This is a genomic window from Corynebacterium neomassiliense, assembly GCF_900626215.1.
GTDB lineage: Bacteria > Actinomycetota > Actinomycetes > Mycobacteriales > Mycobacteriaceae > Corynebacterium > Corynebacterium neomassiliense.
Genome location: NZ_LR131106.1, coordinates 1,934,411 through 1,992,081 on the forward strand (window position 1 = coordinate 1,934,411; position 57,671 = coordinate 1,992,081).

46 protein-coding genes and 3 rRNA genes (1 of these 49 cut by a window edge) are annotated in these 57,671 nt (G+C 66.2%); 26 read left to right on the forward strand and 23 right to left on the reverse strand.

Going from position 1 to position 57,671, the window contains the following annotated elements; translation table 11 throughout:
• Positions 1–585: 585 nt before the first annotated feature.
• From E0E18_RS08535 to E0E18_RS08555, 4 genes are all read left to right on the forward strand, one after another.
• On the forward strand, positions 586–1,962 hold the full coding sequence (locus E0E18_RS08535; protein WP_066586268.1) for an FtsW/RodA/SpoVE family cell cycle protein: 1,377 nt from the start codon (positions 586–588) through the stop codon (positions 1,960–1,962).
• Positions 1,959–3,410, forward strand: coding sequence for a peptidoglycan D,D-transpeptidase FtsI family protein (locus E0E18_RS08540; RefSeq protein WP_066585566.1), 1,452 nt, complete (start codon positions 1,959–1,961; stop codon positions 3,408–3,410). Before E0E18_RS08535 ends, E0E18_RS08540 begins: the two co-directional genes overlap by 4 nt.
• Complete coding sequence (locus E0E18_RS08545; RefSeq protein WP_237559702.1) at positions 3,410–5,161, forward strand: serine/threonine-protein kinase; 1,752 nt, start codon at positions 3,410–3,412, stop codon at positions 5,159–5,161. The genes E0E18_RS08540 and E0E18_RS08545 overlap by 1 nt, the downstream gene beginning before the upstream one ends.
• A 200-nt stretch (positions 5,162–5,361) precedes the next feature.
• Positions 5,362–7,506 (forward strand): PASTA domain-containing protein, encoded by a 2,145-nt coding sequence (locus E0E18_RS08555; RefSeq protein WP_419866062.1) that lies wholly within the window; start codon positions 5,362–5,364, stop codon positions 7,504–7,506.
• Between the two features lie 69 nt (positions 7,507–7,575).
• On the opposite strand, the gene trhA is transcribed toward E0E18_RS08555, so the two are convergent.
• From trhA to E0E18_RS08585, 6 genes are all read right to left on the reverse strand, one after another.
• Positions 7,576–8,256 carry a PAQR family membrane homeostasis protein TrhA gene (gene trhA, locus E0E18_RS08560; RefSeq protein WP_202616710.1) on the reverse strand — a complete coding sequence of 227 codons (681 nt, stop codon included), beginning with the start codon at positions 8,254–8,256 and terminating at the stop codon, positions 7,576–7,578.
• Positions 8,257–8,450: 194 nt separating this feature from the next.
• Positions 8,451–9,365 carry an SDR family NAD(P)-dependent oxidoreductase gene (locus tag E0E18_RS08565; RefSeq protein ID WP_161972260.1) on the reverse strand — a complete coding sequence of 305 codons (915 nt, stop codon included), beginning with the start codon at positions 9,363–9,365 and terminating at the stop codon, positions 8,451–8,453.
• Positions 9,366–9,795: 430 nt separating this feature from the next.
• A 5S ribosomal RNA gene (rrf, locus tag E0E18_RS08570) occupies positions 9,796–9,912 on the reverse strand.
• Positions 9,913–10,043: 131 nt separating this feature from the next.
• Positions 10,044–13,118: ribosomal RNA gene (locus E0E18_RS08575) — 23S ribosomal RNA — on the reverse strand.
• Positions 13,119–13,444: 326 nt separating this feature from the next.
• Positions 13,445–14,963 (reverse strand): 16S ribosomal RNA (locus E0E18_RS08580).
• Together the 16S, 23S and 5S rRNA genes form the textbook arrangement of a ribosomal RNA operon.
• Before the next feature lie 407 nt (positions 14,964–15,370).
• Positions 15,371–16,078 carry an aminodeoxychorismate/anthranilate synthase component II gene (locus E0E18_RS08585; protein ID WP_130840271.1) on the reverse strand — a complete coding sequence of 236 codons (708 nt, stop codon included), beginning with the start codon at positions 16,076–16,078 and terminating at the stop codon, positions 15,371–15,373.
• A gap of 134 nt (positions 16,079–16,212) precedes the next feature.
• On the opposite strand from E0E18_RS08585, the gene crgA reads away from it, so the two are divergent.
• Positions 16,213–16,482 carry a cell division protein CrgA gene (crgA, locus tag E0E18_RS08590; RefSeq protein ID WP_066587431.1) on the forward strand — a complete coding sequence of 90 codons (270 nt, stop codon included), beginning with the start codon at positions 16,213–16,215 and terminating at the stop codon, positions 16,480–16,482.
• Here crgA and E0E18_RS08595 read toward each other — a convergent pair.
• Together E0E18_RS08595 and E0E18_RS08600 are read right to left on the reverse strand one after the other, a co-directional pair.
• Positions 16,445–17,092: a rhomboid family intramembrane serine protease gene (locus E0E18_RS08595; RefSeq protein ID WP_130840272.1), complete on the reverse strand. Its 648-nt coding sequence runs from the start codon at positions 17,090–17,092 to the stop codon at positions 16,445–16,447. The two genes, crgA and E0E18_RS08595, sit on opposite strands and share 38 nt — an antisense overlap.
• Positions 17,093–17,197: 105 nt before the next feature.
• Positions 17,198–17,734: a peptidylprolyl isomerase gene (locus tag E0E18_RS08600; protein ID WP_066587424.1), complete on the reverse strand. Its 537-nt coding sequence runs from the start codon at positions 17,732–17,734 to the stop codon at positions 17,198–17,200.
• Between the two features lie 157 nt (positions 17,735–17,891).
• Between E0E18_RS08600 and E0E18_RS08605 the strand changes: the two genes are divergently transcribed.
• Positions 17,892–19,220, forward strand: coding sequence for a hypothetical protein (locus tag E0E18_RS08605; protein WP_130840274.1), 1,329 nt, complete (start codon positions 17,892–17,894; stop codon positions 19,218–19,220).
• Positions 19,221–19,284: 64 nt separating this feature from the next.
• Here the strand turns inward: E0E18_RS08605 and E0E18_RS08610 are convergent, their stop codons facing one another.
• Positions 19,285–20,271, reverse strand: a complete 987-nt coding sequence (locus tag E0E18_RS08610) for an EamA family transporter (protein ID WP_237559703.1) — start codon at positions 20,269–20,271, stop codon at positions 19,285–19,287.
• Positions 20,272–20,361: 90 nt separating this feature from the next.
• Here E0E18_RS08610 and E0E18_RS08615 point away from each other — a divergent pair, with 90 nt between their 5' ends.
• A complete protein-coding gene (locus tag E0E18_RS08615) occupies positions 20,362–21,261 on the forward strand; it encodes a LysR family transcriptional regulator (RefSeq protein WP_130840276.1) in 900 nt (299 codons plus the stop codon).
• 79 nt (positions 21,262–21,340) lie between these two features.
• Here E0E18_RS08615 and E0E18_RS08620 read toward each other — a convergent pair whose 3' ends face one another.
• The gene (locus E0E18_RS08620; RefSeq protein WP_130840278.1) at positions 21,341–22,867 is read right to left on the reverse strand and encodes a helix-turn-helix domain-containing protein; all 1,527 of its coding nucleotides are present in this window, start codon (positions 22,865–22,867) and stop codon (positions 21,341–21,343) included.
• 72 nt (positions 22,868–22,939) lie between these two features.
• On the opposite strand from E0E18_RS08620, the gene E0E18_RS08625 reads away from it, so the two are divergent.
• The 8 genes from E0E18_RS08625 to E0E18_RS08660 all read left to right on the forward strand — a co-directional run bounded on the left by E0E18_RS08625 (position 22,940) and on the right by E0E18_RS08660 (position 33,044).
• Positions 22,940–23,953 (forward strand): ABC transporter substrate-binding protein, encoded by a 1,014-nt coding sequence (locus E0E18_RS08625; RefSeq protein WP_066587409.1) that lies wholly within the window; start codon positions 22,940–22,942, stop codon positions 23,951–23,953.
• Positions 23,946–24,830 carry a siderophore-interacting protein gene (locus tag E0E18_RS08630; RefSeq protein ID WP_130840281.1) on the forward strand — a complete coding sequence of 295 codons (885 nt, stop codon included), beginning with the start codon at positions 23,946–23,948 and terminating at the stop codon, positions 24,828–24,830. Before E0E18_RS08625 ends, E0E18_RS08630 begins: the two co-directional genes overlap by 8 nt.
• Positions 24,831–25,138: 308 nt before the next feature.
• Positions 25,139–25,228, forward strand: coding sequence for a potassium-transporting ATPase subunit F (locus tag E0E18_RS08635; RefSeq protein ID WP_066587398.1), 90 nt, complete (start codon positions 25,139–25,141; stop codon positions 25,226–25,228).
• Positions 25,228–26,898, forward strand: a complete 1,671-nt coding sequence (gene kdpA / locus E0E18_RS08640) for a potassium-transporting ATPase subunit KdpA (RefSeq protein ID WP_130840283.1) — start codon at positions 25,228–25,230, stop codon at positions 26,896–26,898. Before E0E18_RS08635 ends, kdpA begins: the two co-directional genes overlap by 1 nt.
• A 1-nt stretch (position 26,899) precedes the next feature.
• Positions 26,900–29,176, forward strand: coding sequence for a potassium-transporting ATPase subunit KdpB (gene kdpB, locus E0E18_RS08645; protein WP_130840286.1), 2,277 nt, complete (start codon positions 26,900–26,902; stop codon positions 29,174–29,176).
• A gap of 18 nt (positions 29,177–29,194) precedes the next feature.
• Positions 29,195–29,818 (forward strand): potassium-transporting ATPase subunit KdpC, encoded by a 624-nt coding sequence (kdpC, locus tag E0E18_RS08650; RefSeq protein WP_130840288.1) that lies wholly within the window; start codon positions 29,195–29,197, stop codon positions 29,816–29,818.
• On the forward strand, positions 29,815–32,352 hold the full coding sequence (locus E0E18_RS08655) for a DUF4118 domain-containing protein (protein WP_130840290.1): 2,538 nt from the start codon (positions 29,815–29,817) through the stop codon (positions 32,350–32,352). Before kdpC ends, E0E18_RS08655 begins: the two co-directional genes overlap by 4 nt.
• Positions 32,349–33,044, forward strand: a complete 696-nt coding sequence (locus E0E18_RS08660; RefSeq protein ID WP_130840292.1) for a response regulator — start codon at positions 32,349–32,351, stop codon at positions 33,042–33,044. Before E0E18_RS08655 ends, E0E18_RS08660 begins: the two co-directional genes overlap by 4 nt.
• 9 nt (positions 33,045–33,053) lie before the next feature.
• On the opposite strand, the gene E0E18_RS08665 is transcribed toward E0E18_RS08660, so the two are convergent.
• Entirely contained in the window at positions 33,054–33,233 is a 180-nt protein-coding gene (locus E0E18_RS08665) for a DUF4236 domain-containing protein (RefSeq protein ID WP_130840294.1), read from the reverse strand.
• A gap of 73 nt (positions 33,234–33,306) precedes the next feature.
• Between E0E18_RS08665 and E0E18_RS08670 the strand changes: the two genes are divergently transcribed.
• Positions 33,307–34,191 (forward strand): HAD family hydrolase, encoded by an 885-nt coding sequence (locus E0E18_RS08670; protein ID WP_161972261.1) that lies wholly within the window; start codon positions 33,307–33,309, stop codon positions 34,189–34,191.
• 15 nt (positions 34,192–34,206) lie between these two features.
• On the opposite strand, the gene E0E18_RS14330 is transcribed toward E0E18_RS08670, so the two are convergent.
• The 3 genes from E0E18_RS14330 to E0E18_RS08685 form a co-directional block, all read right to left on the reverse strand.
• The gene (locus tag E0E18_RS14330; RefSeq protein WP_272914248.1) at positions 34,207–34,329 is read right to left on the reverse strand and encodes a hypothetical protein; all 123 of its coding nucleotides are present in this window, start codon (positions 34,327–34,329) and stop codon (positions 34,207–34,209) included.
• Positions 34,330–34,405: 76 nt separating this feature from the next.
• Complete coding sequence (locus E0E18_RS14010; RefSeq protein WP_130840298.1) at positions 34,406–34,930, reverse strand: hypothetical protein; 525 nt, start codon at positions 34,928–34,930, stop codon at positions 34,406–34,408.
• Between the two features lie 53 nt (positions 34,931–34,983).
• Positions 34,984–35,352, reverse strand: a complete 369-nt coding sequence (locus E0E18_RS08685) for an SdpI family protein (protein WP_130840301.1) — start codon at positions 35,350–35,352, stop codon at positions 34,984–34,986.
• 329 nt (positions 35,353–35,681) lie between these two features.
• Here E0E18_RS08685 and E0E18_RS08690 point away from each other — a divergent pair, with 329 nt between their 5' ends.
• Positions 35,682–37,337: an MFS transporter gene (locus E0E18_RS08690; protein WP_130840303.1), complete on the forward strand. Its 1,656-nt coding sequence runs from the start codon at positions 35,682–35,684 to the stop codon at positions 37,335–37,337.
• Positions 37,338–37,420: 83 nt separating this feature from the next.
• Positions 37,421–38,299: an SDR family oxidoreductase gene (locus E0E18_RS08695; RefSeq protein WP_110480758.1), complete on the forward strand. Its 879-nt coding sequence runs from the start codon at positions 37,421–37,423 to the stop codon at positions 38,297–38,299.
• 91 nt (positions 38,300–38,390) lie between these two features.
• Here the strand turns inward: E0E18_RS08695 and E0E18_RS08700 are convergent, their stop codons facing one another.
• The 4 genes from E0E18_RS08700 to E0E18_RS08715 all read right to left on the reverse strand — a co-directional run bounded on the left by E0E18_RS08700 (position 38,391) and on the right by E0E18_RS08715 (position 43,236).
• Positions 38,391–39,167: an SDR family oxidoreductase gene (locus E0E18_RS08700; RefSeq protein WP_187119926.1), complete on the reverse strand. Its 777-nt coding sequence runs from the start codon at positions 39,165–39,167 to the stop codon at positions 38,391–38,393.
• A gap of 126 nt (positions 39,168–39,293) precedes the next feature.
• Complete coding sequence (locus tag E0E18_RS08705) at positions 39,294–40,466, reverse strand: glycerophosphodiester phosphodiesterase family protein (RefSeq protein ID WP_237559704.1); 1,173 nt, start codon at positions 40,464–40,466, stop codon at positions 39,294–39,296.
• A gap of 215 nt (positions 40,467–40,681) precedes the next feature.
• Positions 40,682–41,863 (reverse strand): methyltransferase, encoded by a 1,182-nt coding sequence (locus E0E18_RS08710; RefSeq protein WP_237559705.1) that lies wholly within the window; start codon positions 41,861–41,863, stop codon positions 40,682–40,684.
• Positions 41,860–43,236, reverse strand: a complete 1,377-nt coding sequence (locus E0E18_RS08715; protein ID WP_130840307.1) for an LLM class flavin-dependent oxidoreductase — start codon at positions 43,234–43,236, stop codon at positions 41,860–41,862. The genes E0E18_RS08710 and E0E18_RS08715 overlap by 4 nt, the downstream gene beginning before the upstream one ends.
• A 67-nt stretch (positions 43,237–43,303) precedes the next feature.
• Here E0E18_RS08715 and E0E18_RS08720 point away from each other — a divergent pair, with 67 nt between their 5' ends.
• The 5 genes from E0E18_RS08720 (at position 43,304) to E0E18_RS08740 (ending at position 50,540) form a co-directional block, all read left to right on the forward strand.
• Positions 43,304–45,571 (forward strand): ABC1 kinase family protein, encoded by a 2,268-nt coding sequence (locus E0E18_RS08720; RefSeq protein ID WP_130840309.1) that lies wholly within the window; start codon positions 43,304–43,306, stop codon positions 45,569–45,571.
• A 283-nt stretch (positions 45,572–45,854) separates the two neighbouring features.
• Positions 45,855–46,802 (forward strand): carbohydrate ABC transporter permease, encoded by a 948-nt coding sequence (locus tag E0E18_RS08725; protein ID WP_130840311.1) that lies wholly within the window; start codon positions 45,855–45,857, stop codon positions 46,800–46,802.
• Positions 46,803–46,804: 2 nt separating this feature from the next.
• A complete protein-coding gene (locus E0E18_RS08730) occupies positions 46,805–47,743 on the forward strand; it encodes a carbohydrate ABC transporter permease (protein WP_130840313.1) in 939 nt (312 codons plus the stop codon).
• 128 nt (positions 47,744–47,871) lie between these two features.
• Positions 47,872–49,260: an ABC transporter substrate-binding protein gene (locus tag E0E18_RS08735; RefSeq protein WP_130840316.1), complete on the forward strand. Its 1,389-nt coding sequence runs from the start codon at positions 47,872–47,874 to the stop codon at positions 49,258–49,260.
• A complete protein-coding gene (locus tag E0E18_RS08740) occupies positions 49,257–50,540 on the forward strand; it encodes an alkaline phosphatase family protein (protein WP_066587368.1) in 1,284 nt (427 codons plus the stop codon). Before E0E18_RS08735 ends, E0E18_RS08740 begins: the two co-directional genes overlap by 4 nt.
• 154 nt (positions 50,541–50,694) lie before the next feature.
• Here E0E18_RS08740 and E0E18_RS08745 read toward each other — a convergent pair whose 3' ends face one another.
• The gene (locus E0E18_RS08745) at positions 50,695–51,804 is read right to left on the reverse strand and encodes an ABC transporter ATP-binding protein (RefSeq protein ID WP_130840318.1); all 1,110 of its coding nucleotides are present in this window, start codon (positions 51,802–51,804) and stop codon (positions 50,695–50,697) included.
• Between the two features lie 310 nt (positions 51,805–52,114).
• On the opposite strand from E0E18_RS08745, the gene E0E18_RS08750 reads away from it, so the two are divergent.
• A complete protein-coding gene (locus E0E18_RS08750; protein ID WP_130840320.1) occupies positions 52,115–52,834 on the forward strand; it encodes a cysteine hydrolase family protein in 720 nt (239 codons plus the stop codon).
• Here E0E18_RS08750 and E0E18_RS08755 read toward each other — a convergent pair.
• On the reverse strand, positions 52,779–54,032 hold the full coding sequence (locus E0E18_RS08755) for an NADH:flavin oxidoreductase/NADH oxidase family protein (RefSeq protein WP_066587365.1): 1,254 nt from the start codon (positions 54,030–54,032) through the stop codon (positions 52,779–52,781). The genes E0E18_RS08750 and E0E18_RS08755 overlap by 56 nt on opposite strands.
• Before the next feature lie 64 nt (positions 54,033–54,096).
• Here E0E18_RS08755 and E0E18_RS08760 point away from each other — a divergent pair, with 64 nt between their 5' ends.
• Both E0E18_RS08760 and E0E18_RS08765 read left to right on the forward strand, forming a co-directional pair.
• Positions 54,097–54,684, forward strand: coding sequence for a TetR/AcrR family transcriptional regulator (locus E0E18_RS08760; protein WP_130840322.1), 588 nt, complete (start codon positions 54,097–54,099; stop codon positions 54,682–54,684).
• Positions 54,685–54,859: 175 nt separating this feature from the next.
• Positions 54,860–55,588: a type 1 glutamine amidotransferase domain-containing protein gene (locus E0E18_RS08765; protein ID WP_130840324.1), complete on the forward strand. Its 729-nt coding sequence runs from the start codon at positions 54,860–54,862 to the stop codon at positions 55,586–55,588.
• A gap of 35 nt (positions 55,589–55,623) precedes the next feature.
• Here the strand turns inward: E0E18_RS08765 and E0E18_RS08770 are convergent, their stop codons facing one another.
• From E0E18_RS08770 to E0E18_RS08780, 3 genes are all read right to left on the reverse strand, one after another.
• Positions 55,624–56,403 (reverse strand): glucose 1-dehydrogenase, encoded by a 780-nt coding sequence (locus tag E0E18_RS08770; protein WP_130840326.1) that lies wholly within the window; start codon positions 56,401–56,403, stop codon positions 55,624–55,626.
• A 206-nt stretch (positions 56,404–56,609) separates the two neighbouring features.
• Positions 56,610–57,449, reverse strand: coding sequence for a hypothetical protein (locus E0E18_RS08775; protein WP_130840328.1), 840 nt, complete (start codon positions 57,447–57,449; stop codon positions 56,610–56,612).
• A gap of 93 nt (positions 57,450–57,542) precedes the next feature.
• A protein-coding gene (locus E0E18_RS08780) for a hypothetical protein (RefSeq protein ID WP_130840330.1) crosses the window boundary here: on the reverse strand, positions 57,543–57,671 show its 3' portion. The gene runs 324 nt beyond the window's last position; 129 of the gene's 453 nt are visible here — the last part of the coding sequence; its start codon lies beyond the right edge, outside the window; the stop codon is at positions 57,543–57,545.

Below are 57,671 nucleotides of genomic sequence, written 5' to 3' on the forward strand. Positions count from 1 at the left end.
ACTACCTGTTACATCACAAGTTACTGCTATACAGTGGTGAACAGCGTTAGGTGTGTATAAGATTCAGGTATGAGTTTTGCTGAATGAGTAATAAAACTAGTTTTTTTCATGAATGACGCGTCCCCACACGAGCTATCATCTTTCCTATCCGTCGGCAGCGTCAGATTTTTATAAGAGACAGGATCATCATCTACCAGGGAGCCCCGGGCAGTTTCCTCGGCATTTCCCTGCACTCCGCATACCAGGAGATCTGCCTCGACAGAGACGCCTCGGTCCGGCTGCTGCCCGCAGGGTCCACGGACTCCTGCCACCGCTTCAGCACCGCCGATCTCACACCGGCAGCCAGGGGAACCCTGGACACCCTCCCCCGTGACTCCTACCAGTCGATCCAGGACCAGCTGCGCCGACTGTCCGCCCAGACCCTGCCGGTCTGCGTCACCCGGAACTCCGACGAGTCCGACGGAGACCCAGCAGACCTGACAACCCCTGGTGTCTCCTGCCGGGAGGTGAACTGACGTGCCCCGCCGCGGAAAGACCACCGCCGACGCGACCGCACCGGCCGGCAGGACCGAACGGTTCGCCCACCTGCGCCCCCTCGAGTTCGGACTGCTGATCTTCTCGGCACTGATCCTCGGTACCGCCGTCGTCGCACTGCAGCTGTCACAGTCCGATGCCGCCACCCGTGCCGGGGGGGACGCGACCGGCCTGACCTCCGAGGTCTTCCCCGTCATCGGCGGATACATCGCCGTGTTCGGGGTCGCCCACGTCGTGATGTGCCTGAAGGCCCCGGACGCCGACCAGCTCATGCTCCCCATCGCCGCCCTGCTCAACGCCCTCGGACTGGTGATGATCTACCGGATCGACCTGGCGGCGGAAACGTCCCGGGCCAATTCCCAGATCATGTGGACAGTCGTGGGGGTGGCGATATTCTGCGCCGTCATCGTCTTCATGCGCTCCCACCACAACCTGCAGAACTACGCCTACCTGCTGGGCCTGGGAGGACTGTTCCTCTCCGCCCTCCCGATCGTGTGGCCCACCTCGATCAACGCGGACGCCCGGGTGTGGATCAGTGTCGGACCGTTCTCCATCCAGCCCGGAGAGTTCGCGAAGATCATGCTGCTCATCTTCTTCGCCGCACTCCTGGTCAACAAGCGCACCCTGTTCACCGTCGCCGGGCGCAGGGTGCTGGGGCTGCAGTTCCCCCGGCTCCGCGACCTGGGCCCGATCCTCCTCGTCTGGGGCCTCGCCATCCTCATCTGCGTGTTCCAGAACGACTTCGGCCCCGCCCTGCTGCTCTTCGGCACCGTCCTCGGCATGCTCTACATCGCCACCGGCCGGTCCTCCTGGCTGGTTCTCGGACTGGGCCTGGCGGTCATCGGCGGATGGGGTGTCTTCCAGATCTCGGACAAGATCCGTGACCGCTTCACGAACTTCCTCGACCCCCTCGCCACCTACGACGACGGAACGGGCTACCAGCTGTCCCAGGCACTGTTCGGACTCAGCTTCGGAGGGATCACCGGCACCGGTATCGGCCAGGGCTACCCGCAGCTCGTCCCCGTGGCATACGCCGATTTCATCCTCTCCTCGATCGGCGAGGAACTCGGCTTCATCGGACTCGCCGCCGTCCTCGTCCTCTTCGCGGTCCTGGTCACCCGTGGCATGGTCACCGCGCTGAGGGCACCGGACTCCTTCGGCAAACTGGTCGCCGCAGGCCTCGCCCTGACCATGGCGATCCAGGTCTTCGTGGTCACCGGCGGTGTCTCCAAACTCCTGCCGATGACCGGCCTGACCACACCTTTCATGTCCCACGGCGGGTCCAGCCTTCTGGCGAACTACCTGCTGCTGGCTATCCTTCTGAAAATCTCCCACGATTCCCGGACCCGGGAAAAGGCGGCGCCTGCCACCTCTCCCGCCGACAGTGATCCGGCGAACCCGTCGACCAGTACAGGAGTGGCACAGTGAACAGGGCCATCCGCAATGTCGCAGTCTTCGTCTTCGTCCTCATCGGTGTCCTGCTGGTCAACCTGACTTGGATCCAGGGATTCCAGACGGACACCTACGCGGAGAATCCGCGCAACGCCCGCCAGTACTTCGAGACCAAGTCTGTCCCCCGCGGCCAGATCACCGCCGGCGGACAGGTTCTCGCCCAGTCCACCCCCGACGAGGACGGCTACTACCGACGCACGTACCCGACAACCCCCGCCGCCTACGGTGCCGTCATCGGCTACCTGTCCGACCGTTACGGCGCGGCGGGTATCGAACAGTCACAGAACTCCATCCTCGACGGCACCGACGAGTCCCTCCTGTCCAGCCAGGTGTGGGACACTCTCACCGGCAAGGAGAAGAGGGGCGCGAACATCGAGCTCACCCTCAGCCCCGGCGTCCAGCAGACCGCCTACAACGCCCTGTCGAACGCCGGCTACTCCGGGTCAGTTGTCGCGATCCGTCCCTCCACCGGGGAGATCCTGGGCATGGCGTCCACCCCCACCTTCAATCCCTCGGACATCGCCTCCGACGACACGGACGCCGCAGACGCCGCATTCCAGGCACTGCAGAACGACCCGGACTCACCCCTGCTCAACCGCGCGGTCCAGCAGACCCAGCCCCCGGGGTCGACCTTCAAGCTGATCACCACGGCCACGGCCCTCCAGGCCGGCGACAACGCCGACACCTCCGTCACCGGGGCCCCGCAGATCACCCTGCCTGACGGCACGACCACCCTGGAGAACTACGGCGGCTCCTCCTGCGGTGCAGCCACCGTCACCCTGCGCACCGCCTTCGAGAAGTCCTGCAACACCGCATTTGTCGACCTCTCGCAGCGTCACGGCACCGACGCGTTCAAGAACACCGCCGCCGCCTTCGGTGTCGGCGACGAGGAGGCCGACAGCCACCTCGGGCTGCCGGTGCAGTCCTCCTCTGTCGGGGAGATCCCGGACGCCTCCGCCCTGGCACAGTCCGCCATCGGGCAGCGTGACGTGGCCCTGACACCACTGCAGAACGCGGTCATCGCCGCGACCATCGCCAACGGCGGCACCCGCATGGAACCGCACCTGATCAAGCAGGTCACCGGTGCCGACCTCAGCCCGCTGGAGACGACGAAGCCGAAGGAGGTCACCCGTGCGATCTCCTCGGACATCGCCTCACAGCTCACCGACCTTATGAAGGACGCCGAAGTGTACGCCGGCGGCACCGGCGGCCTCGCATCGAAGACAGGTACCGCCGAGCACGGGGTGGATTCCCGGAACTCCAGCCCCCACGCCTGGTATGTCGCCTTCGCACCGCAGGGTGATGTCGCCGTCGCAGTCCTCGTCGAGAACGGCGGCGACCGTGGACAGGCCGCCACCGGTGGTTCTGTGGCGGCACCGATCGGGCGCGCCGTCATCCAGGCGGCCCTCCAGGAGGCGCAGTGATGAGCGACGACACCGCAGTTTTCCCCGCCGGCGGCGGCCCCGACCCCGTCAGGGAGGACGCCCGCCGTATGCAGCGCGTCCTCGACACCCACTACGGCCACCGCTACCGGGTCGACCGCATCATCGGCAGGGGCGGCATGTCCACCGTCTGGCTCGCCGCCGACGGGCCTGACCACGATGTCGCCGTCAAGGTCCTCAAACCGGAACTGACCGACGACGCCGAGTTCCGTGCCCGCTTCCGTGCGGAAGCGGAGGCGGCCGAGACCGTGCACTCTCCCCATGTCGTCGAAACCTACGACTACGGGGAGGTACCCGATGTCGACGGCACCGGGGTGACCTACTGCTTCATCGTCATGGAGTACGTCCAGGGCGAGTCCCTCGCCGACATCCTCTCCCGGGAGAAGACTCTGCCGGAGATCATGGCCCTGGACCTCATCGCCCAGGCCGCGACGGGGCTCCAGGCGATCCACGACCGTGGGCTGGTCCACCGTGACATCAAACCCGGCAACCTCATGATCACCGCCGACGGTGTCGTGAAAGTCACCGACTTCGGGATCGCGAAGGCCGCCTCCGCGGTGCCGCTGACCCGTACCGGCATGGTCGTGGGAACGGCGCAGTACGTCTCCCCCGAGCAGGCCCAGGGTCACAACGTGGGCCCCAGCAGTGACGTGTACTCCCTGGGGGTCGTCGGCTACGAGATCCTCGCCGGCCGCCGGCCCTTCTCCGGGGACTCCACCGTCTCGGTCGCACTGAAGCACATCAGCACTCCCGCGCCGGAGATCCCCGGAGAGGTGTCCCCGGCAGTTCGTCAGCTCATCGGTATCTGCCTGCGCAAGGACCCCACGGCGCGCTACGCCGACGGTGGGGAACTCGCCGCGGCCACCCTCCGTGTCCGCGCGGGGAACATGCCCCCCGCTCCTGCCGCACTGGCCCGGACACAGGTCGTCCCTGCACCGGGCCCGGGTGGACCGGGTGCTGTTGCTGACGCCGCGCACACCCGTCTCGCCCGGGTCACCGATCCGACGAACATGGGCCCGGCACCCCGCTCAGGAGGTCCCGCCCCTGCCCGGCCCACCGGCCGGAAGAACCCTCCCCCCGGAGCCGCCGTGCGTGCACCGGGGCGGAGCACAGGTCGACCGGCCCGGAAGAAGTCCGGGGCAGGGTGGATCTGGTTCGCTGTCCTCGCCGGCGTCGCCGCCGTCGGGGTGCTCGTCTGGGCATTCACCTCAGGTCTGGGAGGCTCAGGCGGGAAAGCGCCCTCGACCACCACGGTTCTTCCTCCGGCTCCGGTGGAGACCTATGACAGCGGGACGGAGCAGACACCGGAGGTCATCCCGGAGGACACCCCCGGTGAGACGGTCGTCCCGGTCCCGCCGGATGACGGCGGCACGACCGGGACGCCTATCGAGACGGATGTGACCCCGCCGACGGAAACCGGGACCCCCGGTGGTGACGGGGGCGACGGAGGGACCACCGGAGGTGGTGAACCCGGCGGTGAGACCGGCGGAGGCACCGGAGGAAACGAACCCGGCGGGTACACCGGAGGCGGCCAGACCGGCGGCACCGGTGGAGGTACCGGCGGACAGACAGGTGGCCAGACCGGAGGAGGCACCGGTGGCGGCGCCGGTGGAGGTACCGGCGGGCAGACAGGCGGAGGCACCGGAGGAGGCACCGGAGGCAACAGTGCTCTGCCGGTACCGGGGACGACCTCGACGACAGGGGAGTCGGCGACTGTCACCGGCGCCGCCTGACCGTGGCGCGGACCGGGAGGGATCCCGGCTCCGGGGACAGCCCCGGTGGGGTACTGTCCCGGTGGCCGGGTTCCACCGGTGGACAGCCGACCAGCAGTGGGAAGCAGGACTGAGCAGTAGGACCTTGTGCCGGACCCCGGTAAGGTCTCATCGTGGAAAACCCTGACCGGGCAGAACCGACAGGAGAAGGGAGACGGATCGTGGACCTGACCAACGCCGTACTCGGCGGCAGGTACCGTCTCGGTGCCGTCATCGGCACCGGCGGTATGTCGGACGTCTACGCCGCCACCGATGAACTCCTCGGTCGCGACGTCGCCGTGAAAATGATGCGGGCGGATCTCGCCCGGGACGACACCTTCCTCGAGCGCTTCCGGCGCGAGGCGAAGAATGCCGCGAAACTGAACCACCATGCGATCGTGGCGGTGTACGACACGGGCCAGACCGATCCCGGTTCCGGGTCCGTCCCCTACATCGTCATGGAGCGTGTGCACGGTTCGACCCTGCGGGAGATTCTGCGGGACTCGGGCCCGCTCCCCCTGCCGGAGGCGGGCCGGATCATGGCCGAGGTCTGCCGTGCCCTGTCCTTCTCCCACGAGGCCGGGATCATCCACCGGGATGTGAAACCGGCGAACATCATGATCACGAACACGGGCGCCGTGAAGGTGATGGACTTCGGTATTGCCCGGGCACTGTCCGATTCCACGTCGGCGATGACGCAGACTTCGGCGGTCATCGGCACCGCCCAGTACCTTTCCCCGGAGCAGGCGCGGGGCCGTTCCGCGGACGCCCGCTCAGACCTCTACGCCGCGGGCTGCGTCCTCTACGAGATCACCACCGGGCGTCCCCCGTTCTCCGGGGAATCCCCGTTCTCGGTGGCGTTCCAGCATGTGCAGGACGCCCCGACTCCCCCCTCTTCACTGCCCGGTATGCATCTCGACGCCAGGCAGTCACTGGCACTCGACTCGGTCACGCTGACCGCCATGGCGAAGGACCCCTCGGACCGTTACGATTCCGCCGCGGAGATGGCCGACGATCTGCAGGCCCTGGCGGAGAACCGTATGCCCCTGGCCGCCGTGAACTACGAGGACGCCGAGGTGTCCGGTGACGGAACCGGCCCTGGTGGTGCACGGGCCGCGGGGGCCGCCGCGGCCGGTCTCGCCGGTGGCGTCGCGGGCGCCCACGACGCCGCCTCCCGGCGGCGTGACCGGCGCACCGGGGAGCCTGCACCCCAGAATGCGCCCCAGAATGCGCCCCAGACTCACTCTGAGCCTGCGACCACGGTTTTCGGGGCGCCGGACACCCGGGCCGCCTCCACCCGCAGGGAGTCGGCGACGGTTCCGGCGGGCGGGGCGTCCTCCCCTGGTCCGGGGGAGGACCGGAGGCACTCCCGGCGCCGTCGTGGCGCTGTCACTGCCGTGGTCACTGTTGTGGCGCTGGCGTTACTGGGTGTCGGAGGTGTCGTCGGCTACAACGCCCTGCAGTCCACTGACCCGCTGGAGACCCCGGCGACACAGGTCACCGTCCCGGACGTGAAGGGGATGTCCCAGTCTGACGCCGTCAACCTTCTCGAGGACGCCGGTTTCGACGTCGATGTCACCGAGGTCCCGGACGCCGACATCGAACGCGGTCTCGCGGTCCGCACGGATCCTGTCGCCGCATCCTCGGTGCCGCAGGGATCGAAGATCACGGTGGTGATCTCCAGCGGCAAGGAGATCACCGAGGTCCCCGACCTCACCGGCATGACGACGGTCAGAGCCCAGCAGGCGCTGGCCGATGTCGGTCTGAAGCTGCGCTCCGAGGTTTCGGAGCAGTCCAGCGACACCGTCAGGGCAGGTCAGATAATCAGCCAGTCACCGGGGCAGGGTTCCCAGGTCTCGAAGGGCACCGAGGTCGCCATCACGGTGTCCACCGGGACCGAGGACGTAAGGGTGCCCACCGTGTCCGGTCAGGACCTCGAGACCGCGCGGGCGAATCTCGAGGGAGCCGGCTTCGCCGTCTCCGTGGAGATGGTCGATTCAGCAGAGCCTGAGAACAAGGTCCTCGCCGCGGAGAATGAGGGGACACAGCAGCCCAAGGGCTCCACCGTCACGTTGACTGTCTCCCGGGGCAACCAGTTCCTCATGCCGGATCTGAGCGGTCAGACCATCGACGCCGTGACCGGTGAGCTCCGAGACGCCGGATGGACCGGCAGCGGCGTGCGCCGGGAGGACGTGCGCACACTCGACCCCCTGGCCATCGACAAGATCGTCGGACAGTCCCCCACCGCCGGAACTCTGGTTTCCAAGGACGCCACGGTCACGGTGCGCGTCAATGTGCTCGGGCTCCCCACCACGCCCGGATTCTGACACCGGCACGTGCAGGCCCGTGCAGGCCCGGACCCGGTGCAGCGCCGGCGCGCCTGCACAGCGCCCCTGTCAGCTCGCTCCGAGCACGATCATCCAGATCGCGATGTGGTGCAGACCCGCCGCGACGATGGTCCCGGCGTGGAACATCTCGTGGAAGCCGAACCACTTTTCGCTGATGTTCGGCCACTTCAGGGCGTAGCACAGGGCACCGGCGCTGTAGATGAAGCCGCCGACGAGGATCAGCACCAGTTCAGTGGTCGACAGTCCTGCGGTGAGCATGTCCATACCGAACACCGCGACCCACCCCAGGCCCAGGTACACCGCGACCGACAGCCACCGCGGGTGGTCGATCCAGAAAATGTTCATTGCCACGGCGACCAGGGCCAGCGACCAGCACACTATGAAGATCGGGGCTTTGTCACCCGGAGCGTCCGCACCTATGAACACCGGACCGTAGGTGCCGGCGATGAACACGGCGATCATGGAGTGGTCCGCCCTGCGCCATCCCTGCACCGAACTCTCACTTCTCAGCGGGAAGCGGTGGTAGGTCGCAGACACCGCCAGCATGCCGGCAAGGCAGAGGGAGTACACCACTGTCGCGACGGAGAGGTCGGTGTCTCCTCTGCCGGTCAGTGCGACAACGCTGAGGCCGGTGCCGGTACCGAGGAAGTACCAGAATGCAAAAAGATGGAGGTACCCGCGCAGGGCGGGGCGGGGGCCGCGGTTGAAAACAGGCCTTTTGGCTGCCATGGAAAACACTTTCGTAAGACGTGGTCGGGTCGTTCAGCTGCAATCAGGGGAATCCGGTCATCCGTCATCCGGAGCGGGGTTGGCGGCGGACGGCACCGTGGAGCGGTGCAGGCACTGCCGGTGTGCCGACGGCCACCACCAGATCCGGGTTCCGGGGCGACGGGCCGGTGACCAACGGGAACCTGGGACCGGGATCAGATGTTGAAACCAATGCCAATGCGCTTCTCGGCGTCCTCCCACAGCCAGGAGCCGAATTCCGGGGACAGGGAAGACTCCGGCGGAGTGGTCCGGACCGGCTGGCCTGCAAAGCCGCCCAAGCCGTCCGGACCGAAGAAGGTACCGGAGGCTGCATCGGGGTCGACCGCGGCGCGGACCACGGGCCACGCGCCCCGGTCCTTGCCCTGTGGCATGGGCAGCGGGTTTCGGAACCGGGCGGGGTGGTCGTTGATCCCGGGGACCCGGGGCGTGAACTTGTCCGAGGCCCAACCGGGGTGTGCGAGCAGTGAGGCGCGGCTGTCTCCGGCCAGTCGGAGGCGTCTGTCGAGCTCGAAGGCGAAACCGTGGACGGCGTGCTTGGAGAAGCCGTAGGCCCGGGCCGGCTTGTACTCACGCTCGGAGTAGAGGTCGTCGGCCTCAAGCTTCGTTGATTTGGCCGACAGACTGCCGAGACCGACCACCCTGCCGCCTGGACTGATGCCGGGAAACAGCAGGGCGGTCAGCATGAAGTGACCCAGGAAGTTGGTCCCGACCACCAGTTCCTGGCCGTCTGAGGTGAGCTGGCGTTCCTTCCCGGGGGCGGTGACACCGGCATTGTTCACCAGGACGTCGACCGGCCCCAGTTCAGCGATCCTGCCGGCTGCTGCGCGGACTGAATCCGCTGACGACAGATCCAGAGCGACGAAGTCCAGGTCGGAAGCTCCGGTCCGTTGTTCCACGGCGTTGATCGCGGCCCGGGCCCTGTCTTCGGAGCGGGAGGCGATGATCACGTGCGCACCTGCCGAGGCAAGCTGCTCTACCTCGAAGTATCCGATTCCGGCGTTACCGCCGGTGATCACGATGGTGCGACCCTCCTGGGAGGGGAGCTCAAGGGGATTCCATGAATCGGCCATACCAGCACTCCTTGGGTTGACGCGCAACATCGGTCGACGCCGTGTACGCCAGCTCCGACGAAGAGGTCTGTTCTCTCTGACTCGATACTACGGGAGCTGGTAATCGCCGTGCACTCCGGTCATCCACGGAAAGCCCTGTGAACTCACTGTCACACAACCGTGCCGAAATGCAGAAACCCGCCCGTCCCCGGGGCCCGGTGGCCCTCGGACCGGTGACGGAGCAGGAACACCGGTGCCACCGGGCTTCGGATCCCGGGTTGGTCCGCGATATCCCCGGTGCCGGGCAGCGACCCGTGAACCACCCCGGTGGGGTGGATTGTGGGGTGAATTGTGGGTGAACACCACACACAAAAAAAGAGTGCCGGGAAGGTACCGCACATTACACAGTGCAGTACCGACCCAACACACTCTCAACAACAACAAAGAATGATGCCGGCAGTGACCTACTCTCCCACACCCTCCCAGGTGCAGTACCATCGGCGCAGGCAGGCTTAGCTTCCGGGTTCGGAAAGGGACCGGGCGTGACCCCACCGCTGAAACCACCGACAAACACAACGAAACAACACACGCCACACACCCCCCACAACACACCAAGGGGGCCGGGCACACGGTGCCGTTCCAGACACTGCACAGTGGACGCAAAAACCCTCACAACAACACAACACACGCACACAATCAGAAGTGAAGCACTCGGCCAATTAGTACCGGTCACCTCCAGCGCTCACACACTGTCCAGATCCGGCCTATCAACCCCGTCGTCTACAGGGAACCTCACACGAAACCTCATCTCGAAACAGGCTTCCCGCTTAGATGCTTTCAGCGGTTATCCCTCCCATACGTAGCCAACCAGCCATGCCACGGGCGTGACAACTGGCCCACCAGAGGTATGTCCAACCCGGTCCTCTCGTACTAGGGTCAGCCTTTCTCAAGTTTCAACGCGCGCGGCGGATAGAGACCGAACTGTCTCACGACGTTCTAAACCCAGCTCGCGTGCCGCTTTAATGGGCGAACAGCCCAACCCTTGGGACCAACTCCAGCCCCAGGATGCGACGAGCCGACATCGAGGTGCCAAACCATCCCGTCGATATGGACTCTTGGGGAAGATCAGCCTGTTATCCCCGGGGTACCTTTTATCCGTTGAGCGACACCGCTTCCACAAGCCGGTGCCGGATCACTAGTCCCGACTTTCGTCCCTGCTCGACCTGTCAGTCTCACAGTCAAGCTCCCTTGTGCACTTACACTCAACACCTGATTGCCAACCAGGCTGAGGGAACCTTTGGGCGCCTCCGTTACACTTTGGGAGGCAACCGCCCCAGTTAAACTACCCACCAGGCACTGTCCCTAACCCAGATCATGGGCCGAGGTTCAGACATCCAATACGATCAGAGTGGTATTTCAACAACGACTCCACAACCACTGGCGTGGCCACTTCACAGTCTCCCACCTATCCTACACAAACCGAACCGAACACCAATACCAAGCTATAGTGAAGGTCCCGGGGTCTTTTCGTCCTGCCGCGCGTAACGAGCATCTTTACTCGTACTGCAATTTCGCCGGGCCTGTGGTTGAGACAGCAGGGAAGTCGTTACGCCATTCGTGCAGGTCGGAACTTACCCGACAAGGAATTTCGCTACCTTAGGATGGTTATAGTTACCACCGCCGTTTACTGGGGCTTAAATTCTCCGCTTCGGACAAAAGCCCTAACAGGTCCTCTTAACCTTCCAGCACCGGGCAGGCGTCAGTCCGTATACATCGACTTACCGTCTTCGCACGGACCTGTGTTTTTAGTAAACAGTCGCTTCCCTCTATTCTCTGCGACCCACACCAGCTCCAGAACGCACGGTCCTGCCACCAGCACGGGCCCCCCTTCTCCCGAAGTTACGGGGGCATTTTGCCGAGTTCCTTAACCACAGTTCACCCGATCGCCTCAGTATTCTCTACCTGACCACCTGTGTCGGTTTGGGGTACGGGCCGTACATGCACTCGCTAGAGGCTTTTCTCGACAGCATAGGATCACCGACATCCCCGCAAACGGGTACGCATCACGCCTCACCCACACAAGCCCCGGATTTACCTGGGACTCGGGCCACACGCTTACACCACAATCCACTAAGTGGCTCGGCTACCTTCCTGCGTCACCCCATCACTTGACTACTACCGGCTCAGGTCCCACGCATCCACCACCACACCACGCCAAAGACGTGACCTGACAGCTTCAGGGCAGTTAGTATCACCGATTCACCATGATCGCACACACACGGGTACGGGAATATCAACCCGTTATCCATCGACTACGCCTGTCGGCCTCGCCTTAGGCCCCGACTCACCCTGGGAAGATCAACTTGACCCAGGAACCCTTGGTCATCCGGCGGATGAGTTTCCCACTCATCATTCGCTACTCATGCCTGCATTCTCACTCGCATAGCCTCCAGCACTGGGTCACCCCGCACCTTCACCGGCCACACGACGCTCCCCTACCAACCCCGCACACACGTGCAGAGTTCCGCGGCTTCGGCGGTGTACTTGAGCCCCACTACATTGTCGGCGCAGGACCACTCGACCAGTGAGCTATTACGCACTCTTTCAAGGATGGCTGCTTCTAAGCCAACCTCCTGGCTGTCTTCGCGATCCCACATCCTTTTCCACTTAGTACACCCTTAGGGGCCTTAGCCGGCGATCTGGGCTGTTTCCCTCTCGACCACGAAGCTTATCCCCCGCAGTCTCACTGCCGCGCTCTCACTTACCGGCATTCGGAGTTTGGCTGATGTCGCTAAGATGATAGTCCCGCTAAACCAACCAGTAGCTCTACCTCCGGCAAGAAACACACGACGCTGCACCTAAATGCATTTCGGGGAGAACCAGCTATCACGGAGTTTGATTGGCCTTTCACCCCTACCCACAACTCATCCCCTCAGTTTTCAACCTAAGTGGGTTCGCGCCTCCACGACGTCTTACCGTCGCTTCACACTGGCCATGGGTAGATCACCCCGCTTCGGGTCCAGGACACGCCACTACAACACACTCGTTAGTATTCGCTTTCGCTACGACTACCCCACACGGGTTAACCTCGCGACGTGCCGCTGACTCGCAGGCTCATTCTTCAAAAGGCACGCCATCACCCCGAAAGGCTCTGACGGATTGTAGGCGCACGGTTTCAGGTACTATTTCACTCCCCTCCCGGGGTACTTTTCACCATTCCCTCACGGTACTATCCGCTATCGGTCACAACGGGTATTCAGGCTTACCGGGTGGTCCCGGCAGATTCACAGCAGATTCCACGAGCCCGCTGCTACTCGGGGACACTCGCAACCCGACCACACATGCTTTCACGTACCGGACTCTCACCGTCTACGGCAGGCCATTCCAAACCACTTCCGCTAGCACACGCAACCCGGGCGACCAGCTGTCAGACCAGTCACACAAGACCCCACAACCCCAGCACACGCAACCCCTGACAGGTATCACACGCACACCGGTTTAGCCACCATCCGCTTTCGCTCGCCACTACTCACGGAATCACTATTGTTTTCTTCTCCTACGGGTACTGAGATGTTTCACTTCCCCGCGTAACCTCCACACCGGCTATACATTCACCGGCAGGTGACCGCACACAACCACGGCCGGGTTTCCCCATTCGGACACCCTCGGATCAACGCTCAGTTGACAACTCCCCGAGGCATATCGCAGTCTCCCACGTCCTTCATCGGCCCACTGTACCAAGGCATCCACCGTACGCCCTTCACACACTTCACACACAACTGCGCCGCACAAAACGACACACGCAAAATTGCATCAAAAGAAGATACTCGCGTCCACTATACAGTTCTCAAACAACACCAGGCACCCCACACACCACCCGCAGCACAACACCACGACCAGCACACAAGACACCCGCACCAAGAACACACGACAACGTCGCTGTCCCAGACACCCAACACCATGACAAACCAAACCCGGCCACCACCAACGGCAACCCACAAGCCACACACGACACACACCGGACAATCATCCACCCGGAAAAAACACTCACACGCACCCGAGACCCGGACACGCGGAAACAAACCAAAAAAACTCCTTAGAAAGGAGGTGATCCAGCCGCACCTTCCGGTACGGCTACCTTGTTACGACTTCGTCCCAATCGCCGATCCCACCTTCGACGGCTCCCTAACGAGTTTGGGCCACCGGCTTCGGGTGTTACCAACTTTCATGACGTGACGGGCGGTGTGTACAAGGCCCGGGAACGTATTCACCGCAGCGTTGCTGATCTGCGATTACTAGCGACTCCGACTTCATGGAGTCGAGTTGCAGACTCCAATCCGAACTGAGACCGGCTTTAAGGGATTAGCTCCACCTCACGGCATCGCAACCCACTGTACCGACCATTGTAGCATGTGTGAAGCCCTGGACATAAGGGGCATGATGATTTGACGTCATCCCCACCTTCCTCCGAGTTAACCCCGGCAGTCTCTCGCGAGTCCCCACCATAACGTGCTGGCAACACAAGACAAGGGTTGCGCTCGTTGCGGGACTTAACCCAACATCTCACGACACGAGCTGACGACAACCATGCACCACCTGTACACCGGCCACAAGGGAAACCACATCTCTGCGGCGATCCGGCGTATGTCAAGCCCAGGTAAGGTTCTTCGCGTTGCATCGAATTAATCCACATGCTCCGCCGCTTGTGCGGGCCCCCGTCAATTCCTTTGAGTTTTAGCCTTGCGGCCGTACTCCCCAGGCGGGGCGCTTAATGCGTTAGCTACGGCACAGAAGTCGTGGAAGACCCCCACACCTAGCGCCCACCGTTTACGGCATGGACTACCAGGGTATCTAATCCTGTTCGCTACCCATGCTTTCGCTCCTCAGCGTCAGTTACTGCCCAGAGACCTGCCTTCGCCATCGGTGTTCCTCCTGATATCTGCGCATTTCACCGCTACACCAGGAATTCCAGTCTCCCCTACAGCACTCAAGTTATGCCCGTATCGCCTGCACGCCCGGAGTTAAGCCCCGGAATTTCACAGACGACGCGACAAACCCCCTACGAGCTCTTTACGCCCAGTAATTCCGGACAACGCTCGCACCCTACGTATTACCGCGGCTGCTGGCACGTAGTTAGCCGGTGCTTCTTCTACCACTACCGTCACCCGAAAGCTTCGTCATGGTTGAAAGGAGTTTACAACCCGAAGGCCGTCATCCCCCACGCGGCGTCGCTGCATCAGGCTTGCGCCCATTGTGCAATATTCCCCACTGCTGCCTCCCGTAGGAGTCTGGGCCGTGTCTCAGTCCCAATGTGGCCGTCCACCCTCTCAGGCCGGCTACCCGTCGACGCCTTGGTAGGCCATTACCCCACCAACAAGCTGATAGGCCGCGAGCTCATCCCACACCGAAAAAACTTTCCACCACCGACACTAAACGATGGTCCTATCCGGTATTAGACCCAGTTTCCCAGGCTTATCCCGAAGTGCAGGGCAGATCACCCACGTGTTACTCACCCGTTCGCCACTCGAGTACCCTGCAAGCAGGGCCTTTCCGTTCGACTTGCATGTGTTAAGCACGCCGCCAGCGTTCGTCCTGAGCCAGGATCAAACTCTCCATAAAAGCAACAAACCCTACAAAGAGCCGTCACCGGCACAACAAAAAACTGAACTGCTGACATCCGGCACAAAAACCGGACATCCACGCACAACCCCGGTCGGGGGACCGGGACCGCACGCAGGTCACAAAAACCAACAGACAGAAAACAAAAGATCCATATTTAACAAGCAGTCACCCACTTGCCGGGACCATCCGAACCGTCTGCATCATCTGCGACTTGTAAAAACTTGGTTCATCACACTATTGAGTTCTCAAACAACAACCGCACACCACGAACCACAACCCAGGAAAACAACCCCCAGCCGGCCGCAGCGACCCGACATAATCTACACACCCCACCACACCACCACAAACCCGCAGGTCAGATACCATGGACCGCGCCCTGACAACGCGGCCGGAGACACCCCGGCTCACGCCAGTACGGTGCCGCTGGCCCCCGCAATCACCGCGGCCGATGCCTCCTGCGCTGCCGCATGCCTCTGCTCCAGGCGCCTCAGCTCCCCGTCATCCACCGGGCGTCCCGCCTCCGCCAGCCAGTTGGAGAGGATCCGGTGACCGTGCTCCGTCATGACGGACTCCGGGTGGAACTGCACGGAATGGACCGGAAGGCTCCGGTGCCTCATCGCCATGATCATCCCCGATTCAACCGTCGCGGTGACCTCGAGACTGTCCGGCAAGGTCTCCGGGTCCACGGTCAGCGAGTGGTACCGGGCCACCGTGAACGGTGAAGGTACCCCGGCGAGGACCCCTTCACCGTTGTGGATCACCGGGCTGGTCTTCCCGTGGAACAGTTCATCGGCGCGGACGACCTTTCCCCCGAAGTGCAGTGCGATCGCCTGGTGTCCCAGGCACACTCCGAACAGCGGCGTCCTGTGCTCTTCCGCCCATGCGATGACGTCCAGCATCCTTCCCGCCGCAGCCGGCTCCCCCGGTCCCGGAGAGAGCAGGATCGCGTCGAACCGGTCAAGTGCGGCGTCCAGTCCCGCCACCCCGTTGTCCGGGTCACCGAGCTCTACGGCGTCATTCCGCCAGACCGTGCACTGTTCACCGAGTTCACCGATGTACTGCACCAGGTTGTAGACGAAGCTGTCGTAGTTGTCGATGACGAGGATGTGCATGCGTTCATTCTATCTTCACCGGGGTCGCGGGGCCTTCCGGGCACGGGGACGGGACCTGTGTCCTGATCGTCGCTCCGGCTGCTACCCTGGGGGCGTCCCAGAAGCAGTACCCGTGAAGACAGCGAGAGTGTCCCATGCCCAAGTCCAGGATCTCCACCACCCCTGAAGGTTCCGGTGCACCGTCAGCCGACCACCGGACCCCGGTAAAGCTCAACGCCACCGGTACTTCGCGTCTCTACATCGTCGTCATGCTCGGGCTCATGGTCCTCGGGCTGCTGTGGATCGTCGTCAACTACATCGCCGGCAGTGAGATCCCGCTGATGCGTGACCTCAACGCCTGGAACTACCTGATCGGCTTCGGACTTCTCATCGTCGGTCTTCTGATGACCATGGGGTGGAAGTAGTACCCCGCTTTCTCCGTCCCGTCTTCCGTGCCAGGAGTACCAGGGCGATGACGCCACCGGCAGCCAGTCCGCCCAGATGACCGGCGAGGGAGACCCCCGGAGAAGTCACCGTGTACGCGAGATTCACCGCGATGAGCACCAACGGGGCCCGCACATCCTGGCCACGCGACACTGCCAGGCCCACCAGCATCGCGAACATCCCGTAGCCGACGGTGGATGCTCCTCCCACTGCCTGATCCGGGCTGAAACACAGCGCGGCCAGACTCCCCCCGACGGCGCACAGCAGGACGGACACCGCCGTCACCGCAGCCCCGTAGGCTTTCTCGAGCTCCCTGCCGACAAGAGCCACGAGCAGCATGTTGAGCAGGAGGTGCGTGATGCTCATGTGGACCAGCGCACTGGTCGCCAGCCTCCACCACTGGTGCTCCCCGGTGATCTCGGGAGCGACAACCATGAGCGCCCAGGCGGCACCACTGCCTGCACCGGGGACTCCGACCGGATCGCCGAGGCTGCGTGACTGCAGGACCTCAACGCAGAAAACCGCCGCACAGGCGAGCACGAACGTGGCGCACACCGGGGCGTCCCGGAGGTATCTGCGCAGGTGGTCCATGTCGTCGTGGGGCGGTGGTCGTGAGGTCGACGGGCGCGGTAGGCCCCGGCGGCAGATGTCCCTGACCGCCGGTGGAGCCCTGTTCCGTCGCTCCGCCGGACCTGTCTACTCGGTGATCTCGACGGACTCGATGACGACGTCATCGACCGGGCGGTCCGTACGGTCCGTCGCAACCCGTCCCAGGGAGGCGACGACCTTCTGGGAATCCTTGTCCGTGACCTCACCGAAGATGGTGTGGTGGTTGTTGAGGTGCGGGGTGGGGGTCACCGTGATGAAGAACTGGGAACCGTTGGTTCCGGGGCCGGCGTTCGCCATGGCGAGCAGGAACGGCCTGTCGAACTGGAGCTCGGGGTGGAACTCGTCCTCGAAGCGGTATCCGGGGCCACCTCGGCCGGTGCCTGTGGGGTCGCCGCCCTGGATCATGAAACCGTCGATGATCCGGTGGAACACGGCACCGTCGTAGAACGGACCTTCGGTGGTCCCGGAGGCGTTGGGCTGGTTGTAGGGGGCCTTTTCCTTGTCACCGGTGGCCAGGCCGATGAAGTTCTCCACGGTCTTCGGTGCGTGGTTGCCGAAAAGGTCGATGCTGATGTCGCCGAGGTTCGTGTGCAGAACCGCGGTCGCAGTCTTCTGGGCGCTCATGGGTCCAAGGGTACAGAAACGCGCGCGGTGCGTGTCATCCGGGCGACAGGTGCACCACTGTGACCGTATCCCGCCACCCTGGACCGCTGAAGTGTTTATGATCGGAGGTTAAACGCCCAATACAGACTGCACGCCAGATGCGAAGGAGTACCGGGCCATGGCCCTCAACACCGCACGAATCGCCCTGCTCGCCGCCCAGCGCGGCCGGGCATGGAACAAGGCCAGGAAACAACGCGATGAATCTGCACGGCACCAGGAGCTCGAAGTTCTGCGCCGTCAGCTGACATCCCCGGAGGAGCGCGAGAAGTTCTTCGCCGACGCCCCCGGTCACACGCGTGCCGTCGTCCGTCAGATTCTCTCCGAGGAGGAGGCTGCGGCCACCGACGAGAAGATCGCGGAGGACGCCAAGGTGGCGAAACTCACCGCCCGTGCCGAAAAGGCCCGGAAGAAGGCGGAGAAACTGGCCGCAAAGGCGGAGAAAAAGTCGAACAAGGCCGGGAAGGCCCAGGCGAAAGCCGAGAAGAAGGAGAAGAAAGTGGCCAAGAAAGCTGCAAAGATCGCTGTAGGGTCCGCACTGGCGCTCAAGGCCGACGAGGCCCGTAAGGCTGGTAAGGACGAAGCCGGAAAGCTCTCCCGCCGGGCCAAGAAGCAGGCGTCCTCGGCCGCGGATACTCTGCGGTCCACCGCCTCGGATCTCCGCGAGGCCGGATCGAACATCATCGACACCGTGGTCGAGGAGGCTCCCAAGGTCGCCGCAACCGCCGAGAAGCAGACGAGACGGGCCCGGAAGGCTGCGGAGAAGACCGCACGGAAACTCGCCAAGCAGTCGAAGAAGAATGCCGCGACAGCCGAGAAGCAGCTGAAGAAGTCCACCTCGGAGATCGAGAAGTCCGCGAAGAAGAAGGCGGACAAGGTCAAAGCGAAGACCCTGAAGAAGGCGGACAAGTCCGGTGGCAGGAAGCGCGGACTGCTCCGGTCTGTGGTGGTCGTCGCAGCGGTCGCGGCGGCCGTGGCAGTTGTCGCGGCGAAGTTCCGCAGGCAGGAGTCCCCTGCGCCCACGTCCACTCCCCGCAACAACCCCGCCCCCACCCCTGCAGCAGGGACGTCCGGCACCGGTGAGCAGGATGCCGCCAAGGACGTCGCCGAGGGTGTCAAGGACGCCGCCAAGGACGCCGGAAACACCGTCAAGGACGCCGCGGCTGAGGTGAAGGACACCGTCAAGGACGCCGCCAAGGACGCCGGAGACACCGTCAAGGATGCGGCCGAGGACGTCAGGGACGCCGCGGCGGACGCGAAGGAGACGGCAGAGGACACCGTCAAGGACACGGCGCAGAAGCAGGACGCCTCTGCCCCGAAGGCACCTGCGGCACCTGCTGCTCCCAACGCCCCCAAGGCCCCCACCGCCCCCAAGGCCCCGGGAGCTCCTGAGGCGTCAGACAGCGACAGTGCGGACGGCGACGACGACAGCGGTAAGCACCGGCTCTGACAGCCGGAAACGGACGACACCGCAGGCAGCAGTCAGACCAGCTGCCGGTCCGGAGGTCCTCCGGTCAGGGGGCCGGGTGTGAGGCCGCGGTCCGGGCGTGCACGGCACCCGCGGCGTCCTGACTGTCCCCGTCCTGCCCCACCTTTCCGCCCGTATCCCCCGCCGTCACCCGCTGGTGGTGCTGGGACCAGGTCACTCCTGCCGACGCACAGATCACGAGCACTATGGTGACCACCCTGTACCCGGTGAGCTCCTGCCCCAGAAGCAGCATTCCCGCCGCCGCGGCGAACGCCGGCTCCAGACTGACGAGGATGCTGAACACCGCACCGGAGATGCGCCGCAGCGCGACGAGTTCCAGAGTGTAGGGCAGGACCGAGGCAAGCAGTGACGTGACAGCCGCGAACCAGAGAAGTCCCGGCTGCTGCACCAGCCCGCCGTCGCCTCCGGAGACGCCGACGAAGGCCCCTGCGGCACCCACCGGGGCGAGCATGACCGCGCCGAGGAACATGGCCACCGCCAGTCCCCCGGTGCCGGGGATGGACTGGCCGACCCGTGCCGAGTAGATGATGTAACCGACCCAGAACACTCCCGCGACCAGGGCGTAGACCACCCCCACCGGGTCGAGGTCGGCGCCCCCGGCGAAGGACTCGGCACCGAGCACGGCCATACCGACGGCCGCGAGTCCGACCCACACCAGATCCCCACGGTTCCGTGATGTCACCGCGGAGTAGACCAACGGTCCGGTGAACTCCAGTGCAACCGCCGCGGACAGGGGGATCAGGCCGATGGCCGCATAGTAGAAGCCGTTCATGAGCGCCATGGTGGCCGCGAAGAGGACGACCGACCTCCACTGGCCCGCCTTCCAGGCCCGCACGGCCGGCCGAGAGACGACGAGCAGGACCAGTCCGCCGATACCGAGGCGGAGCAGGGTGACCCCCCAGGTCCCGAGGTCGTCGAAGAGGTGCACCGCCGTGGCCGCCCCGAACTGGAGTGAGGCACAGGATCCCAGGATGCACAGCACGGGGAAGGCGGTGGATGAGGAAGATGTCACGGAGACAGTGGAGCGGTTCGACACCCAGGTATTGTGCACCGCCGACGAACGGGTGGTCCAGCTCAGGTATTCGGCCGATAATGGTGAATTATGTTGAACGTTCACCGTCTGACGATCCTCCGTGAGCTTGCCCGGCGCGGCACCCTCGCCGAAGTGGCACGGGTGCTCAACTACTCCCCCTCCGCGGTGTCCCACCAGCTGGCCCGGCTGGAGAAAGAGGCGGGCGTCCCCCTGCTTGAACCGGTGGGCCGCGGGGTGAAACTGACTGACGCCGCCCGTCTGCTCGTGGCACGTACCGACGAGGTGCTCACGGTGCTGGACCGGGCGGAGGCGGAACTGGCGGCGTCCTCCCCCCGGGTGTCGGGGACCCTGCGGGTCACGGCGTTCCACTCGGCGTTGGCGTCGATCCTGCCCACGGCACTCACCCTGGTCAGGGCCAGACACCCTGAACTGCAGGTGGAGGTGTTCCACCGCGAGATCGGCCCCGCATTCGACGGACTGGCCGCACACCTCTACGACCTGGTCATCGGTGACCAGTGGCCGGACGAACCCGACCCGGTACGCCCCGGGATGGAACGTCAGGAACTGTTCACCGACCCGCTGCTCCTGGTCACCCCGTCAGACTGGCCCGGTCCCGAACCGCTCTCCACCCTGGCGGAGGCACCCTGGGCGATCGACCCGGAGTACCTTCCCGGGGGTCGGTGGGTGCGGCGGATGCTGGGGCACGCCGGTATCGTGCCGAAGGTCCTCTGTGACACCGACGATCCGCTTCTCCAGGCCCACCTGGTGCGCACCGGACACGCGGTGGCGGTCATCCCCTCACTCCTGGTCGGGACATTCCTCGACCAGACCCGGGCCCAGGCGCTGCCGGGATCCCCGGCGCGACTGCTCTACACTGCGGTGCGCGAGGGACAGACAGGGCACCCTGCGGTGCGGGCGTTCAGGGCGGCGCTGGCGTCAGCGGCACGGAGGGAATCCCCGGAGATCTGAGCAGGATCTGATCAGGATCTGTACACCGTACAGGGCCGGCCTCCCGCAGCGGCCCGTGGACGCCCCGCGCCGGAGAAGTTCAGGCGTACCCGAGGAAGTCCCGTGGGCCGACACCGTGCGCCCGGCGGAAGACATGGCTGAAAGACGCGCTCCCCGAGTACCCCAGATGGTGCGCCACCGCAGCCACCGGTACCCCGGACAACAGGAGTCGCCGTGCCGCGACCATGCGGAGATGCCCGGCCCACCGCCTCACCCGGGGGATGCCGAAGACGTCGAGTGCCTCGCGCAGTTCCTCCACGGAGCATCCGGCGATCTCCGCCCATTCCTGTGCGGTGAGATTGCGGGTCGGGTCGCGGCGGAAGTCGTCGAGAAGTCGCTCCAGCACCCGCGACTCCCGGAGTCCGGAATCATCGCCCCCCGCTGCGCTTCCCTGCCTGCCCTGCTCCCCGCCCTGCTCGGAGGGACCGGGTTCCTCCGAGAGAAAGGCGTAGAACCAGCCGTCGACCGTGTCGGTCCTCTCCGCCGCGAGAGGATCGTACTCCCTGCCGATGACGCCCAGCAGCCGGTCCCTGTCCGGCCTGCCCGGGACGGGCACCGGTCGGCGGATCCCGTGGACTCTCCCGGCACGTGCCCCGACAGGCAGCACCATCCCACCGGGATCGGTGGTGAGGTGGTTCGGGACACCCGCAGGCAACCAGACCAGTCGCCCCTCCTCCACGTCCACGGTGGTCTCACCGACAGTGGCCCGGCAGTTTCCGCGGAACGCCCACACGAGCACGTGCAGTCTGTTCGTGCGTGGCCAGGTCGATCTCACGGTCGCACGGGTCTCCCCCGGTGGCCGTGGACCGTCTTCCGGTGGATCCGCACGACAGGAGCGGGCAGGGGTTGTCCCGGCCACTGTGCGGAAGAGCCTGCACAGGGAGGACGCCGAGGACAGCCCCACCTGGTGGGCGGCGGACTCCAGGGTGCTCCCCGGTTCCCGGAGGTACTCTGCGGCGACAGAGATCCGCAGCCTGGATCGCCAGGCGCCGACGGTCAGTGACGTGTCCTCCCGGAATCGACGGTTGAGCGTCGACGGTGACAGGAAGACCGCGGAGGCGAGTTCCGCGACTCCGGCAGGCGCAGCGGGATCCTCCACCATGATCCGGGCGGCCGCCCGGGCGGCGGGGTCCAGCGGCAGTGGCGGCCGGTGCAGAACGGGCACGGCCGCCGGCCGGGGTGTTCTCCCGGCGCGAAGGTAGCTGAGGCTTTCGGCGAACTGTCCGATCAGGGCGTCCTCCCAGTCCGCGGGAACCGTCCCGGTGGAGACCGGGGCCTCCCTGTCGAAGGGCAGGGGGTCCTCCGTCCGCGAACGGTAGCCGAGGGCGACGGTGCCCTGCTGTCTACGGACACTGACCCGGACGCCCTTGTCCAGGACGGTCGCCCGGCCGGCCCCGAGCTGGATGGTGCGGAGCTGACCTGAACTGGGCTGACCCGAACTGGGCTGGTCCGGCCGTCCGGGACCGTCGCTCACCCGGCAGCTGATGTGGAGGGTACCGCTGAGGACCCACCACACCTGGCAGTGGCGAAGTTCAACTTCCTGACGAATACCGTCAACATCTGTCACGGTCAACACCGTACACTCAGCGCGGTGAAGTGAGCTGAGGCTCAGCTGTCTGAGGTTCCCCTGGAGGATGCAATGAAACTATCCGGCGGCATCGCCCGCACCATGTCCGCAGTCACCGCACTGGCCTGCGCAGTGACCCTCGCGGCCTGCTCCGGCGACACGGACAACCCCGACAGCTCCGGCAGTTCCGGGGACAACGGTGGCGGGGACAACGGCACCGTCGCAGTCGCCCACGCCTACGGCACCACCGACGTCCCCACCAACCCGGACCGGGTGCTGAGCTTCAGCCAGAACTGGACGGACGCCTTCGCCGAACTCGGCTCCCCCGTCGACGTCCAGGTGGTCAACAGCACCGCGAAAGAAGGGGCCCCCTGGTCCCCGGACGCCGCGGGCGAGACAGTTGACGTCACCGCCACCTCCGCCGACCTGATCACCACAATGGGCATGGAGGCCATCGCGCAGAAAGACCCCGACGTGATCTTCGCCGGCTACGTGCCCGACCGGGAAACCTATGACGCACTCAACGCCGTAGCGCCCACCGTAGCCACCGTCGGGGACGGGAAGATCGACGACTGGCGGAAAGTCACCACCACAGCCGGAGACATCCTCGGTGAGAAAGACAAGGCGTCCGAACTGGTCTCCTCCGTCGACGCCGACATGGACGCCACAAAGAACAGCTACCCCGCACTGCAGGGTTCGACCTTCGCCTACGCCGCCTACCGGGCCCAGGCCTTCTCGGTCATCACCTCCCCACAGGACGCCGCCAACGTCTTCTTCACCGACCTCGGAATGGTCTCCACCGCCGACCAGCTGTCCGGCACAGAAACGGCCCGGGGAGTGTCCGTGTCCGCGGAGAACCTCGACACCCTCGACGTTGACCTGCTGGCACTGTGGCTCACCGGCGACAAGCCCGAGACTCTCGCCGGCTGGGCCGATCTCAGGGCCGTGAAGCGCGGATCCGTCGCAGAACTCGACACCGCCGCGGCCACTGCACTGGCCGGACCGACGGTCCGCAGCATCCCCTGGATCCTCGACCAGCTCGACCCGTACTTCGCCGCACTGCAGAACGGAGCCGGAAATGAATGACACCCCCGACGCCACGACAGTGAACGCACTGCTCAACAGTGACCGGCACCGGGCCGGGCTCAACGACCTCACCTTCGAGGTCACCTCCGTGACCCGGCGGTACCCGTGGCTCGCACGGGTCAGCGGCAGGATCCCGGGCATGGCGGACACCGACCCGGCCGACTGGTCCCACCCCAATCTCGCGGTACGCCTCGCCGTCCCCGACGCCGACGACGCCCTCGGCCCCCTCATCGGACAGGCCGGGATATGCCGCCGGGTGTACACCCTGGCCAACGTGGACACGGCGTCCTCCACGGCCGACATCGACATCGTGGTCCACGGCTCGACCTCCCCGATGATGCGGTGGCTGACCGGACTGACCCCCGGGGACACGGTGGACTTCTCCGGCCCCCGGCCACACCCCGCCCCCACAGGACAGGACGCCGTGGACCCGGCCGGCCGGATCCACCTCCTCGCCGACGGCTCCGCCTACCCCGCAGCCTCAGCCATCGCACGGTCCGTACCCGGGATCGCCACAGTGGTTCTCGCACTGCCGGACCGGGACTCGCAGACCGCGACCTACTCCGCGGACTTCCCGGGGGCACAGATCATCTTCGCCGGAGAATCCGACACCCCCCTGGCAGATGCCCTGGCGGACCTCGACACCCCCGCCACAGACACCGTGTGGGCCGCCGGTGAGCGCGAGGACATTCGTGCCGTCCGCGCCCTCAGTCTGAAAGAGCGGAAACTTCCCAGGTCACAGGTGCAGGTCTTCGGGTACTGGCGTCGCGGGAAAACCGGGACGGACACCGACCTCGCACGGCTGCAGGGTGTCGCCCGGATGCAGGCCGAAGGCCGGGAACTCACCGCCGACGACGACTTCGAGATCGAGATCTGACCGGATCCGTCCGGCTCACCGGAAGTACTGCCGGTGACGGCGGGCAGCCCGGGGACCGCGCTCCCCGCCGGGGTGTGAGGAAACCGTCAGGATCCGCCCCGCACCCGTATGTCTTCCGTAAGGACTCCCCCACCGGAACAGCGGAACAGGTTTGATCAGGAGCCGCGCCCGCATACCGGGGCGTGCGGCCACCGCAGTGTGACCGCCGGTTTCCGAACGGAGTCACCTGTGTCCGACGTCGTCTACGTACTGGGCGTCCTCGTCCTGTTCGTCATGGTTGCAGTCATCGCGAAGGCGGTGGAGAAACTGTGATCGTCTTCGACTGGACAGCCGCCGCCCTCGGGCTCGCGGCAGTCCTCTACCTCCTGGTCGCCCTCGTGAAGCCGGAGAAGTTCTGATGGCCTGGGGGGCACTGCTCGCCAGTGCAGCGATCCTGGTCGTCCTCCTCGGGCTCGCATACCGGCCGTTCGGGGACTACATGGCCCGGGTCTTCACCTCTCCGCGGCATCTCCGGGCCGAACGCGGAATCTACCGGGTGACCGGGGTCGACCCGGCCGGCGGACAGACCTGGCAGGCGTACCTGCGGTCCGTCCTGTACTTCGCGTTCGTCGGCGTCCTGACCGTCTACCTGGCCCAACGGGTCCAGCACCTGCTGCCCTTCGCGGCGGGCCCGGACAGTGTCGCCCCCGGCGTCGCCTTCAACACCGCCGTCTCCTTCGTGACGAACACGAACTGGCAGGCGTACTCCGGCGAAACACTCTCGTACACGGTCCAGTTCGCTTTCCTCGCGGTCCAGAACTTCGTGTCTGCGGCTACCGGGCTCGCGGTCGCGGTCGCACTGGTCCGTGGCTTCGCGTACCGGGAATCCGGGACGATCGGGAACTTCTGGGTCGACCTGGTGCGTGCCGTGGTCCGCATTCTTCTGCCGTTGTCACTGGTCAGTGCCGTCATCCTCATCTCCGGAGGGGTGATCCAGAATTTCAGTGGTGTCGTCGATTCCGCCACCGTCGCCGGCGGATCTCAGGCCCTTCCGGGAGGGCCGGTGGCGTCCCAGGAGGCGATCAAGGAACTCGGCACCAACGGCGGAGGATTCTTCAACGCCAACTCGGCACACCCGTTCGAGAACCCCACCGGGTGGACAAACCTCTTCGAGGTCTTCCTCATGCTGCTCATCCCGTTCTCACTGCCCCGGACTTTCGGCAGAATCGTCGGCGACAACCGACAGGGCTATGCGGTGCTCGCGGCCATGGCCACCATCTTCCTGCTGTCGACGACTGTTCTCGCCGCCGCCGAATTCGCCGGCAACGGCACAGCACCGGAACTGGCAGGTGGTGCGACCGAGGGGAAGGAGACACGGTTCGGGCTGGTGCAGTCGGTGATCTACGCCGCCGCAACCACCCTGACCTCCACCGGGGCCGTGAACTCCATGCACGACTCCTACACCGGACTCGGAGGAGCAGTCCCGATGGTCAACATGATGTTCGGTGAGATCTCCCCCGGAGGAGTCGGCTCCGGACTGTACGGGATGCTGGTCATCGCCGTCATCGCCGTGTTCATCGCCGGGCTGCTCGTCGGCAGGACCCCCGAGTACCTCGGCAAGAAGATCAGACCGAAGGAGATGACCCTCGCCAGCCTCTACATCCTGGTGATGCCGGCCCTCGTCCTGGGTGCCGTCGCCCTGAGCTTCGCCGTCCCCGGCCTGAAGAACAGTATCGTCACGGATTCCCTGACGAACAGTGGCCCGCACGGACTGTCCGAGGTTCTCTACGCCTTCGTGTCAGCCGCCAACAACAACGGCTCCGCCTTCGGCGGGCTGACCGCGGACACCCCGTGGCTGACCGCAGCGACAGGCGTGGTGATGATGCTCGGCCGTTTCATCCCGATCTGCCTGGTACTCGCTCTTGCGGGATCCCTCGCCTCCCAGCCCTCGGTACCCGTCACAGCCGGGACGCTTCCCACCCACCGCCCGCTGTTCGTCGGACTCATCGTCGGGACCGCGGTCCTGGTGACCGCTCTCGTCTTCTTTCCCGTACTCACGCTGGGACCACTGGCGGAAGGACTGATGTGACATGTCAGCAAATGCAACAGGTAATGCAGCAGGTAATGCAACGGACACCGCAACGGATCAGGAACGTTCCACACGTCAGTCACCTACTTCACCGAAGTCACCGAAGTCACCGAAGTCACCGAAGATACTGACCTGGTCACAGGTCCGGACCGCGGTCCCCGGGGCCCTCCGTAAGCTCGGTCCACGCACACAGTGGCACAACCCCGTGATGTTCATCGTCTGGGTCGGTGCCGTACTCACCACAGCCGTCGCCGTCGCCGAACCTTTCCTCGGCGGCCCGGCCAGTTCGGGGGGAAGCCCGGTACCGGTCTCCTTCAGCTGGATCATCGCGGCATGGCTCTGGCTCACCGTGTTCTTCTCCGCCCTCGCGGAATCTGTCGCCGAGGGTCGGGGAAAGGCCCAGGCAGAATCCCTGCGCAGTACCCGCTCCACCACCACCGCACACCGTGTCACCGGCTACAGCCCGGACACGGACCCGGCCGCGGCGGACGCCACCACCGAAGACGTGGCCTCCGCTGACCTGCGTCCCGGCGACGTGGTCACGGTGGTCGCCGGTGACACTGTCCCCGGGGACGGGGACATCGTCCACGGCATCGCGAGCATCGACGAATCCGCGATCACCGGCGAGTCCGCCCCGGTCGTCAGGGAGTCCGGTGGGGACCGTTCCGCCGTCACCGGCGGCACGCGGGTTCTCTCCGACCGTATCGTCGTCCGCATCACCTCGACCCCCGGGGAAACGTTCGTCGACCGGATGATCGCACTGGTCGAAGGAGCGTCCCGTCAGAAGACCCCCAATGAGACCGCGCTGAACATCCTGCTGGCGTCCCTCTCCGTCGTCTTCGTGGCCGTCATCCTGACCCTCAACCCGGTGGCCTCCTTCGTCGCCGATCCGGTGAGTGTCACCGTGCTGGTCGCACTGCTGGTGTGCCTGATCCCCACGACCATCAGCGCCCTCCTGTCCGCCATCGGCATCGCCGGGATGGACCGTCTCGTCCAACGCAATGTCCTGGCGATGTCGGGTCGCGCCGTCGAGGCCGCCGGCGACGTGACAACCCTTCTCCTCGACAAGACCGGCACCATCACCTACGGGAACCGGCGGGCCACCGACTTCATCCCCGTCGGCGGCGCCACCCGGGCCGAACTGGCCGACGCGGCGGCCCTGTCCTCAGCCGCCGACCCCACCCCGGAGGGGACCTCCGTCGTCGAGCTCGCCCGCGGTCTCGGCGTCTCAGGCGGATCCGGCACCGCCGCCACCTCCGACGGTGCCGCCCGGGTCGACGCCGACGGAACCGGGCCTGTGGCCGTCCCGTTCACCGCCCAGACCCGCATGTCGGGCATGGACCTGCCTGACGGTTCCATGGTCCGTAAGGGGGCCCGGTCCGCCGTCACCGCGTGGCTCGACGAGGATGGCGAGGATGGCGAGGATGCGGCCCCCGGAGACTCAGCCGTCACCGCCGAACTGGACGAGGTGGTCGACAGGATCTCCCGGGCCGGGGGGACGCCGTTGGTCGTCGCCGTGAAGACTCCGGGTTCGGCAGGTCGTGTCCTGGGCGTCATCCACCTCAAGGACATCGTCAAGGACGGGCTGCGGGAGAGGTTCACCGAACTGCGCGCCATGGGTATCCGCACCGTCATGGTCACAGGTGACAATCCCCTGACCGCCGCCGCGATCGCCGACGAGGCCGGTGTGGACGACTACCTCGCCGAGGCGACCCCGGAGCAGAAACTCGACTACATCCGGGCGGAACAGAAGGGCGGCAGTCTTGTCGCGATGACCGGGGACGGAACCAATGACGCACCTGCCCTGGCCCAGGCCGACGTGGGTGTCGCGATGAACACCGGAACCTCTGCCGCCAAGGAGGCCGGCAACATGGTCGACCTCGACTCCGACCCGACCAAGTTGATCGACATCGTGGCGGTCGGCAAACAGCTGCTGATCACCCGTGGGGCACTGACCACGTTCTCTGTGGCCAATGACATCGCCAAGTACTTCGCGATCATCCCGGCGATCTTCACCGGGGTCTTCCCCGGGTTGGCGGTACTGAACATCATGGGGCTGCACTCCCCGGCGTCAGCGGTCCTGTCCGCGGTGATCTTCAACGCGCTCATCATCATCTTCCTCGTGCCTCTCGCCCTGCGTGGTGTCTCCTACCGCCCGGCGGGAGCCGCGAAAACTCTCGGACGCAACCTCGCCGTCTACGGGCTCGGTGGCGTGGTCACCCCGTTCCTCGGCATATGGGTGATCGACCAGTTCACCCGTCTCATCCCCGGCTTCTGACCTTCTGAAAGGACCGTCATGTCCTCATCTGTCCTCCGTGGTGCCCGGAACCTGCGCGCCGCAGGCCGCATGCTCGTCATCCTCACTGTTCTTCTCGGCGTCCTCTACCCCCTGCTTGTCACCGGAATCGGGCAGCTGTTCTTCCCTTCCCGCGCGAACGGCAGCCTTCTGGAGGAAGACGGCAGAACTGTCGGGTCTTCGTTGATCGGCCAGTCCTTCACAGACGACAGCGGCAGCCCCCTGAGGCGGTACTTCCAGTCGCGGCCCTCCGCAGCCGGCGACCGGGGCTATGACGCCTCAGCGTCCGGGGGCACGAACCTCGGTCCGGAGAATCCGGCACTGATCGCCGACATCACCGCTCGCAGGGCCGGGGTCGCAGCTCTCGAGGGAGTGCGACCGGAGGATGTGCCCGCTGACGCGGTGACCTCCTCGGCGTCCGGTCTGGACCCCCACATCAGTCCCGCGTACGCTGCCATCCAGGTGCGTCGTGTCGCGGCGGCGAGGGGAATGGACGAGGACGCCGTCCGCGACCTCGTCGCCACGTACACTGAGGAATCCGACCTCGGGTTCATCGGTGACCCGGTCGTTAACGTGGTGACACTGAACCTTGCCCTCGACCGGGCGGAACAGGACGGGCGATGACAGGACGGGCGGCGACAGGACGGGCGGCGACAGGACGGGGCAGGTTGAGGGTGCTGCTGGGTGCGGCCCCCGGCGTCGGCAAGACCTTCACGATGCTCGAGGAAGGGCACCGGCTGCGGAGCGAAGGCCGCGACGTGGTCGTCGGCGTCGTCGAGACTCACGGTCGGGCGGGCACGGCGCGGATGGCGGCCGGCCTTCCGGTGGTGCCGCAGGCTGTCGTCAACCACCGCGGTGTCATCCTCCACGAGATGGACCTCCCGGCCCTGCTCGAACGTTCCCCCGACATCGCCCTGGTCGATGAACTCGCACACACCAACGCCCCCGGCGCGGTGAACAGCAAAAGGTGGGAGGACGTCCGTGACCTCCTCGAAGCGGGCACGGACGTCATCTCCACGGTGAACATCCAGCACATCGAGTCTCTCAACGACGTGGTCGAGCAGATCACCGGAGTGTCACAGCAGGAGACCGTCCCGGACAGTTTCCTGCGCGGGGCCGACCAGATCGAGGTCGTCGACCTGGCACCGCAGGCACTGCGCGACCGGCTCGGCGACGGGCTGATCTACCCCGCCGAAAGGATCGACGCCGCCCTGGCGAACTACTTCCGCCTCGGAAATCTCACGGCCCTGCGTGAACTTGCCCTGCTCTGGCTGGCAGACGAGGTCGACCAGGCGCTGACGACCTACCGCAGGGAACACGGCATCGACAGTCCCTGGGAAGCCAGGGAGCGAGTCGTCGTCGCACTGGCCGGGGACGCCGAGGGTGAGCTGCTGCTGCGCCGTGGGGCGCGGATCGCCGCACGGTCCGGTTCCGGGGAACTGCTCGCCGTCCACGTCACCAGCCAGGACGGTCTGCACACGGTGGACCATCAGGCACTGGCGGGGCAGCGGGTGCTCGTCGACAAGCTCGGTGGAACCTACCACCAGGTCGTCGGGGAAGATGTTCCCGCGACCCTCGTCGACGTCGCCCGCTCACTCAACGCCACCCAGCTGGTGCTGGGGGTCAGCCGACGCAGCCGGCTCACCACCGCACTGACCGGTCCGGGCATAGGGGCGACGGTGATCCGCGAGTCCGGTGACATTGACGTGCACATTGTCCCGCACACCCGTACGGGACGCAGGTTCCCCTCATTCCTGCTGCCGAGGACCGGTGGTGCACTGTCCCGGAAACGCCGGCTGCTGGGTTTTCTCCTCGCTGCGGCGGGCGGCCCGGCGCTCACCGCCTTTCTCGTGGCCTTCCGGTCACCGGAGTCCGTCACCAGTGATGTCCTCAGCTACCAGCTTCTGGTTGTCCTCGTGTCACTGACCGGAGGGATCTGGCCTGCCCTGGCGGCCGCCGTCTTCTCCGGCGTCGCCCTGGACTACTTCTTCATCTCGCCCCTGTACACCGTCACTGTCGACGACCCGCTCCACATCGTCGCACTGGTCCTGTACTCCACCATCGCTGTCCTGGTCAGCCTGGTGGTGGACCGGGCCGCCCGCCGCAGTCGGGCCGCCCGGCGTGCGGCAGCCGAGTCCGAGCTGCTCCAGACCATCGCCGGCAGTGTACTGCGCGGTGGTGACGCGGTCCGTGCCCTCGTCGACAGGGCCGCCGAGGCGTTCGGCCTTGACTGCGTGCGTGTGGTGCAGGAGGGGCGCACCGTGGCGTCCTCGGGGACGCCGTCCGTTGACGGTGAGTGGTCGGTCATCCCCCTCACCGGGGAAGGACGCCTGGAGTTCCACGGGACCGGGGTGACGGTGTCCGACCGTCGTCTCCTCTCCGTCGTCGCCGCCCAGGTCAGTGTGGCTCTCGAGCACCGCAGGTTGACCGCCACCGCCGAGGAGATCGAGCCGATCGCCGCATCCGACAGGGTCAGAGGTGCACTGCTGTCCGCGTTGAGCCATGATGTCCGGCGCCCGCTGGCGGCGGCGGCCACGGCCGTCGGGGGTCTGCGCTCCGGGGGTGCGGCACTGTCACCGGCGGACGAGCGCGAACTGCTGGACACGGCGTCCGAAAGCCTGGATGCGCTGGCGTCACTGGTCAACGACCTCCTCGATGTCAGTCGGGTGCAGGCCGGCGCGCTGACGATCACCACCATGCCGACGGATCCCTCCGAGGCGGTCGCCCCCGCCCTCGACGAACTGGGGCTCGGCCCGGACGAGGTGCGCCTGTGCCTCGGCCACGGTGACCGTACCGCGGAGGCGGACCCGGTCCTCCTGCAGCGTGTCCTGGTCAACCTGCTGTCCAACGCGGTGCGTCATTCACCTCCCGGTGTGCCGGTGACGGTCACGTCCAGCACGTTCGGTGAGGTTCTGGAGATCCGGGTGATCGACCACGGCGAGGGTGTGGATCCGGCACGGCTGGACGACATTTTCCTGCCGTTCCAACGGCTGGGGGACACAGACAACACCAGTGGTCTCGGCCTGGGGCTCGCCCTGTCCCGTGGATTCACGGAGGCCCTGCACGGTACGCTTCTGCCGGAGAGCACCCCGGGCGGGGGACTGACGATGGTGGTCTCTCTCCCTCTCAGCCGTGACCCCCGGGAAGGAGTGTCATGAAGATCCTCATCGCCGACGATGACCCGCAGATCCTCCGCGCTTTACGCATCACCCTCGGCGCGAGGGGATATGAGGTGGTCACCGCACCCGACGGTGCGACGGCCCTCAACGCGGCGGTGGATGCGAAGCCCGACCTGTACCTGATTGACCTCGGCATGCCCGGGTTGGACGGGATGGAACTCATACGCGGCGTCCGGGGCTGGTCACGGGCACCGATTCTGGTGGTGTCCGGCCGGACCGGGTCGGTGGACAAGGTGGAGGCTCTCGATGCGGGCGCCGACGACTACGTCACCAAACCGTTCTCCGTCGACGAACTGCTCGCCCGGATCCGGGCACTGACCCGGCGCGCGGACACTCCCGACGGGGCTCCGGTGGTCCGGCTCGGACCGGTGACGGTGGACCTCGCGGCACACAGTGCCACCCGCGACTCTGACCCGGGCTCCCGGCAGATCAGGCTCACCCCCACCGAGTGGAAGGTGATGGAGGTGCTGGTCCGTCACGCCGGAAAGCTGGTGACCCGGCAGACCCTGCTGACGACGATCTGGGGGACGGACCATGTCGAGGACACCGGCTACCTGCGGCTGTACGTCTCGCAGCTGCGCAGGAAACTGGAGGAGGACCCGTCCCACCCCGTCCACATCCTCACCGAGGCGGGGATGGGGTACAGACTGGTCACCGGGGACGGACAGTGACCGATGTGTTCAGCGCTTCTTCCTGAAACTGCCGCGGATGTTCATACCGCCGGGGAGCTTGATCGAGTACGTGCCACGGGAGTTGACGGTGACCGGGCCGAAGCGGCGGGAGACGGACGCGCCTGACCCCGAGTAGTTGATCCACGAGTCACTGCCGGTCTTCTGTCGTTTACGGAAGTAGATGCCCATGTGTCTGATGGTAGCGGTCAGGGGCGGCACCGGCGGGGTGACAGGGAGCCGGCCGTCAGGGACCATGGGGGGCATGGATACCTCCGCCGTGCCCTCGCCCCGCCCCTGGACCGATGTCACCGGGGCAGTGCCCGGTCTGAAACTGGTGGTCCTCGACATGGACGGCACACTGCTCGACGGTGACGACGCAGTTCCCGACGCCTTCTGGGACCTGCTGCCGGTGATGCAGGACAGGGGCATCGTCGTGGTCCCGGCGTCCGGACGCCAGTACGCGACACTGGAGCGCATGTTCGGCGACCACGGGATCCGGACCTTCATCGCCGAGAACGGGACCCTGGTCGTGCACGACGGTGAGGTGGTCTCCACGTCGCCGGTGGACTCCCCCACCGTCGGACAGGTCATCGACATCGTGCGAACCGGGGAGACGGACCGTGACCTGGGGCTGGTACTGTGCGGCCCGCGGACCGCGTACGTGGAGCGGGAGGACGCCAGGTTCGTCGGGGAGGCCGGGCGTTACTACGCGTCCCTCAGGGTGGTCCCGAACCTGCACGCGGTGGAGGACCTCGAGTCCGGGACCGTGCTCAAATGCGCGGTCTACGATTTCGACTCGGCCGCGCAGGCCGCGCCGGCACTGTTCACCGGTGGTGGACCGGGAGTCGCGGATCTGAGGGACAGTCACCAGGTGGTGGTGTCCGGCAGGAACTGGATCGACATCATGAACGGTTCGGCGAACAAGGGTCGGGCGCTGCGGGCACTGGAGATGAGCCTGGGCATCCCCCGTTCGGCGACAGCGGTGTTCGGTGACTACCTCAACGACCTCGAGATGATGGCGGAGGCGGACTGGTCCTTCGCGATGGACAACGGGCATCCGGCGGTGCAGCGCGCGGCGCAGTTCATCGCCCCGCGCAACACCGACGGTGGCGTGGTGCAGGTCCTGCAGAAGCTGCTGGGGGTGTGAAGGGGACGACCCGGATCACTCCCATTCCGCCTTGTCCGGGTCCACACCGAGAGCCCGCGCCCGGGCGTCGGCCAGCGGTGAGCCCGGTTCTGCACCTTCCCGTACGGCATCGCCGAGGCGTCCTTCGAGTTCAGTCATCGCGACCTGCAGCTGCGCCCACTGCTCCGTCGACCTGTGCGCGCTGCGCTCGGCGAACCGGACTCCGGACGAACGGTCAGTTGAGCTCGTCCCGGCATTCCTCGACAGTCTTCTCGGCGATACAGTTGCTCCACTCGATCTGCCCGTCGACCCACGGATGTGTCGGCGTCTGGCCGTTGTCCACCTGCCAGGAGTAGTTGTCACAGATGATGCCGGTGCCGTCGGCCGCCACGCTGCGTACCCCGATGTCCGCGCCGATGCATGCGTCCCCCAGTTGAGGCCCCGGGGGCACGGAACCGTATCCGGCACTGTCCTCACCGTCCCGGGCCGGAACGTCCCCGGGTACGTCCTCCGGAGTGTCCATGACCTCTGGCTGCTCCACGATCTCCGGAACGTCCGGGTTCTGCCGGGGTGCCCCGGCAGGCTCCCCCAACGTCGGCGACGGCCCGGTGGACGTGGACGACACCGGGGAAGACGCAGGAGCCGTCGCTGTCACGGTGACGACATCTCCCCCGCTTCCGTCACCGGAACAACCGGACAGGATCAGGGGCAGTGGAACAACCACGGCGAGAATCACAGCTGCGGGCACTCTCTTCGTCATGAGCTGGAATCGTACCCTCGATCTGCACTTTTACCCGAGGAGTGGGCCCTGCCCTACCCGAGGGCGACCCGGGCCGCCCGGTCGGCGACGCGTGCTGCGGCGACAGTTCCCACGATCTCACCCAGAAACCCCACCACGGGGACTGTGATCTCAGCACCCGGGGTTTCCCCGGGCCGCACGATGAACGCCACCACCACGCCGATGAGCACAGTGGCCGCCCCGAACCATGCCGTCGCCCGCATGGCGGGCACCGCTGCCCGGTGGCCGGCGTCCCATGCGGCGTCCGAGGACTTTGTGGCTTTCGTCCGGATCCCCACGGCGTCATTGCGCGCGAGCGTCCCCCGTGACGAAGCGCCGGCAACCGCCCCGATGGCGGCGGCAAGCAGTGCCACTGCGACCACAAGCGATATATAGGCACCCATGAGAACTCCTCAGCTCAAACATTCCTGTCTGAAAGGTTACCTCAGGTCACCGGACCGCGGGACCCGGGGAGAGCGCCGAGCGACGCCGCCCGGTACCGGTACCGTCCGGTACCGTCGGGGTGCTGTACGGGTGCTGTACGTCCCACCGGCGACGGGGTACGGCTTCTGCCGGGAAAACACGGAGTTTCCACATACTCACAGGTGAGAGCACAAGGTGAAAGATATTCACCACATATCCGGCCCCCTGTCACATTTGTTCGTCACCTTCGCGGGCTGGTACCGCTGGAAAGGGTAACTGTCACCGACAGCAGACCACCGAGGAAACCCCTGTGCCCAGAAACAACCTGAAACTCTCCGACACCGTGCGGACGGCCCGGCTGAAACGTTACCGGGAGGACGCCTCCGCCCTGCGTCGTCCTTACACCGCCGATGACGTGACCGTCGTCGACGGGCCGACCCTGAAACGCGCGGCCGGCGGGGCCTCCCTCGGAAATATGATGGAATGGTTCGACTACGGCGTGTACGGCTATCTGGCCGTCACCATGTCCGCCGTATTCTTCGAATCCCTGTCGGACTCCCTGGCACTCGTGGCCACTTTCGCGACATTCGCGATCAGCTTCGTCATCCGCCCGCTCGGTGGCCTGTTCTTCGGGCCCCTGGGTGACCGCATCGGACGTCAGAAGGTGCTTGCCACCACCATGATCATGATGGCCGCCGGCACCGTGGCCATCGGCCTGATACCCGTCGGACTCGTCCCCGGCTGGGTGGCCCTGCTGATGCTCGTGGCCGCACGACTGGTGCAGGGATTCTCAGCCGGCGGCGAGTACGCCGGTGCGATGACCTTCACCGCCGAGTACGCCCCCGACAACCGTCGCGGCCACTGGGGGTCCTTCCTCGATGCCGGCTCGTACCTGGGCTTCGCCCTCGGCGCCGGACTGGTCGCCCTGCTCAACGCCGTTCTCGGTGCAGAGACGATGCAGGACTGGGGCTGGCGGGTCCCCTTCTGGTGTGCCGGCGTCCTGGGGTTCATCGGCATGTACCTCCGGCTGAAGCTCGAAGACGCCCCGGCCTTCCGTGAGGCCCTGGAGGCCGCGGAGACGAAGGACGAGGACCTCGCTGACGGCGGGAGGACCGGACTGCGGGTACTGCTCCGGGACCACCGCCGGGAAATGCTCGTGCTGGTCGGCATCGTCGCCGCGTACAACGTGCTGGGGTACACGCTCACCTCGTTCATGAACACCTACCTCACCGAGTTCGCGTCCCACACGACCACCGTCTTCGAATCGGACATGCTGGTCCTCGCGGCGATCGTCATCACGGTCCTGACCGCCCACCCCATCGGTATCCTCTCCGACCGGATCGGACGACGACCTGTCCTGATCGTGGCGTCCGTGTCCCTGGTCGTACTGTCGTTCCCCGTGTTCTGGCTGCTGCAGACCGGCAGCATGCCGTTGATCTTCACCGGGTGCGCCGTGCTGGCGGTGAACCTCGGCGGATTCGCCGGTCCCGTCGCAGCGACCCTGCCCGCCATCTTCCCGACCCACACCAGGATGGCGGCCCTGGGCATCGGGTACAACCTGTCCGTCGCGGTTTTCGCCGGCACGACCCCGATGATCAACTCCGCCCTCATCCCCGTGTTCGGGTCCTGGTGGCCGGCGGTGTGGCTCGCCGTGTTCGGTGTCGTCGGGATGGTGGCCGTGAGGTTCCTGCCCGAGTCCGCCCGACAGCCGTTGGTGGGCAACAGTCCGCAGGTGGAGAGTGACGAGCATGCTGCCGGGGTGGCCCGCGTGCTCGAGCAGCTGCGCAGGTCTCTCCGCCTGCGACGGCGCAACCGTGCGGGCTACGGGGCCTGGGAAGGGCAGCCCGGCGGGCACGCCGCAGACGGCGCCGTGCCCCGGGCAGACGGCACCGCCGTCGACCCTGCGGACAGTGAGGCGGACAGTGAGGCGGGTAACCCGGTCCGCAGCCCGTCCCACAGTGCCTGACAGCGCCTGACGGTGCCTGACCACGCTCCACAACCACGGTTACAGTGGGGATACAGCACAACCCCCGGAACAAAGGACCAACTGTGACCATTCTCGTCACCGCAGCAACCGGCCACCTCGGCCACCTCGTCATCGACAGTCTCATCGCCCGCGGAGCCGACCCGGCGAACATCATCGCCGGCGCGCGCACTCCCGAGAAAGCCTCCGACCTCACTGACCGTGGCGTCCGGGTGGTCCACCTGGACTACGACGACCCCGGATCAGTCACAGCCGCCGTCGAGGGTGTGGACCGGGTACTGCTCATCTCCGGCTCCGAGATCGGACACCGGGTACCGCAGCACAGGACGGTGATCGATGCAGCGGCCGCCGCCGGCGTCGACCTTCTGGCCTACACCAGCTGCGGGGAGGCGACGACGACCGACTTCATGCTCGCACCGGAGCACAAGGCCACAGAGGAGGCCATCCACGCCTCCGGCGTGCCCTACACCGTGCTGCGCAACGTCTGGTACATCGAGAACTACCTGCCGGATGCTCTCCAGGTCAGGGAGACCGGCGTCCTCAACGGCGCCGTGGGCGACGGGCGGGTCGCCGCGGCAACCCGGGCGGACTACGCGGACGCCGCGGCCGTGGTCCTGCTCGCCGACGACGCCGACGGGGCCCCGACCTACGCCGGCAGGACTTTTGAACTGTCCGGGAAGGCCCTGACCTACCCGGAGATCGCCGCAGCACTCGGCGAGGCGGTGGGCAGGGAGGTCGTCTACCGCGACCTCGAACCGGAGGAGTTCCTCTCGACCCTGGAGAAAGCGGGACTGCCCCAGGGCCAGATCGACTTCCTCACCGCACTCAACGCCGGCATCGCCCGAGGTGGACTGGACATCGAGAGCCCGGCACTGGGGGAACTCATCGGCAGGGAACCGACCTCCTTCGCCGACGGTATCCGCGCCGCACTGCCGAGAGACTGACAGGGACTGACTCCCAGCCGGTCGCCGGGACTGCCCGCCGGGCCTGTTCTGCCTGCCCGGCCCACCCTCACCCCGCTGTGCCCGACCCCGTCTACCCGGCGATGATCTTGTTGACCTGCCGGGCCACCGGAGCCGGAGCGAACCGGGCCGACCACCGCAGCAGCAGGTCCGGGGTGGACACGGAGTAGTCCTGGCGCTGGCGTTCGAACCAGTTCCTCGGGTGCACCGCCTTCCACACCGCGTCGGCGACGTCCTGCGTACGGATGTGGACGCCGAGCCGTTTCGTCGACGCCGCCTCGACATCAGAGAGCTTCGTCTTGACCCACAGGGGCATGATGTTGACGACGCGGATATCGTCCCTGCGCCACTCCAGGCTCATCGCCTGGGTGAAACCGTGGACGTAGAACTTCGATGCGGAGTACGGGGTGATGTGCGGCTGCCCGTAGATGCCGGACGCCGACCCCATGGTCAGCATGTGGGCTCCCCGGGTGACCTTCAGGTACGGGTAGGCCGCTTTCGCACCGAAGGTGACCCCGGTGCAGTTGACCTCGATCTGCTTGGCGATCAGGCCGGCAGGCTGTTCGACGATGTCGAGGTCGCCGATGATCCCGGCGTTGTTGTCGAGGACGTTCAACTTCCCGTCCGTGTGGGAGGTGAAGTCGGCGAGAGCCTCCTCCCAGTTCGTGTAGTCGGTGACGTCGAGCCTGCCGGTGATGATTCCGGGCGCCTCGGCAGAGAGCTTCCGGAGTCCCGCCTCGTCGATGTCGTAGGCGCCGACGGTCCACCCGGCGTTGTGGAATCTCAGGGCTACTTCACGTCCGATGCCCGCCGCACCGCCGGAGATGAAAATGCTCTTCTGGTTGGTCATGGACAACAAACTACAGCTGTGCGGGGGTCACGTCCCCGGATTCGGTTTTTCCCCGGAAGGACGCCGACCGGTCACCGCCGGCCACGGAAAGCCCGGACACCTCATCCACCACCGTCAGGAGGTGTGTCACCGGTAGGAGATCCCGCGTGTGTCGAGGATGTTCTTCAACCGGGTCGGGTAGTCGGTGATGATGCCGTCGGCGCCGGCGTCGATGTACTCCTCCATGTCGGCGGCCTCGTTGACGGTCCACGGGACCACCCGCATCCCCCGGCCGTGGGCCCGGTCGATGAACCCGGCGACGTCACCGGTGAACCAGGGGTTGGCTGTGTTGTAGGAGGGACTGAGCACCTGCACGCCGAGCTCCTCCCCGGCGCGGACCGGGTCTCCCCCGACAGCGAGGAAATCGACGGGGCCGAGGAAAGGTGACCCCGGACGCCAGGTGGTCACGTCCCAGAGGGCGACGAGCGGGACACCCGGTTCACGGTCACGGACCAGGGGCAGGGTCGACCAGTCGAAGGACTGCACGGCGATGCGGTCGGTGACTCCTGCGGCGTCAGCGGTGTCGAGGATCGCGTCCACGTACTCCCGGGGGGAGGCTGACCGGGAGGGGTCGTCAGCCTCGACCTTGGTCTCGATGTTGAAGTGCACCTCCGGGTCGCGTGAGGCGATGTCGAAGACGTCCTTGAGCTGCAGGATCCGGTTTCCCGTGACAGGGACGGCGTCGGGGAAGCCGGAGAGGGTCCTGTCACAGGTCAGGGTCTGGATCTGCTCCCAGGTGAGGTCGTGGACATCCTTGCCGACGTAGGGGAACAGGGGGTCGTCCGGGGTGACCGGGGCGGTGTCCGTGCACTTGTCGTCCTGGATCGAGGCGTCGTGCCAGACGACCGGGACGCCGTCGCCGGTGATATGGATGTCGAACTCGAGGGTGGTGACGCCGAGGTCGAGGGACTTCTCGAAGGCCACCCGTGACTCCTCGGTGTACTCGCCGCGTCCTCCCCGGTGTGACTGCAGGTCGAAGGTGTCAGGAAGATTGTCGGTGGGGTCCACCACAGGCCCCGTCGAGGAACCTGCACCCGGTCCCACACTGCTTCCGGTGGGCGGAGTCGGAGCACTCCCCGCTACTCCGCTCCAGGAGGCGGAGTGGTCGGGGAATCCGGCAGCGGCGTGGGCGGACGGGACCTGGCCTGCGGCGAGGACGGCGGCTGCCAGCAGTCCGGCGACGGCCGGCACAGTGGCAGCAACGGTGGCCGGGGGCCGGGTGGGGACGGAGGTTCGGGAGGACAGACGGGGGAAACGCACGGGAGCGCTCTCCTTCACATGTCGGAGGTGAGGGTACGGCTGTACCGTAGAGGCCCGCCCACCGGTCCGCAGTCCCATCCGGCCGGACGCTACCGGAATTCCGGCAGGATTCACCCGGTGTACACCCTGGGTAGGTGGCAGGGAGGAAGTCCGGGGAGCTGACGACAGGGACCGGGAGAACCCGCGCCCGCCGGATCATCCGCCCGGCCGACCGGTCACCGCCGGGCCAGCCTCCACAGTGACGTGACCTCCCGGGACCGTGCCACCTGCAGGGCGTCGGCGTCTCCGCCCGGATCCGGCCGGGCTTTCGGATGGCGGGGAACCGTGCTGCTGCGTCCGAGCACGCGCAGACCACCCTCGGAGATCCACTGCTCCAACTGGTCCCTGGAACGCAGACCGAGATGTTCTGCGAGGTCGGAGAGCACGAGCCAGCCCTCACCCCCCTCGGCGAGACGGTCACCGAGACCTTCGAGGAAGCGCCGCAGGGCATCCGAGCCGTCGTCGTAGATACCCAGCTCAAGTCCGGAGGTGGGGACCCCCGGCAACCACGGAGGATTGAACACGACCACGTCATAGGTGGTGGTGCCCTCCGGTGCCGTCGCGGGCACGGGCCACAGGTCCGCCCCGGTCACTGTGCACCTGTCCCCCACCCCCAGACGGTCGAGATTGCTCCGGGCGCAGTCGACCGCCCGCGGGTTCACATCCGTCGCCGTCACCTGTCCTGCCCCTCGCCGTGCCAGCACTGCCGCGAGGACCCCGGTACCGGTACCGATCTCCAGGACGGAAGCCCCGGGACGCAGGTACCGCGAGGCGACCTCGTCGACCAGGTCCACGTACTCGCTGCGGGTCGGGGAGAACACCCCGTAGTCCGGGTACACCCTCTCCGTCCGGCCGTCCCGTTCCCCGAGTGCGGGGACGGGCACACCACGCCGGTGCCACTGCCATGCCCCGAGCACACCCTGGAGTTCCGTCAGCGGGACGCGCCTGCCCCCGGACGCCGGTTCCGGAGGTCCCCACGCATGGGCGCAGGCCTCGGCCACTTCGGGGGCCCTGCGCAGCGGGAGGTCCCACACCGGTCCCCGGTCACCGTCGCGGACGCCGAGGTCGACGACGATCCTGCCGAGGATCTCCGCCCGTCGCGCCCGCTGCTCCCGCCGGGCGAGGAAGAGTTCGGCCGCGCTCCGGGGTCGCCTTCCCTTCTTCCCGCCGGTTCGTCGGTTCCCCCGTTCCAGCCGTCTCTCCACCGCCTTGAGCAGTTGACGACCGTTGTGGAAGTCCCCCTCCCACACCAGGGTGGTCCCGCCGGACAGGGCGGCGAACGCGGCGTCCGCCGTGGTGGTGTCGTCAGCGACACCGGTCACTCCGGTCACACCGGATTCTCCGTCGGGTCCGGTCACGCCGGTGACCGCCCGTCCGTGGACCGGTGCCCCAGCAGGTTGTCCCGCAGGTACTTCCCCTCGTATCCGCGACGGAAACGCCCCCTGACCTGCAGCAGCGGTACCACATGGTCGACAAACTCCGTCAGATCGTCCGGCAGGGACGGGGGCATGATGTTGAAACCGTCGGCCGCGCCACAGTCCACCCACCGGAGAATCTCGTCGGCGACCTGCTCCGGAGTTCCCACCACGGTGGCGTGGCCCCCTCCGGCGGCCAGGTAGCCCAGCAGTTCCCTGACGGTGGGACGCCGTCGGTCATCTCTTCCCGTGGACGAGCCCCCGCGCACGGCGGTGTGGTCGACGATGTGCCGCACCAGGGCGTAGCGCCCCGCAGGCGCGTCTGTCCCGCTCAGCGGCGGAAGTTCCGGAACCACCGAATCCGGGTCCCAGCCGGTGACGTCCACGCCGAGGAAGGACGAGAGGTCGCGGAGCCCGTCCTCCACACTGAGGAGGTCGTCAAGGTGCCGCCTGCGGCGCTGCGCCTCCTCCTCCGTCGACCCGAGGGACACGACCAGCCCCGGCATGATCTTCACGGTGTCAGGGTCACGCCCCACCGCTGCTGTCCGTGCCCTGACGTCGCTGCGGAAACCACGGGCCCCCTGTGCGTCCCAGGCGACGGTGAACACCCCGTCCGCCCAGGCGGCGGCAAGGTCACGGCCGGGTTCGGAGACCCCGGCCTGGAACACCACGGGCCGGTGCTGCGGGGGTTCGGGGATGTTCAACGGTCCGGCGACCGAGAACCACCTGTCGTGGTGGTCGACCGCCTTGAGCTGTGACACGTCCGTGTACACGCCCTGACGGTCGGCGACGACGGCTTCCGCCGGCCAGGAGGACCACAGTTTCACGAGGGTTGCGGCGAACTCCCCTGCCCGGGCGTAACGCACGGCGTGGTTCGGCAGGGCGTCCATCCCGTGGTTGCGGGCCTCGGCGTCCAGCTGGGAGGTCACAAGGTTGATCCCGGCGCGTCCCCCGGAGATGTGGTCGAGGCTAGCGACCATCCGGGCGACGTGGAAGGGGTCCCAGAAGGTGGAGGACACGGACGCCACCAGTCCGATGTGCTCCGTCGCCCGTGAGACAGCTGAGAGTGTGGTGAGCGGTTCGAGGAACCAGGTCGGCCCGGAGGTGAGCGCGTCAGTGCGTGCCGCCTGACCGTCGGGGAAGAACACGGCGTCCATCCTGCCGCGCTCGGCCGTGCGTGCGAGCTCCTCCCAGAAAGTGATGTCCCCCAGCCTGTCCACGGCCGATCCTGAGTCTCTCCAGGCGGCGGTGTGGTGGCCGCACCCGCTGACGAAAAGATTGAGGTGGACCTGTGCGGGCTCGCCGTTGGCTGTCATAGGGGGCCTTTCGGGGGTGGTGCGTGTTGCCGGTGTGGTGGGTGACTACGCCGGTAGCCTGAGAACCATGCTGACTGACGTGTCGACAGTTTCACCGTACCCGGCGACGGCCGCGGGTACCGGTACCGCCTCGGTCGCCACCTGGCTGCTGGTGCCTCTTCTGCTCGTCGTCGGTGTGGTGGCCCTCGCCGCGGTGACCTGGCTGCTGGCGACCGTGATGCGCAGGATCCTCGGCGTGCCGGTGGGTCGGCCACGGTCACTGCTGGTGGCACTGGCCGTGTCCCTGGCGACCGGCGGACTGGTCTACCTGGCGGTACGTCAGTTCTTCAGTGGAGGTGACGGGGACGGCAGCTGGGGCGATTCCGTGGACCCGGGCCCCGCCGTGATTCTGGCGGGCATCGCCCTGCTGTGGATGCTGGGGTTCGGGGCGGCGGCTCTGACCGTGCTGGAGCTGGTGGTGCCCACCGGTTCCGTGGGACTGGGGGGCGGTCCGCTGGCCCGGTTGTCCGGTCTGAGGGACGCCAGGGCGCGCAACCGGCGCTACCGGGAGGTCGCCGCAGTGTTCGTCAGGCACGGTCTGACCTCCGGGCGGTCCCTGTTCCCCGGTGGCAGGTCCGGGGAGAGGTCCGGTGACGGGCACTCCGACCGGACCGCCCGACTCGCCCGCTCATTCCGGGAGGCCCTGGAGGAGTGCGGGACGACTTTCGTCAAACTGGGACAGAACCTGTCCACCCGGGAGGCCTCACTGCCTCCGGAGTTCACCCGGGAACTGTCACGCCTGCAGACCTCCGCCTCACCCGCACCGTGGCCGGTGATCAGGGACGCCCTGGAGGACGCCCTGGGCGAGGACCCGGAGAAGGTCTTCGCCGGGGTCGACCACGAGCCGATGGCCGCGGCGTCCGTCGCCCAGGTCCACCGGGCCCGGCTCCGGGACGGAACCCCTGTGGTCCTGAAGGTGCAGCGTCCCGGCGTGGTCGAGGAGGTGACCAGGGACTCCGACATCGTCATGCGGATCTGCGCCCGGCTGGAACGGTCGACCCGGTGGGCCCGGGAGATGGGCCTGTACCGGCTGGCGGCGTCCTTCACGGCGACCCTGGCCGAGGAACTGGACTACCGCACGGAGGCGTCGAACATGCGGCAGATGGCGGAACCTGTCGCCGCGACCGGGATGGTGATGCCGGAGGTCCACGACCGGTACTCGTCCCGCCGTCTGCTGGTGATGGACGAGCTGACCGGCACCCCGCTGGGATCGGCCGGCGGGGAACTCGCGGCGATGTCCGCGGAGGACCGCAGGAGGCTCGGGGATCTGCTGATGGCGTCGTCCCTGCGGCAGATGATGGGCCACGGGGTGTTCCAGGCTGACCCCCACCCGGGCAACATCCTGCTCATGCACGACGTGACGGTACAGTCAGGCTCCTCCCGGGACCGGTCCGGACATCTCGGCCCGGTGACGCTTGAGGCGTCCTCGTCCACGCAGGAGACAACCGTGCGCGAGACCGGGCTGGGGATGCTCGACTTCGGCGCGGTGGGACACCTGGACGCCGGGGACCGTACGGCGCTGGCCTCCGTCTTCGCCGCCATCGACCACGGGGACTCGCGGATCCTCACCGATGCACTGCTCGGACTGATGGACCGCCCCGACGACCTTGACGTCAGGGCCCTCCAGCGGTCCGTCGGGGTACTGCTGGCCAGGTACCGTGGCGGCGTCCGTCGTGGCGGGGGCACCGCACTGTTCACCCAGCTGACCAGGATGTTCAGCAACTACCGGCTGGTCGTGCCGGAGACCGTGGCGGTGGCGTTGCGTAGTCTCGCCGAGCTCGAGGGGACACTGCGTGTCCTGGACCCCGACTATCCGCTGGTGGACACCGCGCGTACGGAAGGCAGCAGGCTCGTACGGGAGCAGTTCCGTCCCGGGGGGTTGAAGGACGCCGCGGAGGGGATGCTCCTGGAATCCCTCCCGCTGCTGCGCGACCTGCCCCGCAGGGTCTCGGGTATCGCCGATGACCTGCAGGAGGGGAGGTTGTCGGTGAGTATGAGACTGTTCCGGAACCCCGGTGACAGGGCTTTCCTGACCGGACTGCTGCAGCAGGTCACCGTGGCGCTGGTCGCCGGGGCATGTGTGCTGGGCGGGGTCATGCTCATCGCGTTCGGCGACGGTGGACCGGTACTCGTCGAGAGGCTGACCTGGCATGCTGCGATGGGGTACGTGGTGCTGTTCTGCGGTTTCCTCATGTCCCTGCGGACCGTGGCGATGGTGCTCTTCCGTCCCGGGCAGGGGTCCGGGCAGGGGTCCGGGCAGGGGTCCGGTACGGGCACGGGACCGCAGGAGTTCTGACCCCGGGGATTCTCTTCTCAGACACTTCCGATCCATGTGAATTCACCCCGGAATAACCGTCATGAACTCATGGTGAATCTTCCCGGTCGGCTACTGCAATTCGATTCGGCGGAGAATATCGTTGTGGTAGCCCGAACGACGGAGCACGGGTGCGACCACAGTGGTTCTACGCACTGACGTGCGCGTTTTCGTGTGCCGTCATTCGTTCAGCATTTCCTGACACCAGACCGCTTAACGACCGATACCTCGAATCTCGTTGACCTGAGAGAAAAGCAGTACAACGATGTCACTGGTTTCCACGAGAAACAGACCGCCGGAGTCCGGGAACGCAGAACCCGCGCATCCCCGGAAACGAAAAATAAAGTACTCATGGAAGGAGTCGCTCCTTTTCCTGCTGTTCATAGGGCCCAATCTCGGAATAATTCTCGTCTTCTCGTACTGGCCCACCCTGTACAATGCATTCTTCAGCTTCGTCGACTGGGACATGATCAGCCCGACCATGCAGTGGGTGGGGCTGAAGAACTACGCCGACCTCCTGCATGACGCCGAGTTCATGACCGTTCTGCGGAACACCGTCGTCTTCACCTTCGTCACAGTCGCCGGAACTCTCGTCGAAGGTCTCGGCATCGGGATGCTCCTGTCCCGCCGGCTGAAGTTCTCGGGTCTCGCACGGACCCTGACCTTCGCACCGCACATGATCCCGGGGGCCGTGGTCGGCATCATGTGGCTGTTCATGTTCGACCCCAACTACGGTCTGAGCCGGTGGCTGTTCGGCCTCGTCGGTCTCGACTCCCCGCAGTGGACCTCGACCTCACAGTGGTCACTCTGGGCCGTCATCATCGCCTACTCGTGGCAGCAGGTCGGCTTCGTCGCGATCATCTACTACACGGCGATACTCGACCTGCCCCGGGAAATCTACGAGGCGGCGTCCGTCGACGGAGCCTCCGGGTGGCGACTGTTCCGCGACGTCACCCTGCCCCTGCTCCGCCCGGTGACGTTCTTCCTCGTGTGCACCGGCATCATCTCCAGCGCGCAGGCCTTCGACATCATCGCCACCCTGACCTCCGGTGGCCCCGGGGTCTCGTCGTCCACCCTGACCTGGTCCGTGTACGAGGAAGCCTTCCACAACTTCGACATCGGCAGCTCCGCCGCGCAGTCGATGGTCCTCTTCGTCTTCCTGATGGTCGTCACCGTCCTGCAGATGCGCTACGCCAGAAGGAGTGCGGATTAACCATGTCAACCACCACCCCCGTCACCGCACCGGTCGGTGACCTCACCGGCACACCCGGAGACGGAACCCCCGGAAGCGGCCTTCCCGGTGAACTGCGCAACGCCCGGAGCCGCCGGGCCCGGTCGGTACTGTCCCGGACCGCCCTCTACATCCTCCTGGTGGTCACCGCCCTCACCTTCGCGGTCCCGCTGTACTGGATGTTCAGCTCGGCGGTGAAGTCGCAGTCCGACATCTACTCCTGGCCGATCAACTGGATCCCCGGGTCACCGACGTGGCAGGGCTTCGTCGAGGCCTGGCGGACTGCGCCTTTCGGAAGGTTCTTCGTCAACTCGGTCGTCACCAGTCTGGTCGGCACCGTCCTGGAGATGGTGCTGGCGGTGTTCTCCGCCTACGCCTTCGCGTTCATGCGTATCCCCTTCAAGGGACCGCTGTTCGTCCTGATCCTCGGATCCATGATGCTGCCGGGGCACGTCACCCTGCTCGTCAACTACATCACCATCTCCCAGCTCGGCTGGCTGAACACCTACCAGGGCCTGATCGTGCCGGACATCGGCACCGCATTCGCAATGTTCCTGCTCTACCAGCAGATGCGGCAGATCCCGAAGGAACTCCTCGACTCCGCCCGTATCGACGGTGCCGGTCATCTGCGCCAGCTGTTCTCCGTCATCCTGCCGATCTGTGTCCCCATGGCTGTCACGGCAGCGCTCATCGTGTTCATGGGCAAGTGGAACAGCTACGTCTGGCCACTGATCGCCACCAGCACGGTGGACATGAGGACGCTGCCGATCGGGCTCCAGTTCCTGCAGAGCCAGGAGGGCTACACCAACTGGGGCGCGGTGATGGCGGGAGCCGTCATCGTCTCCCTCCCGATGCTCCTCCTTTTCTTCTTCGCCCAGAAGAAGATCATCGGCGGAATCAGCGCCGGAGCGCTCAAAGGCTGATCAGGGCCGATCAGAGTCGATCAGGGCCGATCAGGGCAGGACCTGCCGGACGCCCCCGTTCGGCCCGCCGACATCGACCACACGTACCACCCGCAATCAACTATCACCGAGAAGGATCCTTTACCCCCATGTCTGACTACCGCGGCCCCATCCTCAGCCGCCGTTCACTGCTCGGCCTCTTCGGCGTCGGAGCAGCCTCCCTGGGCCTCAGCGCCTGTGTGAACGTCTCAAGCTCCGGAAGCGCTCCCGCCACCGGCGGCGCAGCGACCCGTGACGGCTTCCGCCAGGCGGCGATGGAGGTGCCCCAGGAATTCAAGGACCGCACCGCCATCCTTTTCTGGGCACCCTTCACCGGAACGAACTTCGAAGCGCTCCAGGCACTGTTCGACGAGTTCAACCGGTCCCAGACCGACATCTACGCCGTCGCCCAGTCCCAGGGCAACTACAACGACCTGAACCAGAAGTTCACCGCAGCGCTGCAGGCCCGCGAGGTCCCCGACCTGGTCTGCTTCCCCGAACACCGGTGGATCCAGTTCTGGCAGGCCGACGCCCTCGTCCCGCTGGACCGCTACTTCGACGCCAACTGGTCACTCGACGTCTACCTGCAGAACTACGTCGGAGAGGGAAAAGCCGGCGACGAGACCTTCGCCGTTCCTTTCGCCCGTTCCACCCCGCTCTTCTACTACAACAAGGACAGGTTCGCCGAAGCCGGTCTCCCGGAGACCGGCCCGAAGAACTGGTACGAGTACGCGGAGATGGCCCCGGAACTCCTGAAGATCAAGGTCGGGGGCAACCCGCTGAAGGCCTTCGCCTTCGGCGCCGAGGACCAGTGGTTCGGACAGTCCCAGCTGTGGGCCTGGGGAGGGAAGTTCTCCACCGCCGACAAGATCACCGTCGCCGACGGCCCCGCTGTCGAATGGCTCGACTGGACCAGAAACTTCATCCACAAGGACAAGTTCGGGTACATGGCCGGTGAAGCGATGACCGACTTCACCACCGGGGTCGCCGCTGCAGCCCACGGATCGACCGCGTCCCTGACCGGGGCGAAGAAGACGGCGAAGTTCAACATCGGGACAGCGTTCATGCTCGGCAAGGACACCGCCGGCCCGAAGGTACCCACCGGCGGATCCGGCCTGTCCATCGTCAAGGCCGAGTCCCAGGACCGCCAGGACGCCTGTGCCGAACTGCTCCGCTTCCTCGCCCAGCCGGAGAAGTCCGCCCAGTGGCACCGCGACACCGGGTACCTTCCCATCGTCACCGCCGCCCAGGACACCACCATCGTCAAGCAGCTGGTCAAGGAGGACCCGAACTACAAGACCGCCTTCGACCAGGTCAGGAACGCCCAGACCGCGGATCCGGTCAGCTGGTGGGAAGGCCCTGTCCAGGAGATCAACAAGAGCATGGCGGCAGTCTACGGAGACAACGCCGACCCTTCCGCCCAGGTCACGGCCCTGGCCGCCACCCTGGAAGAGAGCATGGGCAAGTACATCGACACGATCGCGAAGGTGAACGCATGAACAAGGCACGGCTGACAGTCATTTCCGTGGACGCCATGGAGGACGTCGACATCGAGTACGCGCGCACACTGCCGAACTTCGCACGGCTGATCGACAACGCCGCCACGGCGCAGATCGAATCGGTGTTCCCCACCCTCACCTACCCTGTCCACTCCGCCCAGATCACCGGCTGCCCGCCCGCCCGGACCGGTATCTTCAACAACGTCCTCATGCAGCCCGGCATCGACCACCCGGACTGGTTCTGGGACTACTCCTACATCAAGGTGCCGACCGTGCTCGACGCCGCCGCAGCCGCCGGCTACCGCGTCGCCGTCGTGGACTGGCCGGTGACCGCCGGCGCCCCGTTCGACATCGTCGTACCCGAACTCGGGAACTTCGACCGGACCGGCGGCGTCGAAGCGACCTACCGTGCCGCCACCTCCGAACGGGGCTGGGAGCTCTACGACCGGCACCGTGACCTCATCGAGTACGGCAGCAAGACCAACCACGGTCCCTTCGCCGCCGCGGTCACTGCCGACATTTTCCGGGAGGACAGTCCCGAAGTGGTCTTCCTCCACCTGGTGGAGCTGGATGCGGCGCGCCACCGGTACGGCCCGGACGGTCCCCACGTCAGGGAGGCCCTCGACATCCTCGATGTCCGCCTCGGCGTCATTCTCGGCGCCCTGGACGACTCCGGCCGTGCCGAAGAGACGAACATCGTGATGGTCTCCGACCACGGACAGCTCGCCACCGTCCAGCACACCAACCTCAACGTCCTCTTCCGGGAACGGGGACTGCTGACCACCGACGAGAACAATGAGCTGGTTGACTGGGACATCTACCTGCACAGTGCGGGACTGTCAGGCCAGCTGTTCGTCCGCGACGGTCTGTCCCCCCAGCGTCTCCGGGAGATCGAGGACGTCCTCGACGAGCTCGTCTCCGACCCGAAATACCGCATCCGCGAGATCCTCACCGCCGAAGAGGCCCGGCGGCTCTACGGGCTCGACGGACCTTTCACCTGGATCGTCGAATCACACCCCGGCGTGATCGTCGGCGGGGCACTCGACCGTCGCGTCATCGTCCGCCGCGGGGACCCGGACTTCGGGGGCAACCTCGGTAACCACGGGCACAATCCGGGACAGGGCAACCAGCCTGTCTTCTACGCCACGGGGCCCGCATTCATCCCCGGAGCGGACGCCGGACGCCGTCCTGTCCTCGACGAAGCTCCCACCTTCGCCCGGGTGCTGGGCGTTGACCTTCCCACCTCATGGGGAACGGCTCTCGACGAGCTCCTCGCCTGACTGACGAGCCTGACTGACGAGCCTGACTGACGAGCCTGACTGACGAGCCTGACCGGCGGGAGCCACCCGCCGGACAATGCCCCGGCCCTCCGACGAGGGGCCGGGGCATTGTCCGTCCGTAGGGTCCGTCCCTAGGGTCCGTGTGTGGTGCCGGTCAGCTGACCGCCCCGTTGATCCTCACCCCGGAGTCACCGTCGAACAGGTGTATGCGGCTGCAGTCGATCCGTACCGGCACTGTCTCCCCCACCTGCGGATGGCTGCGGCCGTCCACACGGACGACGAGTTTCTCCGGTCCGGCGACGGCGTCCAGTTTCACGGTCCCGTATATGTAGGCGTCCGACCCGAGGACCTCGACAGCGGTCACGGTCAGCTGCAGATCCGCCTGCTCCCCCTGCGAACACACCGTCACGTCCTCGGGCCGCAGTCCCACGGTGACGCGCGGCGGGACGGCCTCACCGGCCCGTGTCATCCCGGACAGCGGCAGTACCAGCTGGCCGAGGAACAGCACACCCGGGGACGAGACAGGGACAGTGAAGAAACTCATTGCCGGAGAGCCGATGAATCCGGCGACGAAGACATTGGCCGGCCTGTCGTACAGTTCCCCGGGGGCGGCGACCTGCTGCAGGTTCCCGTCCCGGAGGACGGCGACCCTGTCGCCCATCGTCATGGCCTCGGTCTGGTCATGGGTGACGTAGACGGTCGTCACGCCGAGCTGGCGACTCAGCCGCGACACCTCGGCCCTCATCTGCACCCGAAGGCGGGCGTCCAGGTTGGACAGCGGCTCGTCCATGAGGAAGGCCTTCGGTTCGCGGACGACGGCCCTTCCCATGGCCACCCGCTGACGCTGGCCTCCGGAGAGCGCCTTGGGCTTCCGGTCGAGGAGGTCACCGAGACCGAGGAGTTCCGCGGTATCGCGGACTTTCCTGCGCCGCTCGTCCTTCGACATCTTCGACAGTTTCAGCGAGAACTCCATGTTCTCGGCGACGGTCATGTGCGGGTAGAGGGCGTAGTTCTGGAAGACCATCGCGATGTCCCGCTCCCGGGGGGAGACGTCGGTGACGTCGTGGCCGTCGATGCGGACGGTTCCGGAGGTGGCGTCCTCGAGGCCGGCGAGAATGCGCAGTGTCGTGGACTTCCCGCATCCGGAGGGGCCGACGAGCACCAGGAACTCACCGTCCCCGACAGTGATGTTGAGGTCGTTGAGCGCCGGTCGGGCGGCGTCCGGGTAGGTGCAGGACACGGCGTCAAGAGATAGTGTCGACATAGGTTTGCGTTCCTTAGAGGTACAGGTTCTGGGTGCTCCGGGGCTCTGCGGAGAAGGGGTCACCGCCGGCTCACCGGACAGGCACATGCCGGACGCTATCCCACCCTGGTGCATGGACGGTGTCGGTGCGGTGAACAGCGGGTTCATCTCCCGAACGGGCCCGCTGCGACCAGCATTGACACGTTCGTGCGGTCCGGATTCGGCCGGCACCGAACCAGCCCCGACCCGACCCCGGCCCCGGTAGGATGTCCGGACAGGAGTCGGGAGGACGCCACCCTCCCGAGACACCCGTGCAGAGAGGGAGGACAGCATGCGGGAAGACTCGACCGGCTTTACTGAGCCACGGTGGCGGTCCTCGGCACTGGTGACCGTCGACCTGCAGAACGACTTTCTCGACGGCGGGGCGTCCCCCGTCCCGGGCACCGGCGCCGTCGTGCCGACGGTCGCAGCGCTCGCGGCGTCCTTCCGTGGCGCGGGTCTGCCCGTCGTCCACGTGGTACGGCTCTATGTCCCCGGCGGATCCGACACTGATCTTCCGAGGCGCTCCGAGATTGAACAGGGTGGCCGTATCGTCGCCCCCGGTTCGCCGGGGTCCCGCCCGGCCGCCGGACTGCTCCCACGGCCCGTCGACCCGGACCCGGAGCTGCTCCTGGCCGGCGGAATGCAGGATATCGGCCCCGGGGAGGTCATGATGTTCAAACCGCGCTGGAGTGCCTTCCACCGGACCGGCCTGGAACAGTGGTTGCGGGGCCACGGCTGTGACACGGTCGTCGTCGCCGGGTGCAATCTCCCCAACTGTCCCCGGGCGACACTGTTCGACGCGAGTGAGCGGGACTTCCGCTCCGTCCTCGCCGTCGACGCCGTGTCCGGGACCAGTCCGGAGCGTCTGGCCGACCTGGAGGGGATCGGGGTCGTTCTCCTCGACTCCGCCAGCATCATCGCCGAGGTCGCATCGGGGGACGGGCCGGGAAAGGTCAGGTCCGGTCCCGGAGCCAGCGACGGTACCGGCGCAGGGCCAGGAAGTCTCTGACCTGGTCCACGCCCAGCGCGGCAGCCGCAGGGAACCCCGGCTGCGTGGACCTGCCCCGACCGAGGCGACGCAGCTGGTGGCGTACCCGTGCCATGGTGGCCGCCGAGGCCACGGTCCGGTCCCTGATCCGCACCGGGGCGAGGTCCACCGGTGCCTCCTTCCCCGCCCTCCACTTCATCGGCAGGTCGGGGTCGACCGCCAGGGCAGTGCCGAGCCCGACCACGGACACGCCGCTGTCGATGACCTGGAGTGCCGTGGATCTCCGGGTCACTCCCCCGGTGACCATCAGCGGAAGTGGACTGTCTGCGACAAGTTGGCCGGCGAGTTCCAGGAAGTAGGCTTCCCTGGCGACGGTCCGGGCCGGGCGCCTGTCGTCGGGGGCTCCCGCTCCGCCGGTCATCGCCGGACTCTCGTAGCTGCCTCCCGACAGTTCCACCAGGTCTACACCGAGGGGTGCCAGCCAGGAGATGACCCGGCGTGCGTCCCCGGGTCCGAAACCGCCGCGCTGGAAGTCGGCGGAGTTCAGTTTCACGGCCACGGCGAAGTCGGTGCGTACGGCGTCACGGATGCGGCGGACGGTGTCCAGCAGCAGCCGGGCGCGGTTTTCCAGGCTCCCACCCCACCTGTCGGTCCTGGTGTTGACCAGCGGGGACAGGAACTGGGACAACAGGTAGCCGTGGGCGGCGTGGACCTCCACCCCGTCGAATCCGGCGTTCTGGGCGAGTACGGCGGTGTCCACGAAGCGTCGGACGGTCTCCTCGATCTGTGGCTCCGTCATCTCCTGCGCCCGGGCGAACATCGCGCTGGTGCGTCCTGTGTCCACCCGGTTGGACGAGGGGCCCCAGGCGACTCCGGGCATGTCCGCCTGGACCTGCCGCCCCGGGTGGTTGATCTGCATCCAGACGACAGAGCCTCCGCTGTGGGCGGCTTTCGCCCAGTCGCGGAAGGGCTGCACCGGACTGAGCCTGTCAAGGACGATCCCCGACGGGCCGGTCAACGCTGCATCGTGGACCATGACGTTTCCGGTGATCAGCAGGCCCGCGCCGCCGGCGGACCAGGTGCGGTAGAGCTTCAGCAGATCATCGCCCGGCAGCTGGCCGGTGGCCGCCATGTTCTCCTCCATGGCGGCTTTGGCGATGCGGTTGGGCAGGGTCCGGCCGCAGGGCAGGGTCAGTGGTGCGAAGAGGTCGTGTGACATGATTTCCCGGGTGCTCAGCAAGATGTGTACGGTGACAACATCACCATATGGAGGTATGTTAACGATGTCAACCCCGAAGGGCGACGGCTACCACCACGGCAGCCTCCGCCAGGCCCTGGTCGAAACCGCCGTGGCCATGCTGGAGCGCGGCGAAGCCTTCTCCCTGAGAGCGGTCGCCCGGGAGACCGGGGTGTCCCAGGCGGCCCCCTACCGGCACTTCCCGGACCGGAGCCACCTGGAGTCGGCCGTCGCCGCAGTGGGATTCAGGGATCTCGGAGACGATCTCCTCTCCGACCGTGAGCTGCCGCGCAGTGCAGGCGACCTGCCGGACTTCGCGGTGCGCTACGTGGAGTTCGCACTCCGGCGCCCCCGCATGTTCAGGCTGATGTTCGGCACCGGGTGTGACCGGAGCAGTGACGAACGGGTCCGGGCCTCCGGAAGGATTCATGACACCCTGGCGCAGTCACTGTCGGCGGTCTACCCGGACCTCACGGAGCAGGAACTCGCGGACCTGGCGACCGGACTGTGGGCGACGGCGCACGGCCTGGCCTGCCTGTACTCCGACGGAAAACTCCCCGTCGGGTCCCCCGGCGAGGTCGCCGAGCGGGTACACGCCGTCTTCGCTGCGGTGGTCCCCCCGGACGGGCGCTGAGTCCGGCTCCGGCCGCGGCGCCACGTCAACGATATGTTGACGCCGTCCACTTCGGTCTCTACGCTCGGCCCGGACGCCCGGTCGCAGCGGAACCCCCGCTCTTCCGGGTAGGACCGGCACAGCTCTCCCCCGCCAAGGGGGCCACCGACTTCAGGATGCCCAGGAGGACCTGACCGTGAACACCGTACTCATGGCCGTGACCGCGGCCCGCCACTGGACGCTCACCGACGGCACGCAGCACCCGACCGGATTCTGGGCCGAGGAGTTCCTCGTCCCGTACGGGATCTTCACCCGGGCAGGATTCACGGTCACCGTCGCCACACCCGGAGGGAGGAAACCCGTGGTCGACGAACTGAGTCTGGGGCTGACGGGTGGCGTCCTCCCCCGCACCGCCCGTCAGTTCCGGTCCCGGCTCGACGAACTCTCACCGGTCCTGGAGAATCCGGCGGACCTCCACACCGTCGACGAGGAGGACCACGGACTGGTCTTCTGCCCGGGCGGCCACGGGCCGATGGAGGATCTCGCCTATGACCCGGCCTTCGGACAGCTCCTCAACAGGCGGCTCCTCTCGGGACGCCCGCTGGCCCTGCTGTGTCACGCCCCGGCTGCGCTCCTCGCCACCGTCGGTGACGACGGGGTCACGCCGTTCGCCGCCCGCCGTGTCACGGGACTGTCCAACCGGGAGGAACTCGTCAACCGCTTCGCGAGGAAGGCCCCCTGGCTGCTCGAGGACATGCTCAGGGACATCGGTGTCGACTACGACAGGGCCCTGATCCCTTTCCTTCCCCACGTCGTCAGGGACGGCAACCTGTACAGCGGCCAGAATCCTCAGTCGTCGAAGCGGCTGGCCGAGACCCTGGTCACCGATCTCAGGGACGGCACAGCCGGACGGTACGGACGTTGACCGTTGACCTGGACTGCAGGGCCGTGCGGGGTGCGCTACCGGGCTGCGTTCGACATCATCTCGGTGAACTGCGCCGACTGTGAGACAGCACTGGCACCGTCGATCACGAGCTCGGCTCCGGAAATGTAGCTCGACTCGTCCGAAATGAGGAAGGCGACCGCCGGAGCAATGTCCCCGGGACGACCGACACGGTTCAGCGCGGCGAGAGGGAAGGGGGCGTCCGCCGCGGCTCCCAGGGAGGCTTCTGTCATCGGTGTGGCTATCGCACCCGGGTGGACGGAGTTGACCCGGATCCCGAACTGGCCGAGCTCCAGGGCCGCCGACTTCGACATCCCACGCACAGCCCACTTGGAGCCGGAGTAGGCGACAGCGTTCGCCTGCCCGTTCATGCCGGCCAGCGAGGAGATGTTCACGATGGACCCTCCACCGTTCTTCTTCAGTTCGGGGATGACGGCCATCATTCCGAGGTACACGCTGCGCACGTTGACGGCGAGCAGCTTGTCGAGCGTGCCGACGGTGGAGGACTCCAGCGGCTCCATGATCAGGATCCCGGCGTTGTTGACGAGAGCGTCGACATGTCCGAACGTGCTGACGGTGGTCTCAATGACACGCTTCCAGTCTTCTTCGCTCGTGACGTCCTGTCTGACGAACACGGCCCGCTCGCCCAGGTCTGCAGTAGTCTTCTCCCCGAGTTCGGCGTTGAAGTCGGTCAGCACCACAGAGGCGCCCCGTTCGACGAGAAGTTTCGCTTCCGCCGCGCCCTGTCCACCGGCTGCGCCGGTGACGATGACGACTTTGTCCTGCAGAGAATTCAGCCACTGTAGTTTTCCTCGGGTTCTGCTGCACGCTCGGGTGACAGCAACTGGTCACGCCGCGGATGCGGTCGCAGAACCCATTCTGCGTGCCGGAGCTCACCGGGGTCAACCTGCCGTACGACCCCCCATAGAGCCGCCCGTCAGGCGTTCACCACACTGCCGGGGCATCCACCCCGTGGCCGGTCTGCAGACGGGCGCGTGGCAGGCTAGGCGGCAGGAGCGTTGTTGATGCGGTCAGCCTGAGCTGCAGCAATACTCGTGATCAGCCCGGCGTCCGCGGTCTGCGGTGCCACCACGGTGAAAGTGATCCCACCGGTGGTGGCAGTGACCACGGTGATGGTGGTGCCGACACCTTCACCCTCGACAGGCTGATCATTCAAGGTCGCACCGGTAAGAGTGACATCGGCGCTGACGAGGACCTCCGCGTTGTCCATACTCACCTGCGAGGGCACCGCAGTGAAGGCACTGGCGGCCACGGTTCCGGACTCGTCCATGGTGCGGGTGAACTCAGCACACTCGGACAGTTCCGCGGGATAGTGGGCCGGATCGACGGGATCGCTGGTCAAGGTGATCATGATGGCGTCATCCTCATCGGCGAGGTTGCCGTAACCGGCGGTGGCGTGGGTGTCGGTGGGCAGCATCATCCAGTCAATGACGGACAGTGAGTCCATGGCCACTCCGGTGCACTGGGTGGGCGTGGTGGTTGTCATCTCGGCGATGGACTGCCCACCGATCAGCCCCGGGAGGTCATCAGACGAACCCTCAGGGTCGTCGGAGAGTTCCTTGATCAGTTCCGCCATACTGGGCTCACCGGAGGCAGTGGGCGGAATGTATTCGAAACCCTCCGGGGTGAGTGAACCGTCGACGATGAGATCAGACAATGCCCTGGAGGCGGGCTGCCCAGCGTCCAGACTGGTCACTGCACTGGCCTGGTCGGGGTTCGAGACCACCTCATCAGCAGCGTCACTGCTGCAGGCGGTGAGGCCCACCACGCAAGCGGCGATCGAGGTAAGGGCAATACTCGGACGGGCAAAAAAGCGCATCATATTTCTTTCCTATAAGGCAAACTTCGTATTGAGTGCAATATAAATAACTTCGCTGACGGTTCATATTTCATGAATGAAGGGTGTCGGTGATGATTAAGAGACAAAACGTCTAACTTCCTCCGCCGATATAGTATCCTTGTCGTACCAGACAATATCATTTGCATGAAACTCATTGAAGACAAGAACAATTCTCTCGTCAAGGAGAGCTATATCGTGAAGAAA

Bases quoted from the DNA above. Each gene is read 5' to 3' on its own strand.
- E0E18_RS08735 (WP_130840316.1), top strand. From the start codon at position 47,872: ATGTCTGACTACCGCGGCCCCATCCTCAGCCGCCGTTCACTGCTCGGC.
- E0E18_RS08720 (WP_130840309.1), top strand. From the start codon at position 43,304: ATGCTGACTGACGTGTCGACAGTTTCACCGTACCCGGCGACGGCCGCG.
- kdpA (WP_130840283.1), top strand. From the start codon at position 25,228: ATGGCCTGGGGGGCACTGCTCGCCAGTGCAGCGATCCTGGTCGTCCTC.
- E0E18_RS08755 (WP_066587365.1), bottom strand. From the start codon at position 54,032: ATGTCACACGACCTCTTCGCACCACTGACCCTGCCCTGCGGCCGGACC.
- E0E18_RS08740 (WP_066587368.1), top strand. From the start codon at position 49,257: ATGAACAAGGCACGGCTGACAGTCATTTCCGTGGACGCCATGGAGGAC.
- E0E18_RS08670 (WP_161972261.1), top strand. From the start codon at position 33,307: ATGGATACCTCCGCCGTGCCCTCGCCCCGCCCCTGGACCGATGTCACC.
- E0E18_RS08655 (WP_130840290.1), top strand. From the start codon at position 29,815: ATGACAGGACGGGCGGCGACAGGACGGGCGGCGACAGGACGGGGCAGG.
- E0E18_RS08730 (WP_130840313.1), top strand. From the start codon at position 46,805: ATGTCAACCACCACCCCCGTCACCGCACCGGTCGGTGACCTCACCGGC.
- E0E18_RS08665 (WP_130840294.1), bottom strand. From the start codon at position 33,233: ATGGGCATCTACTTCCGTAAACGACAGAAGACCGGCAGTGACTCGTGG.
- E0E18_RS08715 (WP_130840307.1), bottom strand. From the start codon at position 43,236: ATGACAGCCAACGGCGAGCCCGCACAGGTCCACCTCAATCTTTTCGTC.
- E0E18_RS08745 (WP_130840318.1), bottom strand. From the start codon at position 51,804: ATGTCGACACTATCTCTTGACGCCGTGTCCTGCACCTACCCGGACGCC.
- E0E18_RS08605 (WP_130840274.1), top strand. From the start codon at position 17,892: ATGGCCCTCAACACCGCACGAATCGCCCTGCTCGCCGCCCAGCGCGGC.
- E0E18_RS08760 (WP_130840322.1), top strand. From the start codon at position 54,097: ATGTCAACCCCGAAGGGCGACGGCTACCACCACGGCAGCCTCCGCCAG.
- E0E18_RS14010 (WP_130840298.1), bottom strand. From the start codon at position 34,930: ATGACGAAGAGAGTGCCCGCAGCTGTGATTCTCGCCGTGGTTGTTCCA.
- E0E18_RS08630 (WP_130840281.1), top strand. From the start codon at position 23,946: ATGAATGACACCCCCGACGCCACGACAGTGAACGCACTGCTCAACAGT.
- kdpB (WP_130840286.1), top strand. From the start codon at position 26,900: ATGTCAGCAAATGCAACAGGTAATGCAGCAGGTAATGCAACGGACACC.
- crgA (WP_066587431.1), top strand. From the start codon at position 16,213: ATGCCCAAGTCCAGGATCTCCACCACCCCTGAAGGTTCCGGTGCACCG.
- E0E18_RS08625 (WP_066587409.1), top strand. From the start codon at position 22,940: ATGAAACTATCCGGCGGCATCGCCCGCACCATGTCCGCAGTCACCGCA.
- E0E18_RS08565 (WP_161972260.1), bottom strand. From the start codon at position 9,365: ATGGCCGATTCATGGAATCCCCTTGAGCTCCCCTCCCAGGAGGGTCGC.
- E0E18_RS08585 (WP_130840271.1), bottom strand. From the start codon at position 16,078: ATGCACATCCTCGTCATCGACAACTACGACAGCTTCGTCTACAACCTG.
- E0E18_RS08700 (WP_187119926.1), bottom strand. From the start codon at position 39,167: ATGACCAACCAGAAGAGCATTTTCATCTCCGGCGGTGCGGCGGGCATC.
- E0E18_RS14330 (WP_272914248.1), bottom strand. From the start codon at position 34,329: ATGACTGAACTCGAAGGACGCCTCGGCGATGCCGTACGGGAAGGTGCA.
- E0E18_RS08595 (WP_130840272.1), bottom strand. From the start codon at position 17,092: ATGGACCACCTGCGCAGATACCTCCGGGACGCCCCGGTGTGCGCCACG.
- E0E18_RS08600 (WP_066587424.1), bottom strand. From the start codon at position 17,734: ATGAGCGCCCAGAAGACTGCGACCGCGGTTCTGCACACGAACCTCGGC.
- kdpC (WP_130840288.1), top strand. From the start codon at position 29,195: ATGTCCTCATCTGTCCTCCGTGGTGCCCGGAACCTGCGCGCCGCAGGC.
- E0E18_RS08775 (WP_130840328.1), bottom strand. From the start codon at position 57,449: ATGATGCGCTTTTTTGCCCGTCCGAGTATTGCCCTTACCTCGATCGCC.
- E0E18_RS08615 (WP_130840276.1), top strand. From the start codon at position 20,362: ATGTTGAACGTTCACCGTCTGACGATCCTCCGTGAGCTTGCCCGGCGC.
- E0E18_RS08685 (WP_130840301.1), bottom strand. From the start codon at position 35,352: ATGGGTGCCTATATATCGCTTGTGGTCGCAGTGGCACTGCTTGCCGCC.
- E0E18_RS08545 (WP_237559702.1), top strand. From the start codon at position 3,410: ATGAGCGACGACACCGCAGTTTTCCCCGCCGGCGGCGGCCCCGACCCC.
- E0E18_RS08750 (WP_130840320.1), top strand. From the start codon at position 52,115: ATGCGGGAAGACTCGACCGGCTTTACTGAGCCACGGTGGCGGTCCTCG.
- E0E18_RS08725 (WP_130840311.1), top strand. From the start codon at position 45,855: ATGTCACTGGTTTCCACGAGAAACAGACCGCCGGAGTCCGGGAACGCA.
- E0E18_RS08660 (WP_130840292.1), top strand. From the start codon at position 32,349: ATGAAGATCCTCATCGCCGACGATGACCCGCAGATCCTCCGCGCTTTA.
- trhA (WP_202616710.1), bottom strand. From the start codon at position 8,256: ATGGCAGCCAAAAGGCCTGTTTTCAACCGCGGCCCCCGCCCCGCCCTG.